Genomic DNA, 57,671 nt, shown 5'->3' with positions numbered 1-57,671 from the left:
ACAATGGTGGCTTTTCGTTTTTGATTTAATTCTTGCAGCTTGTTTAACAGATCAGATGCCGATTTTGAATCAAGGGCGCCTGTTGGCTCGTCGGCAAAGATAATGCTCGGCTCGTGAATAAATGCCCTTGCTGCTGAAGTGCGCTGTTTTTGGCCGCCGGAAATTTCGTTTGGATATTTATCCTTTATTTCATAAATGCCCAGTTCTGTTGCCAGTTCATTGAATTTTTGTTCCGCTTCTTTTTTTGCTGTTTTTGTAATGGATAAAGGCAGCAGGACGTTTTCCTTCACTGTCAGTGTATCGAGCAAATTGTATTCTTGAAAGATGAATCCTAAATGTCTTTTGCGGAATTCCGCCAGCTGTTTTTCTTTCATGCCGACAATGTCTGTTCCTTCTATTTTGATCGTTCCTTGGCTGACTTGATCAATTGAGGATAGAACATTGAGCAATGTCGTTTTCCCTGAGCCGGATGGCCCCATGATGCTGACGAATTCTCCCTTTTCTACACGAATGTCCAATCCCTTTAACACTTCTTGTTTATTAAATTTGTTTCCATAGCTTTTGTAAATTTTTGTTGCCTCTAAAATATACATATCGCGTCCCTCCTTGATATTTTTATCATAATCGTCCTTCTTGTATTTTTCCTTCGATTCAGCGAACAAAATGAAAAAGCATGTGACAAAATTGTCACATGCTTGTAATGCGGACAAATTCATTTTTCTTTGGAAAGGTTAAGGTAACAGTCGTTCCTTCTCCAAGCTTTGACTCTACTTTAATATCTATCAGCAATGTTTCGGCGGCTTTTTTCGCCAAGTATAATCCCATGCCTGTTGAGGCATTGTCCTGATGTGCGGTCGTGGATGTGAAGCCTTTGTCAAAAATGCGCGGCAGATCCTTCGGGTCAATGCCACGGCCAAAATCCTTCACTTTGATCATTGTTTGATCATTTTGCCGATAGCTTTGAATGATGATATCGGATGAATCGCTGTATTTTACCGCATTTGTTAACAGCTGTCTCATGATAAAGGCGAGCCATTTCGCATCGCTTAGCACTTCGGCAGCCTCTAGCTCGACCTCAAACCCAATTCCTTTTTGCATACACCATGATTGCAAAGCTTTTATCTCTTTGAAAATGAGTGGTTCCAGTGCAACATTTTCAATATATAAATCATTTTCCATGAAAGGAATCCGTTTTTGATGAAGCTGCTGGTCAAGCAGCAGATGAATGCGCAGCCATTCATATGTCAATTGTGCTTTGATAACTTCATCATCTAATCGTTCAATGATTAAATGCATCGCTGTCAGCGGTGTTTTAACTTCATGAATCCATGACAGCAATTCATCTTTTTCCTGCTCGAGCGCAATTCGATTTTGCGAAGCCTCTTGTTTCAAAAGCTTCGTTTGGTTTATTATCCGCTGTTCAATCATTTTTTCAAAAGGGCTTTCAGCATTCGCTATACTTGTTAAATCAAGGCTGTTTTCCCATCCTTCCAAGCTTTTATAAAACTTTGTTTCTTTATTGTAGCGGATGATGACAAAAATGAAAAAAATAATCATCAATAAAAAGACAATATAGAGAACGGACTTTAATGAAATGGTTGAATCAAGATAAGAAATAAAAAGGATAAACAGCTGCATGAATAAAAAGAGAAGGATCCAGCTCTTTCTTTCAATAATATATTTTTTAATCATATACGGCTGCCTCTTCCTTTGCCATGTAGCCTTGGCCGACTTTCGTTTCAATAAAGCGTCCCAACCCGAGCTCATCCAATTTTTTTCGCAAACGATTGACATTGACCGTTAATGTATTATCGCTGACAAAGCGCTCATCCTCCCACAGGCTTTTGATTAATTCTGTCCGGCTGACGATTTTGTTTTTCTTCTCAAGCAAATGCTTTAATATCAATAGTTCATTTTTAGTTAGTTCAATTGTTCCTTTATCATTTGTGACCGTATTGTTCTCATAATCGACCGTCGCCCCGCACCATGCCTTCAGCTTTATTCGTTCTGTATTATAGTTGTATACTCGGCGGAGAATTGCTTGTATTTTTGCGATAAGCACCTCGAAATGAAACGGCTTTTGTATAAAATCATCCGCTCCAAGCTGCATTGACATCACCATATCGGTCGGGTGATCCCGCGATGATAAAAAAATAATCGGAACGTTGGAATGGGAGCGGATCATTCGGCACCAATGAAATCCATCAAACTTTGGCAGCTGAATATCAATGATGACCAAATCAGGCTTGATGGCTGTAAATTCTTCAATCACTTTTCCAAAGTCAGTAATGCCGTATACATCATAAGACCATTGTAATAACCGTTCTTTTATTTCATGAAACAGGGTGGTGTCATCTTCAATGAGCAAAATTTTAAACAATGCTTTCACCACACTTTTTTCACTTATGTTTGTTAGACTTTCCCGCTGTCCTATATTGTGCATGATTGAGCGGATAGCGGTGTTTTTTTGCGATTTTTCTATAATTGATTGTATAAATCATTTTCCGGCTTTCTGAAGATTGCTGTTCCCGAGGGAAAAAAATGATCTTTGCCCTTATTATAATTGATTTTACAAGGTAATTGAAACGGTTTAATGTTGCGATGAGCCGTTTTTCAACTCGTTTAAGAGTTTTAAAGGTTTATTAAAGGCGGATGTGAGGTCAGAATACTTCTTGTTAAATTTTGTTTTTATATTAAAAATATTCCAGTTTATACCGATATAAAAAATGGAAATTTTATAAAATATGGAGGAGGTTATTATGAAAAAAATTGTCGGAGTTATTTTTACGCTGGCTGTTCTATCATTTTCGTTCGTATTTGCATTCTTTCCTGCAAAAACTTCAGCTGTATCCGCACCACCATTAACGGATTTACAGATAATTGGTATTACGTCGGATGGAAACGATAATGAATGGGAAATCATTTCACAAATCAATTGTCGGCAATCACTCCTTTAAAAGGGAGAAACATAAGAATTGCCATTTATGTTGAAGGTACTGAGCGTCCAGGCTTTCTTAGAATATATAATGGTGGAAGGGATATTACTTCTCAAACTCGTAAACCTTTAGCGGATGAACCTTTATCAGGATCTGACAAAATTGTGTATGGGTGGATCAAATATTATGAAATACCTATGAGGCTATTGACTACAGAATCGATCAGCATTTCAGCGTTAGATTATTTTTCAAATAAAACACTTTATGATCACATAAATTTTACAATTGTTAGGGAGTGATCTTATATGAATATTACTGAAACTCAATATTTTGCTGCTTATACGCAATTGACGCTTGTAGCTCCGTTCAAAAAACATTTGGAAACAGGCAGCCCTTATGGCAACGAGACAAGAGAAGAATACAACAGCAAAATGGATTTTTATGAATTTATGGACGCAATAAAGGAAGGGAAAATTGTAAATGAAGATTTAGCCAGAGAAACGTCTCATTTCCATAATAAAATTTTGGATGATAAGATGAGGTATGGTGGAGATCCATTTTTCAATGCAGAAGTAGCAAAAATTATTCAAAAAGCATTTAAACTCGGTTTAGTCGGAAAAAACGAAGAACTTATTGCCAAATACGAGCAAAGCATTTAAAAATGGAATAAAACAAGCCGCTTGAACGCCAAATCACCGGCAGTCAAACGGCTTGTTTTCGTTTTGTCTGTTAATTTTGAGTGAATTATTTCACTTCTAAATAAATAGTTCAAGTATTCTCTTTTGTTCCAGCAAAATGCTTTACACAAAATCAAATTAAATTAAAATAAACTGGTTTTATGTTATACTTTGTTCAGTAATAAGCGGGGAACAGATTATGATGAAGGGAAAGAGGCTACATGAAAATACGTGTATCTGCTGTTCAATATCATCTTCATTCCATCGGGAGCTTTGAAGATTTTGCAAACCAAGTAACGCATTATGTGAAAACCGCAGAAGAGTTTGACGCTGATTTTGTTCTTTTTCCTGAATTTTTTACGACTCAATTGCTGTCCATTCCGAATCAAAAGCAGACGATTCAAAATTTACCTCATTATACGGACCGATATTATTCACTATTTACATCGCTTGCTAAAGAAACGGGCATGCATATTATTGGAGGCACTCATATTATCGAAAAAGAGGGACGATTGTATAATACAGCCCATTTATTTTATCCCGATGGCCGGATAGCTGAACAAGCGAAGCTTCACTTGACGCCGACGGAAGTGAAAGAATGGCATCTGACTCCCGGAGAAACGGTTCAAATATTTGAGACCGAAAAAGGAAAAATTGCCATGTTGACTTGTTATGATATCGAATTTCCAGAAATCGTTCGAATTGTACGAGGAATGGGAGCTGACGTTGTGTTCTGTCCGTCTTGTACAGATGACCGCCACGGATTTCAACGAGTGCGGTATACAAGCCACGCCAGAACGATTGAAAATCAAATCTATGTGGTGACAACAGGGACAGTAGGTTCGCTTCCTACCGTTGATTTTATGAGGGCAAATTTTGGCCAGGCAGCGGTCATTACTCCGAACGACATCCCATTTCCGAAAAACGGGATCTTGATGGAGGGGGAAATAAACCACGATATGATTATTACGGCGGATCTTGATTTATCTCTCTTATACAAAGTGAGAGAAAACGGATCTGTCACCACTTGGAGAGACCGCCGCTTTGATTTGTATCCTGATTTAAGTGTTCATGGACGAAAGGGGAATGGAGATGAGCCGTTACAGAAAGAGATTTTATCTGAATAATCAAGGTCGCAATGTCGAAGTGGTGATAAGGAATTATAATGAAGCAGATTTTGATGAATTAATTGAAATTCAAAAGGAAAGCTTTCCGCCGCCTTTTCCATCAGAACTTTGGTGGAATAAAGAGCAATTAACGAATCACGTGACATTGTTTCAGGAAGGCGCTTTATGTGTTGAGGTAGAAGGAACGTTAGCAGGATCGATGACATCTTTAATCGTGAATTTTGATCCCGCCCATCCTGATCATACTTGGGAAGAGATAACGGACAACGGCTATATCCGTAACCATGATCCGAATGGCAACACTTTATATGTTGTGGATATTTGCATCCGTCCGTCCCACAGAAAGCTGGATTTAGGAAAATGGCTTATGCAATCAATGTACGAAGTAGTTGTCCATAAAGGATTGGATCGCTTGCTCGGCGGCGGCAGAATGCCGGGATATTATAAATATGCGGATGAGATGTCAGCTGAACAATATGTCGATGCTGTCGTCAGCGGAGATTTAAAAGACCCGGTTATTTCATTTCTCCTCCGTTGCGGACGGACGCCTCTTGGAATTGTGGCTAATTATTTGGAGGATGAGGAATCCCGTAACTATGCTGTTCTAATGGAATGGAAAAATCCGTTTAAATAAGTAATTGAAAAAAGCTGCTTGAACGCCAATTATTGGTGATACAGCGGCTTTTTTTTCATGCTCGCTCTCTGCTAATATTTTAAACTTGCTTTCACATGGAATATGAGCCAGTTTCCATATCAAACTTCGGCTTTTTGGATCTGTACCTCCGATATGATCGTTCGGTATTTACATATTGCAGTCACTTTTGCCTAAGGTAAAATCAAACATAAATAAGGCATGAATGGGGCGATAAATAGTGGATGAACGAACGAGGCATTATTTTGCGGAATTGCAGTCAAGTGATAAAAATGCGCAGTACGAAGCGTACAGCAGCATTATGAAGATCACTGAAGAAGAAGTCGATTGGGCGTATGAAGTATGGGATCAGCTGAAGGAAGAGCTGACAAGTAAAGACCCTCATAAGCGCTCGCGTGCTGCTCAGTTTTTAAGCCGATTAGCGATCAGCGATCCCGAACAGCGAATGTTGGAGGATTTTCCTCAAGTTTGGGAAGTAACCTATGATAAAAAGTTTGTAACTGCCAGACATAGTTTGCAGGCTATTTGGAGGATTGGTTTAGCTGGGGAAAAGCAAAAAGAGATGGTTATCCGTCATTTGGCAGCTCGGTTTGACAACTGTGTTGACGAAAAACATGCGACACTTATTCGGTTCGATATTATTCAAGGGCTGCGAAACTTGTATGATAAAGTGCAGGATGAAGCGATCAAGCAGCTTGCCTTCGATTTAATTGAAAAGGAAGAAGATCCGAAATATCAAAAAAAATATGCAGCAGTATGGAAATAGAAAAAAAGAGCCGTCAGTAGCAACACTCCCAGTAAATGAATGGCAATATGATTGAAAGAATGATTGTTTGCTGATTATGTAGTGGCTTTAGAGGATCGGAAGGTATTTGCAGACTGTCTCAGGCATTCATCTCCAACAGATTAATTGAAGAACAAACATATTCTTACAATAACAGAAGGAAAAATAATGCCCTTTTAAAGTGATTGCACATCAAATAAATGTCGTTTGAAGTGAAAAAAGAAGAAAATTTTCATTTTGAAGTATTATACGCTGTCAAGCTTCTATAAAAAATGCTTTTGATCATTCGTCTCAGCGTTTCAAAGCAGAGGTTTCAAAAGAAAAAACTGCACGTAAATATTAAATCGGCAACATTTTATAAAAAATAATTTTTCAGTTGATTGGCTATCATAGAACAAAGAATTACATTTCGGAGTGATAAACGATGGAAAATTCTCAAATAAATGAAGTTCAAGAGCTGTACCAGCAACTAATCAATGCGTGGAACAATCGAACTGCTAGCGGAATGACGGATCTGTTTACTAAGGATGGCGAAAGCATTGGTTTCGATGGCAGTCAGTCGATTGGACGCGATGAAATATTCGCACATCTCCAGTCCGTCTTTGAACACCACCAGACAGCTAAATTTGTCAGCAAAGTGAAAAATGTCCGGTTTCTAGCTCCTGATATCGCTATTTTACGAGCGATTGCCGGTATGGTTCCTCACGGCCAGTCCGATTTAAATCCTGATGTGAACACTCATCATACACTTGTTGCAGTGAAAACGGAAGGAATTTGGCGTATTCAACTTTTTCAAAATACTCCAGCCCAGTTTCATGGCAGACCTGAATTGGTTGAACAAATGACCGAAGAGTTAAGACAGCTGCTTAAATAATCCATGTCCTGTTCAGGGGAATGGTGAAATATACTTTCATGCAAAAAGAAGATTAGGAAAATCCTAAATCTTCTTTTTTGATGTGTGCGAATAAAACGCTTCACATTTTCATAACGAAAAAATCATTTTTATATAATCATCGTTGATATCAAATTTGTTATTAATGACTTTTTGTTGCTGTAAGCCTTTGTGATATTTGGACAAGTATTCTTTGATACCTATTAGTGGCATTTGTTTTAAATAAAAAGCGGGCAAATCGGAAAATGCTTTTACTACTATAAAACTACCCTCCAATTATGATTGCAAGCTGCGATGATAGTTTTGTGCTTTAATATGTAGTTGGCAATGAGTTCGGTCATGTCGATGGGGATATTTTTAACGATCGGTTTTTCTTTAAACATATCAAAATTGCCTGTTCCACCTGCGCGGTAGCTGTTCATGACGACATCATATTCTTTGTCAAGCTCCAATGGGCTGCCGTGATAATTTAGCTTCACAACTCGTTGGCCAACTGGATTAGAGATTTTTAATTCGTATTCAATTCCTTCCCACATATCATAATTGTAATGCTGCGGTTTAGGATATAAGAAAGCGGGATTGACAGAGATTGTTCCGTTTTGAACCGTAAAATACTTGGCGCTTTGCTCTAAAGCATCTTTAATATCTTGGCCGCTGATGCGGATGACAGTTAATGTGTTCGGATAAATATAATTGGAAACAATATCGCGCATTGTAACATGTTGTTTGAATCCAGGCAAGTCATTATTGAATAAGGCAGTGGCAGAAATATCAACTTTGGCTGTTTCCATTTGCACCTTATTGATAAATTCTATAAAAGGATTGTCTTGTAATCGGGTCTTCAATGGATCAGATACGGTCATGTCACCAATAACGGTTCCGATCGGCTGATCCAGCCATTTTTGCGTTTCTTGTTCAATATCGGATATCAATGCCAAAACATCTTGATTCGCTTCCATTTTTTCATCAATTTTGATTAAGTTGAAATGACTAACGATTGCGGGGCTGTTTCCATTTGCCTTCTGTCTAACTTTCATCGTCACTTCACCCAAAAATTGCCCCTTATGGCTTGGCTGAATGATTGTGATGCCGTTTAGTTTATCTGCGAGTGGGCGGTGCTGATGGCCTGTGATTAAAATATCAACACCCTCTAGTTCTTGGCACATTTGGTATGCTTGGTTTTCTCCTGTCAGCTGTTCTATAGGCTCTCCAGTTTGTAGATCTCTTTCAAATCCCCCATGATATGAGACGATCATCACATCTGGTTTTTCTTTTTGGCGAATATCGCTCACCCATAATTTAGCCGTTTGCAATGCATCTTTGAAAACAAGTCCCTCAATATTTCGCGGCTCTTCCCAATTAGGGATGAAATGAGTGGTTATACCAAGTACAGCAATTTTGACTCCGTCCAATACCTTGACGAGATAAGGTGTTCCAAAAGCGGGCTCTCCTGTTGTTTGCTTCAAGATATTAGCGGACAGCCAAGGAAAAGCTGATTGATCAATCGCCTTTTGTAAATAACTTCGTCCATAATTAAATTCATGATTTCCCAATACGCATGCATCATATTGGAGATCATTCATAACTTGAATCATCGGATTTTCACTGTCGGGCCTGTTTTTTGCATGGTAATAAGTCAACGGGCTTCCTTGAATCAAGTCTCCATTATCAAGTAAAAGTACATTGCCTTTTTTTCTTTTTTCTTTTATAATCGTGGCTATTTTAGCCAGTCCGAAATTTTGTTCTTCTTTGTCTCTGTAATTGGTCGGGTAAATGTAGCCGTGAAGATCGCTGGTTACAAGCAGATGAATCGCAGTTTCTTTCTCCATTATTTTCCTCCTCCTTTTTTTTCATCATAACAAATCGTTGTAAAAATAAAATAGATAATTAAATGAAAAGAAATAATTTACAAAGTTAATAAAATATTCGTGATATTTTGTAACAAAATTTACAAATAATTAAAAATTTGGTGCTAAAATGGAAATTAGATTTTCAAAAAGATATGGGGGAAATTAATATGTTTAAAAAATTAGTAGCTTTTGGAACAATACTAGCTTTAACAGCGGTGGTCATCAGCGGATGCGGGGAATCCAGCAATTCCCAACAAACTAATAGCAGCAAAGAATCAGATGGATATATTCCGGAAACCCTTTCTGTACAATTTGTACCTTCTCAAAATGCAGATACATTGGAGGCCAAAGCAAAGCCGCTTGAAAAGTTATTGGGAGATCGTTTGGGTATACCTGTAGAGGTAAGTGTTTCAACGAACTATAATACCATTGTTGAAGCAATGGAATCCAAAAAAGTAGATGTAGGATTTTTGCCGCCAAATGCTTATGTGCTGGCGAAAGAAAGAGGAGCTGCTGAAGTAATTCTTCAAGCGCAACGTTACGGAGTGGATGATGAGACCGGGCAGCCAACAGATGAACTAGTAGACAATTACAAATCAATTTTCGTAGTGAAAAAAGATTCTGGTATTACTAGTGTGAAAGATTTAAAAGGAAAGAAAATCGCTTTTCAAGATGTCACTTCATCTGCAGGTTATGTTTGGCCGGCCGCAACGCTGATGGATAATGGGATTGATCCATTAAAAGATGTACAAGGAATAACAGTAAAAGGGCACGACCAAGCAATTATTTCTGTTTTGAACGGTGATGTCGATTGTGCGGTTGTTTTCCAAGATGCCCGCAATACCGTAGCAGGAGATTACCCAACTGTTTTCGAAGATACGAAAGTCATTGAGTTTACAGAACCGATTCCGAACGATACGATTTCCGTCCGTTCCGACATGAATTCAGAATGGGTTGAAAAAATCAAGCAAGCTTTCATTGATATTGGAAAAGACGAAGAAGGGCATGCGATTATAAAAGACATTTACACGCATGAAGGCTACATAGAATCGAAAGACAGTAACTTCGATATCGTCAGGGAGTATGCTGAAAAAGTGAAAACTGAATAATGTATTTTCATAAAATATAGCCAGGCGAATCGTTCGTACTGGCTAATCCTCTATGAATAGATAAAGCAACGTCGGGATGTTTAGATAAATATTTAAAAAAGGTTGGTATGCAGAGTGATAGAATTTCATCGTGTTACAAAAATTTATCCTAATGGTGTAGTAGGATTGGAAAATATTGATTTGAAAATTGAAAAAGGGGAATTTGTTGTGATTGTCGGTTTATCTGGCGCTGGCAAATCAACGTTGCTACGTTCTATTAATAGATTGCATGAAATTAGTTCCGGAGAAATAACAATAGACGGGAAATCCATCACGAAAGCAAAGGGGAAGGAACTCCGCCGCATCCGTCGCGACATTGGGATGATCTTCCAAAATTTTAATTTAGTGAAAAGGTCGACTGTTTTGCGAAATGTTTTATCTGGAAGAGTTGGCTACCATTCTACTCTCCGAACCGTTTTGGGATGGTTTCCAAAAGAAGATGTGGATTTGGCCATGAATGCTCTGGAACGAATGAATATTCTTGAAAAAGCGTACACCAGATCGGATCAACTTTCAGGAGGACAGCAGCAAAGAGTGTCGATTGCTAGAGCTTTGGCGCAAAAAGCTAAAATCATTTTAGCGGATGAGCCTGTAGCATCTTTAGATCCTTTGACAACAAAACAAGTAATGGATGATTTAAAAAAGATCAATCAAGAGTTAGGAATAACGCTTGTTGTCAACCTGCACTCGGTCGATTTAGCTAGACAATATGCCACAAGGATCATCGGCCTGAAAGCAGGACAAATTGTGTTTGACGGATCTGCTAGGGAAGCGACAGATAAACGGTTTTCTGAAATATATGGAAAGCCTTTTGAGGTGGGAACAAATGAAGCGGATAGAGAGTTTAAATATGAATCGATTAACTAAACAAGAAATTCCTAAAGCACCTACTAAAATAAAGCATTACTTGACAACAGCGTTGATTGTGCTGCTGATCGGCTGGAGCGCCTATCAAACGGAAAGTTCTTTCATCGATTTTGTTGAAGGGTTTCCAAATATGTTTGATTTGCTTGTACAAATGTATCCTCCCAGCTGGTCATATTTTGATGATATTGTTCCGGCAATGCTTGACACATTCCGCATGGCGGTTATTGGGACAACGATGGGAGCTTTGCTTGCGGTTCCATTTGCTTTGTTATGCGCAAGCAACATCGCTGCCAGCAATTGGATTTATTACCCGTTCAGATTTATTTTAAATTTAATTCGTACCATTCCTGAACTTCTTTTAGCCGCTATATTTGTTGCGATTTTCGGATTGGGGCCATTACCAGGAATATTTGCATTAGCTGTTTTCTCAATGGGCATTATTGCGAAATTAACTTATGAAGCGATGGAAAGTATTGATAAAGGCCCATTGGAGGCGATGACGGCAGTTGGCGCCAATAAAATTCAATGGATCGTCTACTCTGTCGTTCCGCAAGTGTCCCCTTACTTTGTCTCTTTCGTTCTTTACACCTTTGAAATTAATATAAGGGTTGCAGCTATATTAGGACTAGTGGGAGCAGGAGGAATCGGAGAATATTATGATAAAACATTAGGTTTTCTTGAATACGACAAAGTGAGTACAATCATTATTTTTACATTAATGGTTGTTTTGTTGATCGACTATATTAGTACTAAATTGCGGGAGAAACTATTATGAAGAGTGTTGCAAGACCAGTTAAACCAAAAAAGAACCGGTTCATGCTTTGGAGTATATATGTGTTGTTGGCTGTTATTTATATATGGGCATTATCCGGTATTCCAATAGAAGGATTTAAAGAAACGGCCGGCCAAATTACAAAAGCGATTTTATCCGGCATTCTTTCTCCTGATTGGGGATATGTTTACTTGCCCGAAGGCGAAGATCTGCTCCGAGGGCTATTAGATACATTAGCGATTGCCATATTAGGCACATTTATTTCAGCTTTTCTATGTATACCGTTTGCTTTTTGGGCTGCTAACAATATGACGAAAGGGAAGATTGCGGCAGGAACAGGAAAATTTATTTTAAGCTTTATCCGGACATTTCCGGAACTAGTGATGGCGTTGTTATTTATTAAAGTAGTAGGCCCTGGCTCTTTTGCCGGTGTGTTGGCGCTCGGACTCCATTCCATCGGGATGCTTGGCAAATTGTTTTCAGAAGAAGTGGAAAATATTGATTTCGGACCAATTGAAGCTTTGAAAGCAACAGGAGCAAGCGGCTTGCAAACGCTGTGGTTTGCCGTTGTTCCACAAATCATTCCTGGGTTTATCTCTTACACCTTATATCGTTTTGAAATTAACCTCCGTTCCGCAAGCATTTTAGGAATCATCGGTGCAGGCGGAATCGGTACACCGCTTATATTTGCCATGCAGTCTCGCGACTGGAGTCGTGTCGGTATTATTTTATTAGGAATCATTGCCATGGTTACGATCGTCGATATCATTTCCGGCTATTTGCGCAAGAAGGTGGTTTAGCAGATGCTCATAAGGCAGCAATGTATATCGAAAGCTCCAGCAATAGCGGCTGAACTCAATAAAAGGCTTTTGCCTCGTTGAGTTAATAAATTATGGAGGTAGAGTAATTATGAGAAAGATGCTGTTGCAGGGCCTTGTGGCAGTATTGGCGTTTTTTGTTTTTGCTTTGGAAAACGTAACTGTAAGTGCAGAAGGTCCGAATGATCCGGCCCCAATCTTAGTTCCTAGCGATCCGAACGGCAAGAAAGTTTTGTTTGATAACAGCCATGGGCAAACAGCAGGCCAGTCCGATTGGGTGATTGATGGTGCATTTTCCGATTTTGCCAATGCATTGCTTGAAGCGGGATATACAGTGAAGGAGCATCGGAGTTTAGATCCACTTACTCTGGAGGATTTAGAAGGCTATGATGTTTTTATTATTCCAGAGGCACAAATTCCTTTTAAGAAGTCTGAACAAGATGCTATTGCCGAGTTTGCAGAACAAGGGGGAAGCGTATTTTTTATTGCCGACCACTATAATGCCGACCGAAATTTTAACCGTTGGGATTCAAATGAAATTATGAATGGTTGGCGCAGAGGGGCTTTTGATAATCCAACAAAAGGAATGGATCAAGGTGAACAAGCTGCAATGGCTGGTGTTGAAAGCACTGATTGGCTAAGTGAAGAATTTGGTGTAAGATTTCGTTTTAACTCGATAGATAACACAACAGCAAATGTGATTATACCATCTGATGAATCCTTTGGTATAACGAGTGGCATTGATGAAATTTCGATTCATGCTGGTTCTACACTGGCTATTATGAATCCTGAAATTGCTAAAGGGATTGTTTATTTGCCTGATGGGCTTACTGTAGAAGAAAACAAATGGAGCAATGCAGTTGACGAAGGGGTTTATTTTGGCGGCGGAATTCATGAAGGGCCCTTTGTAGCGATAGGAAAAAAGGAAAGAGGAAAGGCCGCTTTCATCGGCGACTCTTCTGTGGTGGAAGACAGCACCCCTAAATATAGAAATGAAGAACACGGAGGAGTCAAGAGAACGTACGACGGATTTACTGAAAAAGATAATGGCCAATTGCTAATGAAAATTGTCGAATGGCTGTCTCATAAAGAAAGTTATCTGACCTTCTCTGAACTTGATATACCGCTTGATCAGCCTTCACCAATATTAGAAATGGAGACCCCAGAGCATTCTGAGGAGCTGAAGCCGGAGCCTTGGCGTTCACCGAATGAAGGTTATCTTTGGTATGATCAATCGACATTTGCTGACGGTTCATTTGGCTCGGAAATGGATCCTCCAAAAGATATTAAATATAACATTGAAACCCCTGAATATTTGCCAACTGGCGGAGAACCTTTTCAAGTAACACTCAAATTAACAGATATGAAACCGGGACAAGTCATTGAAAATGGGGAAATTCAAGTATATTTAGAAGGTGGTACATCAATTTCGCAAGTTCGGCTTCCGAATGGAACATGGCCTACCACTTACGGTTATCAAAGTGTTGGGAGCATTCAAGCTAATCAGCATGGTGTGGCGGAAAAAGTACTGACAATGAGACTTAACCCAACGGTACAAGACGGAACAACAGGATATATTCGCCTTCGAATAGGGGCTGGAAACAACGTCTTCACCAAAACAGTCAATATCGGTCAGTCAATTGTTGAGACGCCGCCTGGCGGTGAAGAAAAATATCAATTGTTAACACCGAAATTCATTCCGCTCGGAGGTATACCATTTCCGGTAGAAGTGGTGATGAGTGGTTTAACACCTGGCCAAGCAGTATCAAATGGACAAATTCAAATATATTTGTCAGGCGGGCAAAGCATTTCGCAAATCCAATTTGAGGATGGAACATGGCCAATCACTTACGGTTATTTTAATATCGGCAAACTGACAGCAGATGAAAATGGAAAAGCAAAGAAAACGATCATGATGCGCATTAATCCAAATGTTTCGGCGTATGAAGCCTATATCCGTTTGCGCTTAGGTTCGGGCAATAACGTTCTCACGCAGAAGGTAACTATGAGATAGCCATTACAAATTGAAAATGTGTTAGTGTGTATCAGGTTTTTAGAACAGTATTTTGCAACGGCAACGGGGGTAATAATTATGTTTACATTACCCATTCGATAAGGTATCACTAAAATGTTATTCAGCTGAAAGAAGAAGATTGTCTCCACACATAAGACTAAATATTTACTCTTATGTGTGGAAAAGCGGTGTTCCTTATATGCCCCTTTTTACATTATTTAGTTAATATAGGGACGGTTCGATAAGTCCTAATAAGATGAAGCCAGTATAGAAAAACAGCTCATTTTTCTATACTGGCTTTTGTATATGTTTACAATTTTTACTAGAAAACAGCTGGCGGATGACGGCTATCCCTTCATGAGCCTCGGCAAATTCTTGAAGCTTTCTCTCCGCTATTTCTCATTAAAATCCTGAATTGTTTTCCTCAGCTTTTGAGTTCAAACTGTACATCGACTTCAAACGTTTCCGAATCTCCTTGATCGTCTGTTCGATTACATTGGTCGCATACATCACGCTCCGAATACTGACTGGATTCGTCCATAATTGTCAGAAGGACATCCAAGTCGTTGCTGCGATTACGCCTCTCTCAGATACTTAGTAATGACGGAATGGCAGATCATAAAATATTGCCTGCGCCCCGGGAGCAATGGTGATACGCTTTCTCAGGCAGCACTGGCGGGATCACTATAAATAAAAACAAGGGGATTCCCTTTTTCCGCTTCAGAGTCGAAGTAATAGCAAAAAAACATCCGCCTGTTCTACGTCCTTTCAAGATGCCATAATGAAGTAAAAAATTTCTCACGGCATTTGAAAGGGGAAACTATTGAAAATTTTATTTGCGAAAAATTCATGAAGATTCTATTATTTATTTAGAAAATTGTTATATGTTTTGGAGTGTGGTCACGAATTTATGAAAATGGTTTCCTTTAATGCATACCGGACCATCGGAATTCCAGGTGTACACTATATAAAGCCTGACAATATGTTTAAAGAATTAGAAACCATTCAACAAGCGGATATTGTTCTTTTTCCTGAAACGTGGCAAGCCCTTGCTCTTGTATACGGATTAAAGAAAAAATTTTTCCAAGCATTGAATCATTGCAGCTGGGCTTTAGCAAAGTAGAAATGACGAGAGCGCTGTGGACGGTGGCGCCTGAGCATGTTCCATATACAGAAATATTGGCAAGCACCCCAAGCAATATCGAAAAAGTATTAGAAACGTTCCCGTTCCCATTTGTTGCAAAGGAAGTCCGGAATTCAATGGGAAGAGGAACCTTTTTAATAAAAAATGAGTATGATTTTTATCAATATGCCAATCAAAATGATGTGCTGTACGTACAAGAATATTTAGAAAACGACGGAAAAGATTTACGCATTTGCGTCATTGGAAAAGATATTTTCACCGCCTATTGGCGGGTTGGGGCGGAAGGGGAGTTTCTCCACAATGTTGCCCAAGGCGGAAGCCTCTGTTTTGAATTTATACCGCAAGAAGCTTGTGATCTTGTTTTGAATGTCTCGAAACAATTGAACATTAATCATGCTGGTTTTGATGTGCTGGTAAGCGGAGGGCATTTTTATATTCTCGAGTTTAATGTGCTTTTTGGTAATATGGGCATCACAAAAAGTGGATTATCAGTTGAAAAAGCAATTTATGAATATTTATTAAGTGAATTTGTGCCGCCTTTTCCAACATCACCGACTACAAAAAAGGTTATTTAAAACAATAAATGCTAAATGTTCATTTTAGTAGATTCATAGCGATCCTTAATAAGGAAAAGACGGAAGAAATGCAATAGTTTTTGTTTATCACAGAGTGGGAAGCGGCTAATTAGAAATTTTTGTTTTTTAAAATGGAAAATACAGTATGAAATTGCTTGTGGATAGATCGTGCGCCAGCTTTGGAAAAGATGTATTAACGGGCTTCCTTCGTCGATTGTGTACATGCTTCAGGAAGAGCATGTAATGGTTCATTTGCATGAAGAATTATTTTAAAAAAACTTTTTTCTCGCTATTGCTCAGCTGATCACAAAGGGTAGAATGTTTTCATCTTTAAACGAAAGGACAGCCGAAAGTTGCACCTTCCTTCAATAACGATTTGCCGCACAAAAGGTAAAATTTGAGCCTGCTGTCTGATTTATGTTTCACATGGAACAAATGTGCTGAACGTTTGTCTATTGCAATAAATATGAAAACATTTATTATAAGTTATATATTTGAAAAAATGGAATTTTAAAATTTTTATTATTTCCCAGGTTAAATTGTTTGCGTTCCCTTTATTATCATGTAATAATTTCTGTTAACAACATAGATATTTAGTATTTCAAAACAGATCTCTATAATACTGCAAGTGGTGGTGTATAAAATGGAAGGAATCAATCAGTTGCCAGTGAAAGTAGGGGATTGGGTAAAAGGAAAAACAAAAAGCGGCGAATTTATTTACGGTTATGTTGAAACGATAGATTCATCACAAAAGATTATAAGAGTAAAAGTTATGGCTTGCGACAATGAAATCGTCGTTGGTAAAACAGTTGAAACATTAAATCATTGGGTAAAAAAATTGCCCGTATCTCCAATAGAAAATGAAGAGCAGATTAAAGCATTAATTGATTTAGCCTTGTTAACAAAAGATGAAAATTGGTTTATGGAGCTGTCCAACAAATTAAAACAATTAACGAAAGAAAAGGAGAAAGAAAACATAATATAAATGAATAGGACAGCTCCGATGATAATTTTTTCACAATAATTTTTATGATCGTTTTAATACGATTCACGTTCCCCCGTTATAACTTTATGTTATCCTCCCAGAATATAGAGCATTTTATTATTTCAATATATTATATTTCTTTCCCATTGCCAAAAACCTTTATTCTTTTATAGCTGCCCACATTCCTACATTGTATATATTTTTTATCAGCTCAATTCAGTTGTTATGTAATGAAGGAAGACGTTTGAAAAACATCATCATACTGATCAATATTTGTTCACAATAGGGAGTTCTGCCTACATATGCAGAAGAACCGGCGGCATTTTTCAAAGTGATCGTTGGAACGTCGTTTCGTCTTTTTTTATGAAACATACTAAAAAATCACTGATTTTAAACATTAAGAATTACCGTTTAAATGCCATGAAGCCGTTTCATTTAGAAAGAACAGGGCTTTGCCAAATCACCATTCGATCAAGTTAATAACTAGTAATACAATTTCCAAACATATGCATAATGGAAAAAAGAGAATGATTTGGCCTTCCGTGCAGCAGCAAGAAAGACTGATTCCAATCTTTTGGAATCGGTTTTTTTATGACCAATTTTGTCGATGCGTCCAGTACGATCGGCAACTGTAAATTTCTGTATTTGCGGGATATCAAAAGAAGGGCGCCCCAATTTCTCATGATTGAAAAAATAAAAGGGGATTTCCAGCATTTTTGGTTTAAAAAGTTTCAAAAATAAAAGAAGCTTCATTCAGTGGATCGCTAGTTCTCATAGCTTTTTTGTAATGCTACAATATAGGAGAATATTAGAAAAATTCGATAAACATTGTAAGCTGGCATGTGATGCGATTGGACGAAAAGCTTTAATCAACAATTGAAGGAGGTGTTTTATGATGAAGAAAAGAGAGTATGTCAAACAATGTTGGAAGCGCTTTATTTTTGAAAATAAGCTCGACGAAAAATTATCTCCCATTGTAAAGGATTCATGGATTCGTTCCAAAGAAATGAATGTTGATCCTTTTCAACGATACGGTCAAATGAAAAAAATCAAAATAGACCATTACAAGCCTTTAATTGAATGTTCGGTTCCGTTTATGGAAGGATTGTATTCAATCGTAAAGGGCTCGGGTTTTTTAGTGATTCTTTGCAACGAAAAGGGACAGTTGTTAAAATCAATTGGCGACGCTGATACGTTAAAGATGGCAGCTGATATTCAATTTGTGGAAGGTGCTGATTGGAGTGAACAAGCAATGGGAACGAATGCAATCGGAACTTCGATTGTGATCAATCAACCTGTACAAATATATGCTGAGGAGCATTATTCGGAAATTTGCCAGGCATGGACATGCTCGGCTGCGCCCATTCACGATTCAAAAGGAAGGATAATCGGCGTATTAAATGTTTCAGGCCCATATGAAAAGGTGCATCCACATACTTTAGGAATGGTAGTATCAGCAGTGAAAGCGATTGAGTACCAGCTGGAGCTGATTGAAAAGACAGAAAAAAACATTATGATGCAAAGATTTCTTGAAGCGACTACCAATAATATGAAAGAGAGCATCCTCATTTTCGATACGGAAGGGCTCATTATTAAAGTGAATGATCAATTAAAAAAGCTGCTTCAATTGAATCATTCTTGCCTGGAAGGGAAAAAGATCAGCGAAGTTTTTAGCAACAAATCGATTATTTCCAATCGCCCTCGACATCTTCAAAATCATGAACTGCACTTAAAAATAAAACAGTCAAACAAAGTTTTTCATGTTCTAGTTGATAAACTCCCCATTTATAAAGACAGCCAATGGATCGGTTCAATGATGATTATAAAAGAGATTCAAAAGATAAGACAATTTATTAATCATTTATCAGGCAATCAGGCGAAAATCACTTTTTCTGATATGATCGGGAAGCATCCTCAGTTTCTCCAAAAAGTAAACGAAGCGAAGCTAGCAGCAAAAACGGACTCAAATGTATTAATTTTAGGAGAAAGCGGTACGGGAAAAGAAATGTTTGCACAAGCGATCCATAATGAAAGCGATAGAAAGCATAAGCCTTTTATAGCCATCAATTGCGGCGGAATTCCTCGAGATTTATTAGGAAGCGAACTGTTTGGTTATGCGGACGGTGCTTTTACCGGAGCGAAAAAAGGGGGTAGTGCAGGAAAATTTGAGCTTGCCGATGGCGGTACGCTTTTTTTAGATGAGATTGGAGAAATGTCTTTGGAAATGCAAGTATTGCTTTTACGAGTCATACAAGAAAAGGAAGTGGTGCGAATCGGCGGGCATAAAGTTTTGCCTGTTGATGTTCGCATCATCGCAGCGACGAACAAAAATCTTCGGGAAGAGGTCGAAAAAGGCAGCTTTCGGGAGGATTTGTTTTTCCGGCTTAATGTCATGCCGATCACTTTGCCGTCATTGCGAGAAAGAAAAGAAGACATACCGCTCCTTGTTCATCATTTTATTGAAAAAAATTGTGAAAAGTTAAATAAGCCTTTTCCTGAAATCAAACCGGATTTTTTTCAAGCGTTAATACATTATCATTGGCCGGGAAACATTAGAGAATTGCAAAATATAGTAGAAAGAACTTTAAACAAATTGACGAAGCCTGTTTTAACTATTAAAGATTTGCCTGAGGAAATTATAAAAACGGACTCCAAGCCAAAATCGGAAACGGTGTTTATTCATCGAGATGAAATGAAAAAGCAGTCGATCTTGCAAGCTTTACGTCTATATAACGGCAACATCACAAAAGCTGCGCAATATTTAGGGATATCACGAAGCACTTTTTATCGGCAAATGCAAAGATTTCAAATCCCTTATTAATATCATTTTGTTTCATTTCGTATCAAATTGTATCATTGTGTCTCTAAAAAGCGTCCCAAAACGGGACGTTTTTTTTTGTAGCATAAAAAATCTTATTCATTTTCAATGAAACTAAATATATCAATCATAAAAAATGTAGTTTGGCACAATTTTTGCATTTAACTATTTGAAACCGTTTTCTATTTTGGTAGAAGGGAGAGAATACATTGGCAATTTCTAAAAATGATCTTTTATGGATGTATGAAAACATGTACAAAATCCGTTATTACGAAGACAAAATGGCAGAAGCTTATACTGAAGGGAAAAATCCGGTTTTCAATATTGGGGCGGGTCCTGTTCCTGGCGAGATGCATTTGGCAACAGGGCAAGAACCGGCAGCCGTCGGCATATGTGTTCATTTGAAAAAAGAAGATACGGTTACGTCGCCGCACAGGCCTCATCATCATGCCATCGCGAAAGGCGTTGACCTAAATAAAATGACGGCTGAAATTTTCGGAAAAGAAACCGGGCTTGGCAAAGGCAAGGGAGGACATATGCATTTGTTTGATCCGGATGTCAAGTTTTCCTGTGGAGGAATTGTTGGAGCAGGAATCCCACACGCTCTTGGAGCAGCTTTAGCTGCTAAGAAAAAAGGGAAAGACTGGGTTGCGGTTTCATTTATTGGAGAGGGAGCTGCCAATCAAGGAGCTTTCCATGAGTCATTAAATATGGCAGCACTTTGGAATTTACCTCTTATTGTGGTGATTGAAAATAATCAGTACGGAATTTCTGTTCCGAAAACAGCATCGACATCTGTAGCATCTAACGATGTTCGTGCAGCTGCATATGGCATTAAAGGATATTACGTCAAAGACAACGATCCGATCAGCATGTACGAAGTATCAAAAGAAGCAGTGGAACGCGCCAGACGAGGCGAAGGTCCATCGATTATTGAAATTGAAACATATCGTTACTTGGGACATTTCCAAGGGGATCCGGAGTTGTATAGAGATAAAAATGAAGTGTCGCTTCTTCGGGATAAAGATCCGATCGTCCGCCTTCGAAATCTATTAATCTCTGAACAAAACATAGCGGAAAACGATCTTGACATCATTGAAAATAAAGCAAAACAGGAAGTAGACGCTGCTTATCAATTTGCACGCAGCAGCAATTATCCGAATCCGGAAGATGCTTTAAAAGATTTATACGTTTCGTAAATAAACAGGAAAGGGGTTATAAGCTGTGCAAGGAACAAAAACGCGCTTATTAACGGGAAATAAAGCCATGGCGGAAGCGATTAAATTGGAGATGGAGCGGGATCCAAACGTGTTTGTCATGGGGGAGGATGTCGGAGTTTACGGGGGAATCTTCGGATCGACAGAAGGATTATTTCAACAATTTGGATCAGATCGAGTGATTGATACCCCGATATCTGAAACTGCATTTATTGGAGCGGCCATTGGCGCAGCAGCCGAAGGAATGCGGCCGATCGTTGAATTGATGTTTGTCGATTTCTTTGGCGTTTGCATGGATCAAATTTATAACCATATGGCAAAAATCCCTTATATGTCGGGCGGTCGAGTGAAGCTGCCGATCGTGCTGATGACCGCTGTTGGCGGAGGGTACAGTGATGCTGCTCAGCACTCTCAAACTTTGTATGCAACGTTTGCGCATTTGCCGGGAATGAAAGTGGTGGCTCCATCCACTCCATATGATTTAAAAGGGATGATGATTTCAGCCATTCGGGATGATAATCCAGTAGTCTTTATGTTCCATAAAACATTGCAAGGTTTAGGATGGATGGATCAATTAGACGCATCAGTCGGTCATGTTCCGGAAGAAGCCTACACGGTGCCGTTAGGAAAAGCAAACGTTGTTAGGGAAGGGAAAGATATAACAATTGTAGGGATTCAAATGACGACTCATCATGCGCTGGAGGCTGCCAAAAAGCTGGAGCAAGAAGGAATTGAAGCAGAAGTCATCGATTTGCGTTCACTTGTCCCGTTAGATCGTGAAACAATCCTGCAATCCATTAAAAAGACTCATCGATTACTTGTAGTAGATGAAGATTATTTATCATACGGCATGACGGCGGAGATTGCTGCCATAGCTGCAGAGGAAGGCTTGTATGACTTAGAAGCTCCGGTCAAACGATTGGCTGTACCAGATGTGCCGATTCCTTTCAGCCGCCCGCTTGAACAGTTTGTTTTACCGAATGCAGAAAAAATTTATCAAGAAGCTATAAAACTCGTTAATGAATAAATCTACCATTTCTTTCACAGGAGGCCAACATGATTATTGAAATTAAATTGCCGCAATTGTCGGAAGAATATAATGAGAGCTTAATTGCATTTTGGCATGTGTCTGAAGGGGATGAGGTGGAGCAAAATGACATACTTGTTGAAGTTCAAACGGAAAAGGCGGTATCGGAGCTGCATGCACCTGCAAGCGGAATCGTGAAGGAAATCCGTAAAAAAAGAGGAGATACAGCATCTGTCGGCGAAGTGCTTGCAACAATTGAAACAGCTGAACGCGACGGGCAGCCAGACATAAAACAAGAAGAAACGAATGAAAGATCGGAAGAACAAATAGCAACGGAGCAAAAGGTCGAGAAAAGGGCGACGCCGCGAGTGAAGAAATTAGCGAAAGAACTAGGGGTGGATTGGCGGCTTGTGGAGCCGACTGGTTTAAACGGGAAAGTAACGGAAGAAGATATTCGCAACGAGTACAAGAAGCGGGAAAAAGAGAAGCAAACAAATTCTTCATTCATAGTGGCCGCTCCATCCGTGCGCAAATTTGCAAGAGAACATCAAGTGAATCTTGAAGAGGTAATTCCATCGGGTCTAAACGGCAAAATATTAAAAGAAGATATTGAGGCCGTGATCAATAGGCGCAAAAATCAGCAGCCTGAGATGGAAAGTCAGCAAAAAAATCAGAAGGAAGAAACAAAGACCAATTCGGTACAAGATGAATATATTCCGCTTTCAAACATTCGCAAATTCATTGCACGTTCAATGGTTCATTCGAAAAAGACGATTCCGCATGTAACACATTTTGATGAAGCGAATGTTACTAAGCTTGTTCAGCATCGACAAAGCATAAAATCGTTTGCGGAAGAGGAAGCAATCAAACTCACCTATTTAGCTTATGTTGTGAAAGCGTTGACGATCGTTTTGAAAAAGTATCCACAATTAAACGCTTCCTTTCATGAAGAACGTGAAGAAATCATTTTGAAGAAACAATACCATATCGGTTTTGCTGCTGATACAGACCGCGGTCTTGTCGTGCCGGTCATACGGCATGCAGACCAAAAAACATTATTTCAAATTGCTAAAGAAATTCACGAGCTTACCCTAAAGGCAAGAGATGGTTCCATTCAAGCGGATGAAATGACAGGCTCTACATGTACGATATCGAATATCGGATCAGCTGGCGGCGCATGGTTTACACCGATTATCAACCATCCGCAATCGTGTATTCTTGGCATCGGCCGAATCGAGAAAAAAACTGTTGTGGTCGATGATTCGATTGAAATTGCATCCATGATGGCGTTATCGCTCAGTTATGACCACCGGATAATGGACGGAGTATTGGCACAAAAAGCATTGAACGAGCTTAAAAAATATTTGAGCGAACCAAATTTCATTTTTGTTAATTAATGTGTGTTAGAAGAAATATAGACAATATTAGGACTTCCAGAAAGTCAAATCCCCATTGAAAACAAAAAACATCAAATATCGACGTTTCTAAAATATTAAAGGGGGCCGTCTATAAGCCGAAAAAGTCTTATAGACAAGCCCCTTTGTCCTTCACAACAATTTTAAATTCTGTCTTTGAGACGTTCTTACTTTTTTTACTTATTTCAGATCAATTGAAAACAGACCGACGCCTAGCATTTTTATGGGCTGCTTTAACAGGTTTCCCTAAGAACAGTAGCTGGGGTCCGATTATTTTATTTTTTGGTTTTCTCCGCAAAATGAAGCGGATGTCTTCTCGACTTTTTATGGTAAAATAATTAACAACAGTCTCAGTTAAAGGAAGAGGATGCATGTGAAAAATTGGCTGCCCATTTTGTTTATTAGCTGTGGTTTGTTTTGTGTCGCATATGGCGGATGGAAGTTATGGTCAATGCACAGCGCACAAAATGAGGCATTGAAGGAAGCCCATCAGCTTGTTGGTGCAGAAGGTCTAAAGAAAAAGGAGAGAAGCGAAGTTGTACCAAGCGACTTTCAACCGAAAATGGACGAGGTGATTGGCATTTTGCACATCCCGAAACTTAAAGCACAATTGCCGATCGTTGAGGGGACGGATGAAGACGAATTGGAGAAAGGCGTCGGTCATTACAGAGGCACTGCTTTTTCTGGGCAAAACGACCAAATCGTTTTATCAGGACATCGGGATACAGTTTTTCGCAATGTTGGCGATTTAAAAATTGGAGATGAACTCATTGTTGAAATGGAGTATGGTCGTTTCACATATTTGATTCAAGAAACAGAGATTGTTGATGCCGATGATCGAACAGTGATCCGATCTACTGCTCCTAACGAAGTTTTAACGTTAACAACATGCTATCCGTTCGGTTATATTGGAAATGCGCCACAGCGATATATTATTTATGCGGTACCGGCATAATTCAGTGGAAAAACGAGCCCTTGCTATAAAGCATCAAGGGCTCTTTTCTGTTTTAATAAAGTCATTCAGCCGTCTATCGGTAACTGTTCATTTAGCATTTGAATGAAGTTAAATGAGCGGTAATTGAATGATAAATTTGGGGCTTTAATTGCAGATTAAGGCGATGTCGATTTCAAATTATTTCATAGTAAGATCCAATGGGCATTCATAAATAAAAAATTCTATTTTTTTGATTGGAGAGTTGTTCGAGTTTTGTTTTTCAATATTTCATTACTGTACACGTGCATGTATGCTGGATGTCTCTTGCAATTGGCAGTATATTTTACACTTTACATCTGCATTTTGCTGAAAAAAAGACTGCTAAACTGTCTGGATGAATAATATTGGATTACCTGTTATGACCAGAAGCCCGGTTTTTTTCTATTGGCACCCAATGGTTCAGTTATTGCTGTGATTGGATATTTGCCATCGGATACAATGTGTTGCGTAGTTTGAAGAATTGACTTTGTCAATCATTTAAAATGCCGCCTCGGAAATATAACAATTTGTTTTTTATTCTAAAAACCTTTTTTCCCTTTTAACGCTAATAAAGTTTTACAAACAATTAATTTTTAAAAAAGTAGAAAAAGTATTGCTTTATAATCATCTAGTTGTCGGCGGGGGAGCTGTACGTTCAAACGGGATTTTATAAAATTGCTTTTGAAATGCACCCAGGTTTTATTGTTTACAATCCTGAAACTTTATTAAAGTTAAGAGAAAATGTAGGGCCAAGTATTGGAGCGAATTTTGATCCAAGCCATCTCATTTGGCAAGGCATTGATCCTGTTGAAGCAATAAAAAAATTAGGACGTGAAAATGCCATATTTCATGTACACGCTAAAGATACTTATTTGGATCAAGCAAATATACAAGTGAATGGCGTTTTAGATACAAAGCATTACAGTAAAATTTTGGACCGATCATGGACATTTCGGTCGGTTGGCTATGGCCAAGGTGAAAAAGTGTGGAAGGATATTGTAAGTGCCTTGCGTGCTGCCGGATATGATTATGTTCTTTCAATTGAACATGAGGATATGCTGGCATCCATTGATGAAGGATTAGGAAAGGCAGTAAGCTTATTAAAGCAAATTCTTTTTAAAGAAGAAGTTGCTGAAATGTGGTGGGCATAACAGTCACATTGTAAAGGCAATCCCTAGGGAATTTTAAGAGTCCCTAGTTTTTTTTATTTGGGTTACGATGGGCATCACTTTTAATGCGAATTTTTTTGCGGAAAGTCCTCTGCAAATAAAAGCTTAGGATATTCATCTGTCTTTCTTAAACAATTACGAATAAAATTTATTCATTAAGCCATTTGTTTGTGTGACGAGTGTAAAAAAAATAAATAATAAAATTTTCGTTATTAAAGAAAAAATGAAGATTGAATGATGAGAAAAACAAGAATTTCCAGCGTTTTCTGCGACGATCATAGATTTCATTAACTATATGTTTTTTTGACGAAATGAATAAAAAATATTGAAATTTTAAAAATTCAGATATATTATAATATTTGAAATATTAGTTCCGGAGGAAAAGGGAGGAGAAAAGATACCCGGGAAAATGAAAGCGTTTTAAAAAAAGGGGAGGCGAATTTTGAAAGCGTTTTACTTAACAAGTACGGGGGGATTTTGATGAAAAAGAAGTTATTTTTGATTATGCTAGTTGTTTTCTTAGCCGTTTTATCGGCTTGTGGCAACAGCGCGATTCAGTCAACATCGAAAAAAGAAGAAGGCGGGAGCAAAAGCGGAGGAACAATAAAAATTGGTGTGATGCTTCCAGATTCGGGGGTTTATGCTTCACTTGGAAAGCATTTGCACAAAGGTATGGAGCTGTATTTTGACAGCATTGATTGGAAAATTGGCTCCAAAAAAATCGAAATTATTAAAGAAGACAGTGAAGCTGATCCGCAAGTAGCATTAAGGAAAGCGAGAAAATTGATTGATCAAGATAAAGTGGACATTTTAACAGGAACGGTAAGCACGGCGGTAGCCTATGCCATTCGCGATGAAGTGGATAAGAAAAAAATTCCGTTCCTTGTTTCGCATGCGGGAGGAAATGATTTAACGAGAAGCAAACGAAGTGACTATATTTGGCGTTCTTCTTTTTCCTCGTGGCAGATTGGCAATTCATTAGGAGAATGGGCGTTTCATAACGTAGGAAAGACAATGTACATTGCAGCAGCAGATTATGCGTTTGGACGGGAAGTATCTGAAGCGTTTAAAGAAGCTTATACTGCCGCAGGAGGAAAAATTGTCGGTGAAGTTTACCCGCCTCTCGGAAACAATGATTATTCCTCTTATTTGACCACGATTAAAAATGCAAAGGCTGAAGCAGTATATGCATTTTTCGCAGGAAGTGATGCGGTGAGATTTGTTCAGCAATACGATCAATTCGGGTTAAAAGAAGATAAGAAATTAATTGGTTCCGGCTGGCTTGTTTCAGAGGACGTGCGGAAATCACAAGGAAACGCAGGAGTTGGAACAATTTCCTCTATTTTCTGGGATTATAGTATAAAAACAGAAGAAAATAGACAGTTTAAAGAGGCTTTTGAAAAGAAATATAATGAACGCCCGACCATTGAAGCATTGGAAGGCTATGATGCTGCCAAAATTATCGCAGAAGCGCTGACAACGCTTGACGGCGACGCCTCAGATCCAGATAAAGTGGTAGAAGCGATTTCTAATGTTGAATTCATAAGCCCGAGAGGCCCGATTAAGTTTGACAAGGAGACCCACCACGTTATTCAAAACATGTATATCATTGAAACCAAGCTTGTGAATGGACAGACGGAAAACGAAGTGATCGAAATTATTGAAGAGGTGAGAGATCCAGGAAAATAGATAAAAAAAGAGGTGATAATCATGGATATTATCGGGGCGCAGCTAGTAAACAGCATTTCATACGGGCTTTTGCTCTTCGTCATTACATGCGGATTGTCGCTCGTCTTTGGCATTTTAGGAGTATTGAACTTGGCGCATGGATCGTTGTATATGATAGGAGCTTATGTCTCATATTCGATTACCGTCCATTCTGGACAAAATTTTTGGCTTGCCTTAATCATTGCACCTTTAGCAGTAGCTGTTTGCTCTCTCATTATTGAAATGATCTTATTGCGGCCGACTTATCAGCTAGGGCACCTGTCACAAGTATTGTTAACATTTGGGCTTGCGTATGTCATTCATGATATGACAGCGGCGATATGGGGCTTGTCTAAAAAGTCCATAAAAACAGAGCGAATGGAGAAAACAATGAGTTTTTCCATTCGCTCTGTTTCCTTATTTTTGAAATTGGTTTGGGAATTTGCGGCCCATTTCAGTATGTTGTGGGCCATTGCCACAATCCCGAATTCTGTTCGGACTTTATGAAGCCCCCGTAACAGAAATCGAGTGAAACGCAAATTGCCCTTGATGTTACCGAACACACTTTCGACATCCACTTTACGCTTCGCATAAAGAGCTGCCTTTTGTTCGTCACCAAGAGCTGCTTTGGCTTTCGCTTTCATTTCTTCATAAATCGTGTTCCAATATACTCGACGATTTCCTTTGGCTTTCGTACACCCATTCTTCAACGGGCAATCCGTACAATCTTCACACTCGTACACTTTCAAATCTTGTATGTATCCAGATGCATTTTTTCTTTTTTGATAATACTTGAATACGACTTTCCGATTGTTCGGACAGATAAAGCAATCGTCTTCTTCGATGTATTTCCAGTTTTGTACTTTTGATAAATCCTTTTTAAACTTTTTACTTTGTTCCTTCAAATAGGTTTGGTATGGGGCTAATAATTCAAAACGAGGTTCTTTTTCTTCGCCAATCGCATATAAATAGTTTTCTTCACTCGCATATCCTGCATCGGCAATGACATACTTGAGTTTCTTTTCCTTCGGCATCGATTCCAATAACTTTTCCATAAATGGTTGGAAACAGCGAGTATCTCCTGGATTTTGATAAATTTCAAATCCCACGATAAATTGATGTTGTGTGGCGAGTTGAACATTATAACCCGCCTTGAGTTGGCCGTTTTTCATATGGTCCTCTTTCATTCGCATAAAAGTGGCCTCATGGTCGGTTTTCGAGTAGCTATTTCGTTCACCTAGAATCTGTTTTTGTACTTTGTATTTTCGTAATCGTGGAAGATAATCCGTTTGAATCGTTTTCAGTTGTTTGGTGAGTTGGGATTTTTTAGAGCGAAGTTCTTTTTTTCTTTCTTTGTCTTCTTCCTGTTTATAATCTTTTTCCAAAGCTTCTATTCTCTCAGAAAGTTGTGCCGATGATTTTTCTAATTCTTCTTCTAATTGTTCTTCTTTTAATTCCTCCAAGGCGATTTGGTGCGCTTCTTGTAGAAACGATTGAATTTTGGCTCGTAGTTTCTGATCATATTTTTCTACGGATTTTCGCCATACAAACGTATATTTGTTGGCATTCGCTTCTATTTTCGTACCATCCACAAAAATATGGTCGAGGTCGATAAGTCCTTGTTCTACTAGTTGAAGGACAAATTGTTCAAATACAGAATCCATCATGTTTGACATACGAACACTACGAAAATCATTTATTGTGCGATGGTCAGGGGTTTGCAATCCCGCCAACCACATCATCGGAAGATTTTCTTTCACCATTTGCGCTATTTTCCGACTTGAATAAACATTTTGAGTGTACGCATATAAAATCACTTTCAATAACATTTTAGGGTGATAGGGTGCACGACCCCCACCAACATAATGAGTATACAACACTTCATCCGGAATCGATTCCACCATTTCATCCACTAAACGGGCGACATGATTTTCAGGAATATACATTTCGATATCTAAAATGCTCATGACTTGACGATTGCAATAAGGTTGGAAAACTAGTTTTTTGCGTTTCTTATTCTTTTGAACCTCTATTTTTTGAATACCCTCTAGAGTCATTTCTAATTGCGTGTTATAATTTTCTTGAATAGTCATTTGATTATTCATAAGAAATCGTCCTTTCTGTAGAATGTTTTTTGGTCAATTTCATTCTATAAAAAAGGACGATTTTTTTGTACCCTAAAAACAGAAAAAAGGGCTGAGCCCAAGGTCGATTCAATCGACTTTTCGGACAGCCCCTTTGCCTCAAAGTTTATCAGGTACGGTAACCTTATTTAATCAAGCCTTTCCTGTCTATCGTTTAGCTGTAATTGCAATAGGTTTAATTTTAGCGGGGCTGTTGTGGTTCATTCAAGAAAAAACGCGCTGGGGGGCGATCATTCGCGCTGGACTGAGCGATAAAGAGATGATATGTGCTTTAGGTGTAAATATTCAACTAGTTTTTACCGTCGTGTTTTTCATAGGGGGATATTTAGCAGGTTTTGGCGGAGTCATTGCTGCGCCGATCCTCGGGCTTTATCCAAGCATGGAATTCCAAACGCTTATTTTGGCATTAGTTGTTCTCGTTATAGGGGGCTTAGGGTCGATCGCTGGAACGTTTGTGGCCAGCTTAACGATTGGGATTGTTGAGACTTTTTGCCGATTTTTAGTTCCTGAGTTAAGCTTGTTCGTCGTTTTCGGATTAATGGCGGTCGTCTTAATCGTCAAACCGAACGGATTGCTCGGAAGGCAGGTGGTTAAGCATTGAACAAAAAAGGTTTCGTTCTTATTGCCGCAGTTATGTTGCTCATCTTTTCCCCCTTTATCTTTTCTTTGTTTTATTTAAATTTGGTAACTGAAATTTTAATTTTAGCTATTTTCGCTCTTAGTTTAAATATTTTGGTCGGATATACCGGGCTGGTTTCGCTTGGCCATGCGGCGTTTTTTGGAGTCGGGGCTTATATGTCCGCAATTCTTGCAAGGGAGATATCTCCAAACTTTTTCCTTACTCTTTTCGCCTCACTTGCGGCTGCAATCATTGCATCCGCCATCATCGGAATTTTTTGCGTAAAGGTGAGCGGCTTTTATTTTCTTATGTTAACATTGGCTTTTTCGCAAATGATTTATTCATTTGTCCACCAGTCAACGACTATCACGGGCGGTTCAAACGGATTATCAGGCATTCCAAGCCCTTTAATTGGATCACTTGATTTTTCAAACCCGGTTTACTTTTATTATTTGATATTGCTTTTGTTTATATTGATCTACGGCGGTTTAAGCCTCATCGTACACTCTCCTTTTGGGCAAGTATTAATAGGGATTCGCGAAAACGAAACAAGATTGAAATCGATGGGCTATCATACAACACTATATAAGCTTGCCGCATTTGTTTTAGCCGGCGGGCTCGGCGGAGTAGCAGGATCGTTATATACAAGCTTTAACAGCTTCATTTCGCCTAGCGATGTATATTGGACGATGTCTGGCTCTGTTTTAATTATGGTTCTTATCGGCGGTTCCGGAACAATGATCGGGCCCGTTTTGGGAGCAGCATTTATCGTCATTTTAGAAACGATTGTCAGCTCTTATACGACCATGTGGATGATGATTATTGGGATTATCTTTATCTTGTTTGTCGTATTTTTCCCAAAAGGAATTGTCGGGCTTGGAAAATTGCTCTTTCAGTCATTTTCAAAATCCAACAAGCTGTCAGCTATTTCCGGAAAAAAATCCAATGCGTTGTATAACAATGATGTGAAGAATTGAGGGATGGGGCATGGAGAATCCTGTAATCTTGAAGATTGATCGCGTCGGCATGCATTTTGGCGGTCTTGAAATTCTTAAGGATGTTTCATTGGAAGTGAAAAAAGGTGAGCGGATAGGCATTATCGGTCCGAATGGAGCCGGGAAAACGACCTTTTTCAACATTTTAACCGGCGACCTGAAGCCGAGCAGCGGGTCCATTTATTATAAAGGAGAAAATATAACGAATGTTGCCAACTTTAAACGGACAAACGCCGGAATCGTTCGCACCTTTCAACGAAACAATTTGTTGAACGAACTGACGGTGCTTGACAATTTATTATTAGTTTTACAGCGGAAACATCATTTGCAAAACGTGTGGTTTAAAAAGAGAAACGAAAAAAAATACCCGAAGCTTTTCGAGGAAGCAAACCAATTGATCAAAACTTGGGGATTGGAAAAGCGCGCAAATGAAATAGTGAAAAAGCTGTCATACGGCGAACAGCGGCAAATCGAAATTTTGCTTGGCATTGCGATCAATCCGCAAGTTTTATTATTAGATGAGCCGACTGCCGGCATGTCGCAGGCGGAAACGGATTATATTGTCGATTTGCTGCACAATTTGCCGAAGGACTTGACCGTTTTAATTATTGAGCATGATTTGGAGGTCGTATTTGGACTGGCGGATAGAATGGTCGTTTTATATGACGGAGGAATTCTCATTGACGGCGATCCAAATGAAGTGAGAAACGACAGGAGGGTGAACGAAATATATATTGGAAAGGAGGAAGCGGCAGCACATGCTTAAAGTTTCAGATTTAAATACATTTTACGGCGACAGCCACGTCCTCCATAATGTTTCGTTAACGGTTGAACAAGGCAAGGTAACCGTCCTGCTGGGAAGAAACGGAATGGGGAAAACAACAACGATTCATTCTATCATGGGAATCATTCAATCAAAAAAAGGAAAAATTGTGTTTGAAGAACAGGAAATTCAATCAAAGACGAGCTTCCAGGTTTCGAAATTAGGCGTTGCTCTTGTTCCGCAAGGGAGAAGAATATTTCCGAATTTGACTGTAAAGGAGAATTTAATGACCACTTATAGGCCTGCCGAAAATGGCTGGACATTAGAACAAATTTATGACACGTTTCCAAGGCTGAAAGAAAGAGAAGCATCGATGGGAGGGGCTTTGAGCGGGGGAGAGCAGCAAATGCTCTCAATTGGACGCGCTTTGCTAACGAATCCTAAATTACTGCTGCTTGACGAGCCGTCAGAAGGATTGTCCCCATTGATGGTTCAGGAAGTGAAACGGATTATTCGTGAATTAAAGAAGCAAGGTCTTACAATGCTTTTAGTTGAACAAAATTTATCGATGGCGCTTGAGCTTGCAGACCGCATATATATTTTAAACAAAGGCTCGATCGTGTTTGAAGGCTCTCCCGACGAATTAAGCTCTGCTGTAAAGCATAAATATTTGCTGTTAAGTTCGTAAATTGCTCAGAAACATCTGATGATGATGCTGTCAAAAAGAAAAAGGGGCTCTTAGAAAGTCAAATCGCCATTGAAAACAAAAAATCATAAACACCGATATATCAACGTTTCTAAAACATTAATGGGGGCTAATAAGCCGTAAAATCGACTTATTAGCCCCCCTTTTTTACATATTTTCCAGAATAATAGAACGGAAGAAACAGGTCATTACGGTGATTTTCCTAAATAAACTGATGAGCGGGCAGCACCTTATTTTGCAAAAATAAATTGTCGGCGATTTGCAATCAAATTTTCCAAAAGAAAAACAGGGCTGCTGCAATTTACGGGTATCATTTCTAGAAATATTGATTCTTGATGCATAACCCGAATAGAGCTTTCGCAAAGCAGAAAAAGGTTCAATTTGGAACTCTTACATGCTGCAATTGCTTCGGAATGAACGATGAAACCAATCAATATAGGTAAAGCAAGCTGCAGCCCTTTATCGAAATTCCGCCACATTCTGTCCGCAAGCCTCGCTTAATCGATAGTTCATTGCACGAAATTCACGTTCGACAGGCTCTTAACATTACACACTTATGTAAGTATTTCTTTAGTAAACGATTATTTCCAAACCTCTTCGGCAATTTCTACGACATGGCGAAGTTTTGCCCATTGCTCGTCCTCTGTGAGCAGGTTTCCTTCCTCAGTTGATGCAAAACCGCACTGAGGGCTTAAGCAAAGCTGATTGAGATCAACAAATCGGGATGCTTCATCAATGCGCCGTTTAATTTCATCCTTATTTTCTAATTCTCCAAATTTTGACGTGATCAAGCCGAGAACGATGGATAAATTTGACCGGTTTACGAAGCGAAGGGGTTCAAAGCCGCCGGCTCTTTCGCTGTCGTATTCCAAAAAGAAGCCGTCCACATTTACGCCTTCAAACAATATTTCCGCCACTGGCTCATAGCCGCCGGATGAAATCCAAGTGGAACGGAAATTGCCTCGGCATATGTGCATCGTAATTCTCATATCATCAGGACGATTGGCAACAGCTTCATTAATTGTTTTCGCATACAATTGTCCTAACGTATCCGGATTTAAGCCGCGGGCCCGCATTTGCTCCTTTTGCTCTTCTGAACAAAGATATGCCCATGATGTATCATCCAGCTGCAAATAACGGCATCCAGCATCGTAAAATGCTTGAATTGCTTTTTTATATGTTTGGGCTAAATCGTGGAAAAACTCGTCTTGATCTTCATAAGCGCTTTTTTCAATCGTCCCTCTGAAATGAAGCATGCTCGGGCTCGGGATAGTCATTTTGGCTGTATGGCCGGAAGCGATGCTGTTTAGAAACTTGAAATCTTCAAGCATCGGATGGCCATTGAAATCTAGTTTGTCAACAACTTTAATAGAATGAGATTTTGTTTGTTTTTGATGGAATTGGATTCCGGTCTCTGTGTCGTATCCTTCAACACCTACTAAATTTTCAAGGAAGTCAAAGTGCCACCAAGCTCTTCGGAATTCGCCGTCTGTCACCGCTTTGAGGCCAATTTCCTTTTGTTTTTCGACGATGCGTGTGATTTCTTCGTTTTCCACCTCTCTTAATTGCTCAGCTGTTATTTCCCCATTTGCTTTTTTCAATCGGGCTTGTTTAATTCGGTCTGTTCTTAACAGACTACCTACATGATCTGCTCGGTAAGGCGGCAAGTGGCGTTGCAATGATTGATGGGACATATGCTGTTTTCCTCCTTCTCCGGTTGAAATATTATGAATAATAACAAAAAATAAAAGAAAAGTAAACTTTATAAGCAGGGGGATTTTTCATTAGAGAGGTATGAATGACATTTTTTGCTACATTTTCTTAAAATAAAAGCCCTCAGCCGCCATGTGCGGCAAAGGGCAAATCACTTGCCTGCGAAAGATTAGCTAATGACAAATTCGAAGCTGCCGAATAATTTTACATCTTTGCCGATGAGGAATCCTCCTGTTTCAAGAGCAGCGTTCCATGTTAAACCATAATCTTCCCGATTGATTTTTCCTTCTACATCAAATCCTGCGACAATGCTTCCGTCCAACGGGTTTTTCGATTGACCGTTGAATTCTACTTTGAATGTTTCGGTTCTAGTAACATTTCTAATTGTCAATTTTCCTGTTACTTCATAGTCATCGTCGGAAACCTTTTTAATAGATTCGCTGACAAACGTGATGACCGGATAGTTTTCGACATCAAAAAAATCCCCGGAACGAAGATGGTTGTCTCTGTCTTCATTTTTTGTGTCAATAGAAGAAGCTTGAATTGTTACTTTTACTTTTGCAGATTCGAGCTGATCAACATCGCCGTCAACTTCTACATCAAATTGAGTGAATTCTCCCTTTGCCTTGGAAACCATTAAGTGTTTTACTTGGAAAGAAATAGAGCTGTGCACCTTATCTAATTGAAAATTTGCCATTTTTTATTTTCCTCCTTTTGTTTTGATATTATCATAACCGAAAAATATCTCGAATTCAAATATTTTTATATAAATATTTTTTGACAAGGTAAAAGAAAAAAGAACCAATTTTGATAAGATATTCTTTAAGAAGACAGTGGACAAGGCCCATATACTTAGAGGGGATTTTTTTGAAACGAAAAGAGCAAATATTTCGTCATTATTAAGAAAAAGGCTCTGCTTCCTTATTGACGAAAAGCACCCTTTAGAAAATTCGCGTTTTTTATTTTTGTTTAACCTCTGCAAGCAATTGGCCTATTGCAAAGGAATCAGGGCGGGAGAGATGGTTCGAATGGCGTTGGCATAGCCGATCAATAGAATGTTTTATAGAGAGAAGTGAAAGAATGAACAGTAAAAAGAAATCTTGATTTTGGATAATTCCAAAAAATATTTTTTTGTTTATGATTACAGCGGCTCTGATTGAGGCGTTTTCCATCACATCATGACAGTGTATAAGCAAAATATCCACCATTAGGACAATTAGTTGAAGTAGATGGAAAGAATATGCACGTTTATACAAAAGGTGATGGAGAAAACACGATTGTGTTATTAAGCGGTTTAGGCACAGCAGCTCCCGTGTTAGATTTCGAACCCTTAGTAAATGAATTGGCAAAGAATCATAAAGTGGTCGTAGTAGAGAGCTTTGGATATGGATGGAGCAACGTAACGAATAAGGAACGAACAGTGGAAAATATAGTGGAGGAAATTAGAACCACTCTAAAAAAATCAAATATAGAAGGTCCATACATATTGATGCCGCACTCTATTTCTGGCATATACAGCATGTATTATGCTAATGCATATCCAGATGAAGTGAAAGCAGTTATAGGGATTGATTTCACCTTGCCGCAGGTTTTAGAGTATTTCGGCGAGTCAGCTCCAACAATGTCCGAATATATGAAGTATGTTTTCACCAACTGGAATTGCACGATTGGCATTATATATCATTCCTGATGATTTCCTTCCTAGTAGCTGAAAAAGGTACTTATTCCGAAGAGAATTTAACAATGACCAAAGCCATTTCTAGGCATATCAGGCGGGAAAGTTAAATTGACTGTTTGCTCAATATATTTTTTATTTCATTTGCTTCTTGTTGTATCCTTTGTCTTGATTTTTACTTCGAAAGAAGATCGAGTGAACGAAGATGGGAAATCCAATGTAACGTTTTATCAAACGAAATTAAGCCGCAGTTTTTCAAGTAAAATAGTTACTTTAGAAGGAAATCATTATCTTCATTGGACTCGTTATAAAGAAATGAGTGCACACGTAAATGATTTCACGAAAACATTTGCAGGTGGTGTTCATTGAGGAAGCAGCTAGATAAAGGACCTCCTTGGGGGTTCTTTATCTAGCGGGATTATCAAATATTATTTGATAGAGCCTTAGCATTAATACGAGATTTTAATTCTTTATTGTTCAATAAGTTTTATGACATCACTTAAACTTTTTTCTGCCATGGATTGAAGTCGTAAATCATAATTTTCGAAAGGTAAAGACTTCGTTACTGGATTTGGCACAATTACGCATTTCAGTCCAGCAGCTAGAGCTGCTTGGAGCCCATTTAAAGAATCTTCAAATGCTAATGCTTCATTTGAGCTGATATTTAAGGCATCAACTGCTTTTAAATACAAATCAGGTGCCGGTTTTACCTTCTCAACATCATCCTGTGTGATAATAGTATTAAAATAGTTTAACACCCCAAGTTCATCTAAATAATGAGTTACCCACTCCCTTGTGGAGCTTGAAGCAATAGCAATTTTATATCCTAAATCGTTTGCTTCTTGCAAATAATCCTTTACACCTTCACGTGCCTGAGGTGTTTTCATCTTTTCTTTATAAATGCTTTCTGCTTTGGTATCAATTTCCTCAATATTACAGCTTTCTCCCAATTGTTGTTTGAAAAACTCGTAAAGTACTGTATTATCTGACCCAACGCTTTTTACATAATGTTCAAGGGGCAAATCAACATTATAATAACCTAAAGTTTCTTTATAAGCCTCAAACCAGGGAGTCTCTGTGTCTATAATTAAACCGTCGAAATCAAAAATAATTGCTTTTATCAAAGCTTTTTCTCCTTTCCACTCATGAGGATAAAATAAATACACCTTCATAAACTATATGCAATAAAGTTAACTCAGTATGTTCCAGTAATTCTGAACACCAATCGATTGCTCATGATTTCAATAATAGTCTAATAGTTTCTTTTTATGCGGATAAAGGAATATATATTGTATCGGTTCACGCTCATAATTAGGAGCACATTTCCTGACCTTTCAGTTTATTTCGTCAAATAAATTAATTCGGTCCTCTCCCTGCCGCAAAACCTTCATCGCCCGTTTTTTCTTTCCAATGTGAACAAAGATGACTCACTTCGTTTTGAAGATGAAGGAAGACCAGTTTTCTATTTTCTGGTATTCGTCTAAGCAGAATAGAAGGACTCGGTCACATGGCAGCCGTTTTGGCAAAGACAGCTGCCTGGATCACGTTGCATCGAGTTCTTTTTTACCTGAAAATAGAAATGTTGTATTTTTCTTACTGTAAAACAACATCATGAACAATTTTTGCATTGTGCTCCAGCTGAATACCGAAACACAGTTTTGCATAATCTTTTTTTACAACTGTCTATTTGGCAGGGAAAAGACTATTACACAGTCTACTTACTTATTCAACGAGACCAAGCTTTTTCAAACCGTGATAGACACCGGAATTTGTTACGTCTGTTGTTTGGTGCTTCGCATATGGCAAAAGGTTTGGATCTGCGTTCCCCATTGCAAAACCTTCGCCGACTATTGAGAGCATCTCTTTATCATTCATGGCATCGCCAAAGGCAATGGCGCTTTCTTTTGGCACGCCAAGATAATTTAATATTGCTTTGACAGCTTTGCCCTTATTGACCTTTTCCCTAATGACATCGTAGCATTGGGCCAGGCCTTCGATATTCACTTGGGATAAGTATATAAGATCGTCTTTTTCATAAAGAGAAACATCGCGATCAGCTAAATTTAATATCGTCATTCCTAAAACTTGATCGATGATATCATACGAAAACAACTCATTTTTTTGTAAATGAAATTTTTGAATGAAATCTTTTATGGCAGGGGAATCAAACGAGCTAAGGACATTTTTTTCTCTTGTATACATGACGAGCTCATGTCCATGGTGTTTGGCGGTATGCACAAAGTTTTGAACAATATCTGGATTCATCGGCTCTTTTAAAATCTCGCGGCCCCTATAAACCGTAAATGCGCCGTTATAGCCAATAAACGATTGAACGTTCAGCTCTTTGCCGATATGCGAAATTTCATGCAAAGGTCTCCCTGTTGCCAGAAAGACTTCTACACCTTGTTTCTGAACTTCAGCTACAGCTCTTTTCGTAGATTCTTGAATTTGATCATCCGGTGTCAAAATTGTTCCGTCTATGTCCAAAAATAAAAGTTTATATGTCATCTCCATAAACTCCCGTTAAAATTTATTTTGTTGTAAGATTTTATCATAAAATAAAAATTGTGAAAACTCTAACAAGATGAATTGTCTTGTAAAAATAGTTTTTGTGCCGGGCTGAAGAATATTTGAAACATTTCAATTCGCAAATTCGTATATTGAAAAAACGGATACAGAGGTGGATTTATATGTCAGTAGTCAACATTTTAAAATGGGTAAGCGGGGGACTTGAAGCATTTTTCGGAATTCCAGTTATAGGTGGAACGATTATATTATCTTTCCTATGGACACCTTTGGCGTTTATGTTTGTGCTGCACCTTGTGACGTTGATTTTTGCCATTATAACAAATAAAAACAAGCATGGCAGCATTTTAGGAATTATTACTTCCTGCATTGCATGGATTCCGATTGTTGGAATGGTGATGCATATCATAACGGCAATTTTCCTCTTGATTGATGCATACCGCGAGTATAAATATGAAATTTAATGTTTTTTTGCTTACAGGGTCTTAGACCCTGTTTTTTTTAGAAAAAAAGTTACTGACCTAAAAAAATTGGATGTGTTATCGGCATCTGTGCCTTCTGCTTTCTAATCCAAGATGAGAAATGTCAGTCTTCAAAAACTGAACAACTTTGGTACAAGCCGCGATGCTACGACAATTCAAATAGTACTTCCAAGCAGAAACTTCAGGCTGGGAAATATACGAAAGGCTTACCGTCCAAACACTTTTGGATGCTGATGGCAAATAATATATGAAGAACGAGTGCGTAGTGCGTAAGAGGGGAGAAGCTCCATTGAGAAAAAGATAAAGGACAAGCTTTTCGGCTTGTCCGAAATGAATTCGTATGAGATTTGATTGAAAAGGAGTTTAAGTCAACCCGCATGCCGGATACTTGCCTTATTCACAGCACTTTGCTTAAAAAAGCTTTTGTTCGTTCGTGTTTAGGATTGTTAAAAAGCTCGCTAGGTGTGTTTTCCTCTACAATATATCCGCCGTCCATGAAAATCACTCGATCGCTCACTTCTTTGGCAAATCCGATTTCATGCGTCACGACGACCATCGTCATTCCTTCCGCCGCTAATTCTTTCATAACTGTTAACACTTCACCGACCATTTCTGGATCGAGGGCGGATGTAGGTTCATCGAAAAGCATGATTTTAGGATTCATTGCAAGAGCGCGGGCAATGGCAACGCGCTGTTTTTGGCCCCCTGATAATTCGCTTGGATAGCTTGAAGCTTTTTCGCTTAATCCCACTTTTTTCAGCAGCTGCAAAGCTTTTTCGTTTGCTTCCTGTTCCGAGACTCCTTTTACTTTTATCGGAGCAAGTGTAATATTTTCCAACACTGTTTTATGCGGAAATAGGTTAAACTGCTGAAACACCATTCCAACCTCTTGGCGAACTTTATTAATGTCCAAGTTTGGATTTGTAATATCTTGACCGTTCACGATAACCTGTCCTGCCGTAATGTCCTCAAGCTTGTTTAAACAGCGAAGAAACGTGCTTTTGCCTGAACCGGATGGACCAATGACGCATACAACTTCTTTTTCTTTAATGTCTACACTGATGTCTTTTAACACTTCAAGATTCCCAAAGCTTTTCTTTAAATGTTTTACTTGAATCATCCGGTTGTTGTTCTCCTTTCAACAAAGCTTAATAATTTGCTTAAGGACAATGTCAGAACAAGATAGATGAGCGCAACGGTGAGGTATGGCTCCCAAACGATATAATATTGCCCCTGCATAGCCCGTCCCCAATACATCAGCTCAGGGGTGGCAATGATGGCGGCGATTGACGACTCTTTTATTAAAATGACGAATTCATTGCCAAGAGGCGGAATCATCCGTTTCGTCGCCTGCGGCAAAATGACATAGCGCATCGCCTGTTTATGGCTCATACCGAGAGATCTTGCAGCTTCCATCTGTCCTTTATCAATCGATTGAATACCTGCACGGAATATCTCTGCAATGTAGGCGGCAGAGTTTAAAGAAAGTGCAACAATTGCCGCTATAATTCCATTCGTATCACCGATTAGCAGAGGTACGAGCCCGAAATGAACGAGCAGCATCTGGACAAAAAGAGGCGTGCCTCTGAAAAATGTAACGTACCATGAAAAGGGCAGGCGAATAAATTTATTTTGAGCAATTTTCCCGATGCCGATAAAAAGACCCAAAATGGTGCCGATGGCGATTGCACCAAGAGAGAGCCCAATTGTTACAAGCGTTCCTTGGAAGAAAAAGGGTGCATATTCAGCTATGAGATCAAAACGAAAATTCATACATATATCTCCCCGCGTGCATTCCGGACAAGCAAAATACCTGTGGAATGCTGAAAATTATTGCTGATTTTTTAATATATCGATATCTGGTTCAACACCAAACCATTTTTTATAAATCTCACTGTACGTTCCGTTTTCAAACAGTGTATTGATCGCTTTGTCAAGTTCTGGTTTTAATTTGCTTCCTTTCGCGAACATTAGACCGTAAAACTCCGAATCGAAATTTTCCGGATCTTTAATTGCTTTCAATTTTTTGTCCGGATTATTTTTAATATATTCGTTGACAACCGCGTTATCGGCCACAACTGCGTCTGCGCCTCCGTTCAGAAGTTCCATGATCGCGAGGACGTTGTCTTCAAATTTTTTAACCGTTCCATCGCCGGCAAGTATTTTTTCAGCGGCTGTCTGACCGGTTGTTCCGTTTTGGACAGCAACTTTTTTGCCTTTCAGATCAAGCGCATTTTGAATATCGCTGTCTTCAGGAACTAAAATCATAAGAGTTGATTCAAAATACGGAACAGAAAAATCGTATGTTTGCTTTCTGTCTTCAGTAATGGACACAGAGGAAGCTGCCAAGTCAGCTTGTTTTCTTTGAACTTCAGCAAACATTGGATCCCATCCGGTATGTTTAATGTCTACTTTATAACCGGCCTCTTTAGCCACAGCGTTTATGAAATCAATATCAAAGCCGACAACTTTACCTTTGTCGATATATTCAAACGGAGCGTATGCTGCGTTTGTAACAACCTTTAACGTTTCTTTCTTCTCACTGCTTGCTCCTTTATCGTCTTCAGAACCTCCTGCACCGCATGCTGAAAGTATAAGCATTAGGCTTGTGAAAACAGCAAGTGCAATTATTTTGCTAAAATATTTTTTCATAAGTACCTCCTTATAAATGAATCAAAGAATGAAATTCGTTTCGACATTCACTGGTCTATTATAAATGAAAGATGTATATTCTTTCAATAACATGCATATTGATTCGAAATGATTGTTTTATTTGAAATTATATCATAAAAAGTGTCATGTTAAAATGAACAATTGCAAGCGGATAAAGAGCAAATTTTTCATGAAGAAGACGAAAATTTGGATTGTAAATAAAAAGAGAGTATAATGATTGGCAGAAATTATCATAAAAAAGCAGGTGCAGAACTTTTGGCATCAACATGAAAATACAAATTCTTCTGTCTTATCGTTCAAATTTGTTGGGGAATTACGGAATTTGTTGGAATAATTTCCAATACATGATGCACTTTGCAGCTTGGGCAAGGTGCTTTAGCTTTCTAGAAGGAGTGAGAAAATGAATAAAGAACAATTGATTTTGGCGCTAGAAAAGGTTCGCGCCCAAAATCCTCTCGTCCACAACATTACGAATGTCGTCGTCACCAACTTTACTGCAAACGGTTTGCTGGCGATCGGCGCTTCTCCGGTTATGGCGTATGCAAAGGAAGAGGTTGCGGATATGGCGAAAATATCCGGCGCGCTCGTTTTAAATATTGGCACATTATCTCCTGAAGTAATCGAAGCAATGATTATTGCAGGAAAATCAGCGAATGAACACGGGGTTCCAGTCATTTTAGATCCTGTCGGTGCGGGAGCCACCCCTTACCGGACGGAAGCTGTTCGGGAAATATTAAAGGAGGTTCGCATCTCAGTTATTCGCGGGAATGCACCTGAAATTGCCAATGTGATAGGTGAAAAGCTTGCAATGAAAGGGGTGGATGCGGCGGATTCAGCTGCTGATCCTGTTTCGCTGGCCAAAAAAGCGGCCGAAGAGCTGAATACAGTTGCAGTCATTACCGGAAAAGAAGACGTGGCAACGGATGGGAAGACAACGTATTTGATTCAAAACGGCCATCCAATTTTAACAAAAGTTACCGGAACAGGCTGTTTATTGACTTCCATTATCGGTGCTTTTTCAGCCGTTGAAAAGGACTTTCTTGCTGCTTCAGTAGCCAGCCTCGTCACTTATGGGGTCGCTGCAGAAATCGCATTTGATTTAACGGAAGGAAAAGGTCCTGGAAGCTTTCAAATCGAATTATTGAACCAGCTGGCAAAGGTGACGGGAGACGAGTTGCTGAAAAAAGGGTCTTTTATAAAAAAATAAAAGCAAAGGTGATAAACATGGCGCGAGTGTCGGCAAATAAAATGCGGGAGCTGCTAAAGGTGTATTTTATTATGGGCAGTGTAAACTGCAAAAGGAAGCCTGCTGATGTGCTTGAAGAGGCGATTGCAGGCGGGATTACGCTTTTTCAATACCGTGAAAAAGGTGCGTGGGCTTTAACAGGCGAAGAAAAATGGCGGCTTGGAAAAGAGCTGCAGGCTATTTGCCAAAAACATCACATTCCATTTATTGTCAACGATGATGTTGATCTGGCTTTGAAACTTGATGCGGATGGCGTTCATATCGGTCAGGAGGATGAATCAGCCGAAATTGTCCGCCAAAAAATTGGCGATAAAATTTTAGGAGTGTCGGCTCATACGTTTGAGGAAGCGGAAAGAGCCATTGCGCAAGGCGCAGACTATATCGGCGTCGGCCCCATTTTTTCGACGAAGACGAAAGAAGACGCCAAAAAAGCGCAAGGTCCGCAAATCATTTCCAGCATGCGCAACCAAGGCATTGCGATTCCGATCGTCGGCATCGGCGGCATCAACAGTGAAAATGCCGGACAAGTCGTTGCAAACGGAGCCGACGGCGTCGCCGTCATATCCGCCATAAGTTATGCGGACGATGTCAAGAAGAGTGCGGCAAAATTGAAACAGACTGTAGAATCATTTTTTTAGGAACAATCATTCGCAAATGGCGTGCAAAATCAAAAGAGGCGCCTTAATCCGGGCGCCTTTTGTTTATGTTTGGAGAAAACTGTGTTCAATGATGGTTGCGCTATTTTTCATACAGCGAAAGTCATCGTTGAATTGTGCGGTCTTTATCCTTTCTAAGGAACATCTGAAACGGTGTCAGCAAATGTACCTTTTGCTTAATAGGATCAAATTTGTTTTGCGGCGATGGCTTGCCGATACGCTTTTGTCGCTTCCACCATGATTTTGAGTGCATTGACAGTTTCGGTGACCGCTCTTGTTTTTAAACCACAATCAGGATTCACCCAGAACTGATGTACATCGAGTACTTTTAATGCACGGTCGATATTTTCGGTTATTTCTTGGACGGAAGGTATACGCGGGCTGTGGATGTCATAAACGCCCAAACCGATTTCCCGTTTATATTGGTACTTTTCAAAAGCATGAACAAGTTCTCCGTGGCTGCGGGACGATTCAATCGAGATAACGTCTGCATCAAGCTTATCGATCGCTTCCATCATATCTTCAAACTGGGAATAGCACATATGAGTATGAATTTGTGTTTCCGGTTTGACGGAGCTGGTGGCAAGTTTGAAAGCTTCGACGGCGTTTTCGATGTATTGATTTTGCTTCGATCTTTTTAACGGCAGCCCTTCACGGATAGCAGGTTCATCAACTTGAATCATTCCTATGCCGTTTTTCTCCAGAGCTAATACTTCTTCGCGGATGGCAAGGGCAATCTGGCGAAGAACGTCCGCATAGCTAATGTCATCACGGACAAAAGACCAGTTTAAGATGGTGACAGGTCCAGTCAGCATTCCTTTTACAGGTTTGTCCGTCAATGATTGGGCATAGACGCTTTCTTTGACGGTCATCGGCTGATCAAAGGCAACGTCGCCATAAATGATCGGCGGTCTGACGCAGCGCGAACCGTAAGATTGCACCCAGCCGTTTTTGGTAACAGCAATTCCTTTTAGTTTTTCTCCGAAATATTCCACCATGTCCGTTCGTTCAAATTCCCCGTGGACCAATACATCAAGTTCAAGCTGTTCCTGAATATCAATCCATTTTTTGATTTCATCTTTGATAATAGACTCATATTGCTCGTTTGTGTATTCGCCTTTCCGCCATTTTAAACGGGTTTGGCGGATTTCTTTCGTTTGCGGAAAGCTGCCGATCGTTGTTGTCGGTAGAATTGGCAAGTTCCATCTATTTTTATGCAGCTTGCGCCGAACAGAAAAGTCCACACGGTTCGTCGGGTAGGATTCAATCTTGGCGGCTGCCTCTTGCACGTTTCGGTTTGTCCGAAAATCAGAATTCATAAATTGCGTGTAATAACGGTCATCGTATCGTAAATCGCTTATACTTAATTCACCTTTTGCATATTGTGTCAGCTGATGGACTTCACTTAATTTTTCGTCTGCAAAGGAGAGAGCATTTTTTAAAATTTCCGGCAATTCGTGTTCATTTTTTACGGTAACCGGCACATGGAGCAAGCTGCAGGAAGGTTGAATGATCAATCGATCAACATCAACATGCTGAGCGAGAAAATCAATTTTGCTTGCTTTTTCTTCTAATGATGCCCTCCATATGTTGCGGCCGCTGATTAAACCGGCAGCCAATATTTTGTCTTTTGGAAACCCGAATTTTTGGATGTTTGCACTGTTGGCTCCCCCATCATGTACAAAATCAAGACCGATAGCAGCAACAGGCAATGAAACGATATGTTGATAGTGAGAAAGACTTTCAAAATAAGTTTGCAACAGTATGTTCAAAGATGGATTCGCTTCGTGAAAAGCTTCATACACTTCTTTAAACAACGGAATCAATGACTCATCAATTTCCTGAACGAGAACAGGCTCATCGATTTGCACCCACTTTGCGCCTGCTTGATGCAACTCTGTCAACAATTGAATATAAACTGGGATGAAAGCAGATAAATGCTTATAAAAATCTCGTTTTTCATATTTTTTCGCCAGCATTAAAAAAGTAATCGGCCCTAAAACAACAGGTTTTGTCTCAATATTTAGTTCGTCTTTTGCTTCATTGTAAAGCTTGAGCAGACGGTTTTCCAAAAAAGCAGGCGGCTTATTTTCCAGTTCCGGAACGATATAATGATAATTTGTATCAAACCATTTTGTCATTTCTAAAGCCTCGGCTTCTTCGGATCCCCTTGCCATTGCGAAATATGTTTTGATGGAACGGGGATCCATATGCTGGAACCTCGAAGGAATATATCCAAACATGAAAGCAGTATCGAGAACGTGGTCATAAAACGAAAAATCTCCTACGGGAATCAGCTCAATTCCGCTTTCATGCTGTTTCTTTAAGTTGGAAAGACGGATCTTTTTCAACGTTTCCAGTAAGCTGCTTTCAGAAATGTCTCCATTCCAAAATAATTCCAAAGCTTTTTTCCATTCCCGGCGTTCGCCAATTCGCGGATAGCCAAGATTTGAACTAATGGCTGCCATTACGAAAACCTCCCATTTGATTTTTGCTCAACACAATAAAAAAGCCCTCTTTACGCTAATAAAAGAGGGACTGGATATCCTAGCTCGTGTTGAGGCACCCAAATGGTTTCAACATGAACATGGCTTCTCACTCCTCCCTATGACGCGTAGGTCGTAGTGCATACAACAGGCAGGTCTCCTGACTTAGGTTCAACGCTTTTGATCTCCTTCCCATTTCTCTGGCAGAAACAGTGGCTGATGATCAAAAGCTCCCCATCACAGTGGCGCGACCGTGTTGGAATTTCACCAAACTTCCCTTTTAAGCGCATATTGCGGCTGCAATATGACGCACCTGTTGCTGGTACACATATGAAACTATAATTATCAGAATAGAGGATTTTTTTTTATTTTTCAACACCACATTTGCAATTAAAAAGAAAAATTTTTTAGGAAAGTAGATGGCTTGCGATTTCTTCCGCTTTACATGACAAAAACCCGCCAGAACATAAAGGTTTTCTGCGGGTCTTTACAGCGGTTGGGATTTTTCCGGAAAACAGTTATTTCGAGAGAAGGTTTCTTTTCACGCCTTTCTTTTTAGGATACATTTTAAATAATTGAGATTTACTGGAATAAAAATCTTGGTTTGCCGCTTTGATAAAAGAACCGGCTAAAAGGACAAAAATAAACAACAAAGGGAAACCGCCAATAATGCTAACAGTCTGCAATGTGGACAATCCGCCGAGGTACATTAAAATAAGCGGCAAAACGGAAAGAGCAAAAGCCCAAAATAAACGGTTCCATCGCAAAGGTTCATCGGCAACTTCTTTTTGGACAACAGATGCTAAAATATAAGAGCTTGAATCAAACGTTGTTGCTAAAAAGATCACGGCAAGCACAGTAAATACGGCAATCACAATGTTGCTTAACGGCAATTGTTTCAATATTCCGATAATGGCTGCTGATCCGCCATGTTCATCTAATGTAGCTGTTACATGGTATTGGCCTGTCAGTTCTAAAAATAATCCAAAGTTTCCTAAAATCCCAAAAAAGAGAATGCAGCCGAGCGTTCCATATACTACTGTTCCGAGCGTCATTTCGCGGACAGTGCGTCCTTTTGAAATTTTAGCGACGAACAAGCCGACAAATGGAGCGTACACGAGCCACCAAGCCCAATAAAATACCGTCCATGATTCCGGAAAGCCTGTTCGTTCAAACGGTCCTAAACTGTTAAAAGGTTCAGTCCATAAAGACATCCGCATGTAATGATCAAGCATGATGCCGATGCTGTTGACGGCCGTTTCCGCCAGAAAGACGGTCGGGCCGGCAAGGAAGACAAACACCAACAATAATACGGCAAGCCATAGGTTGATGTCGCTCAAAATTTTAATGCCTTTCCGCAAACCGGAGTAAGCGCTTGCTGCGAAGATCAATGTACAAATAAGCAAAACCACTGTTTGGAGTGTCATCGAAGGTTCGATGCCGGAAAGTTCATGAATTCCTTCTGTAATGAGCGGCGTCCCTAAAGCGAGTGTCGTTCCAGCTCCGCCCAGCAAACCAAACATAAACAAGACATCAATGATTTTGCCTATTGGTCCATCTGCTTTTTTGCCAATGAGAGGCCGGCACGCTTCGCTTACTTTTAACACCGGTTTTTTCTTTACATAATAGAAATAGCTGATTGGCAGGGCAGGGAGGCAATAGATGGCCCATGCCGTCGGTCCCCAATGAAAAATTCCATATGCGGCCGCCCATTCAACGGCTTCTTTTGATCTAGGTTCGATGCCAAATGGAGGTCCCGTATAGTAGTAAGCCCATTCAATCGTTCCCCAATAAAGAACACTTGATCCAATTCCAGCGCAAAAAAGCATAGCTGCCCAAGATAATGTCGGAAACTCAGCCTTTTCTAAAGGATCCCCCAGTTTGATTTTTCCGTATCGGCTAAAAGAAACATAAAGAATAAAAATCAATACTGCTGCACCCATGATTAAATACAATATTCCAAATTTTTGTGTTAAAAAGCTGCTGGCAGCTAATACAATGGCTTCGCCTTGTTCAGGGAATACTGCTAATGGAGCGGCTACAATTAACAGCAAAAGCAGCGCCCCGATAAAGGTCGGCCAATCCATAATGTTTCGATTCTTCATCAAATCCCCCTTTAAAAAAGATTACATTTTATTATATCTTTAAACAAAATTGATAGAAAGTTTAATTTTTCAGATTAATTTGTCGTAATAAGCTTTTTTATTCAATTTATTTTATTTTTTATAAGAAATCCTTATAAATGCTCTCGATTACGGCCAAATCCTTACGTTTCACATTTTGCTTGGCCGAAAAACAAAATCGATGAAATGGGCGTCTAAAAAAGTTAAACTTTGAGAAAAGAATATAAAAGAAAGGATGATGATGATGAATAAAGTGATCGAAACCATTTTAAACCATCGATCCGTTCGAAAATTTGAAGATCGGCCGCTTACGGATGAACAAATACGCTTAATTGTGGAATGTGCCCAATCGGCCTCGACTTCAAGTTACATACAAGCTTACTCAATCATTGGGGTGAAAAATCCGGAAACGAAAAAAAAACTTGCGGAACTGGCGGGGAACCAAGACTATGTGGAAAAAAGCGGCCATTTATTTGTTTTTTGCGCAGATCTGCACCGGCACGAACTAATAGGCGAAATGGAAGATAAAGACGTGACGGTATCCTTGGAAAGCACAGAAAAATTTATGGTTGCGCTTATTGATGCGGCATTGGCCGCGCAAAATGCTGCATTAGCCGCTGAGTCCATGGGGCTTGGCATTTGTTATATTGGCGGAATTCGCAACAATTTAGAGGATGTTTCGGCGCTGCTAAAAGTTCCTGATCGGGTCATCCCGCTTTTTGCCATAACGGTCGGCTATCCGGCCGTTGATACCGGAAAAAAACCCCGATTGCCTTTACATCATGTTTATCATGAGGAAGAATATGAGCAAAACGAAGAAATATATAAACAGGGGCTTCTTGAATATAATCAAATAGTATCCAAATATTATGAAAAACGTACAAATGGTGTCCGCAAAGATACTTGGACAGGGCAAATGGCTCGCGCTCTTTCAAATCCGGTGAGAATGTATATGAAACAATTTGTGGAAAGAAAAGGCTATAACTTAAAATAATATGAACAGTTTCTTGCCAAGTTGTCTCTGTTGCGGTATGGACAAATTGTTTGATGAAATAAATGGAAATCAATTTTGGGAACATGGAAACAATGAGATTATCCGCTTTTGTTAAAAATGGATAGATTTAGAAATTAGCTGATTTTCCGATCGTATAGTATGTAGAAAACAAAAAGACCGATGTGTGCGAATAGAAAAACCGGGCGTTGATGTTTTTCGCCCGGTTTTTCTTATGCGTCTATTAGCAATAGAGGCAATCATTCCTTTCGATTCACATGATTTCCTGTTTTGTGTCGGATTGATGGCGATTTTTTTACAAAATTTTAATCTTTTATTGACTGTTTATTGAATTCAAGTTTTTTTACATAAATTTGTGATAAAGTTCACTTACAACAGATGATTTTTGTTTCAAAGTGAATGGTTGACGTTTTTTGGCACATTTTTGAAAATCCTAGGGGGGATCACAATGCCGGCCAAACCAAGTTGGCTGAAGTTGGTTATGAAAGTTTTGCCATTATCCGTTTTGCTCCTGCTATCAGGATGCAGCGAACGGTTTGTCTTATTAAATCCAAAGGGGCCTGTTGCAGAGGTTCAAAAGGATTTAATCCTTTGGTCAATTTGGTTTATGCTGTTTATTATTGTTGTCATCTTTGTGCTGTTTGCCATTATTTTATGGAAATACAGGGAGAGACCAGAAAATCTTGATTATGAGCCTCCTGACCAGCACGGAAATACACTTCTGGAAATCATTTGGACAGCTATTCCTGTGTTGATTGTCATTGCATTGGCGATACCAACGGTTAAGGCGACTTTTGAGCTTGAAAAACCGCCGAAGGAATCTAGAGGAGTTGAACCAATTGTCATTCATGCGACAGCAGCCGATTGGAAATGGATTTTCAGCTATCCGGAGGAAAATATTGAAACAGTCAATTATGTCAACATTCCAAAAGATGTTCCAGTTGAATTTAAATTGACAGCTGTCGGCGGGATGAGCGCTTTATGGATTCCAGAGTTGGGCGGACAAAAATATAATATGGCTGGAATGGGAATGACTCTTTATTTGCAGGCTGATCATGTCGGTACGTTTAAAGGGCGGAATTCAAATTTTACAGGAGAAGGATTTGCCCATCAAACATTTGATGTGAACGCAATGGAAAAAGAAGATTTTTATAAATGGGTGAAAGAAACACAAGCATCAGCTCCATTGCTGACGAAAAAACAATTTAACGAAATCATCCAAGTCGGAGTTTTAAAAGATAAATTGACTTTTTCTGGAACACATTTGGCGTGGGTTGATTTTGCGAAGCCAGGTGAGCATTTAGACAATATCCCTGCAAAAGAAAAGCACGGTACCATAAAATTGGAGGAAGTTGAATCTGATCATCATGATAATCGTGAACATGAAAGCCATCAGCACGAAGGACATTAATCGGAAGGAAGGAGGAACGTGCTGTGAAATGGGATGAATTTTTCGTTACCGGCGAACCCCTTATATATATGGCGGATGCAGCCATTGTATTAACAATTATTGGTATCGTTTTTGTATTAACCTATTTTAAAAAATGGAAATGGCTGTGGAAAGAGTGGCTAACGACTGTTGACCATAAAAAAATAGGGATTATGTATATTATTTCCGCCGTATTAATGCTATTCCGAGGGGGCGTAGACGCACTTTTAATGCGCGCCCAATTGACAGTGCCAAATAATACGTTTTTAGATTCACAGCATTATAATGAAATTTTCACTACACATGGAACCATTATGATTTTATTTATGGCAATGCCGTTCATATTCGGGATCATGAACATTGCAGTTCCTCTCCAAATTGGAGCTAGAGATGTGGCGTTCCCGTATTTGAATGCACTCAGCTTCTGGACGTTTTTCTTTGGCGCCTTGCTGTTCAACATTTCATTTGTGATCGGCGGCTCACCGGATGCAGGGTGGACGGCATACATGCCTCTTGCTGGAAATGAACTCAGCCCGGGGCCGGGCCAAAATTATTATTTATTAGGATTGCAAATTTCAGGGATCGGTTCATTAATCTCCGGTATTAATTTCATTGTAACGATTCTAAAAATGAGAGCTCCTGGAATGACTTTAATGCGCATGCCGATGTTTACATGGGCAACGCTTATTACGTCTATATTGGTTGTTTTCGCTTTTCCGGTATTGACGGTTGCTTTAGCATTAATGACGTTGGACAGAATATTTGGCACTCACTTTTTTACGCTTTCAGGCGATGGAGTGCCAATGCATTGGGCGAACCTGTTCTGGATTTGGGGGCACCCGGAAGTGTATATTGCCATTTTGCCAGCGTTTGGGGTTTTTTCAGAAGTTGTCTCAACTTTTGCAAGAAAACGTCTTTTCGGTTATACAGCCATGGTTTGGTCCATGGTGGCGATTTCTGTATTAAGTATGCTCGTTTGGGTGCACCACTTTTTCACAATGGGTTCAGGAGCCCCGGTTAATGCATTTTTCTCTGTATCGACTATGGCGATAGCCATACCGACAGGGGTAAAAATCTTTAACTGGCTCTTCACTTTATATAAAGGTCGAATCAAATTCACATCTGCGATGCTATGGTCTTTGGCGTTTATTCCAACTTTCGTCATCGGCGGGGTTACAGGTGTGATGCTTTCGATGGCTGCGGCCGATTACCAATATCATAATACGTATTTCCTTGTAGCCCATTTCCATAATACGTTAATTTGCGGTACGGTCTTTGCTGTCTTTGCAGCGCTTCATTATTGGTATCCGAAAATGTTTGGCGTCATTTTAAATGAAAAGCTCGGCAAAATTACGTTCTGGTTTTTCGTCCTTGGCTTTAATGTATGTTTCTTGCCGCAATATGTTTTAGGATTTATGGGCATGCCAAGAAGAATTTACACATATCCGGCAGATGCCGGCTGGACGGAATTAAACGTCATTTCGACTATTGGCGCAGTTATGATGGGAATCGGCTTTATCTTCCTGTGTATTAATGTTGTGTACACGTACTTTAAAGGCGAGCGTGACCTCACGGGAGATCCTTGGGATGGCCGGACGCTGGAATGGTCTATTCCGTCGCCTGCACCGCATTACAACTTTGCCGTAACACCGCAGGTAAAAGGTCTTGACGCTTGGTGGATGATGAAGAAGGAACGGAAAGAAGGAAAAGAAGAAGAGGAGCCGGAATATAAACCAATTCATATGCCATCAAATTCGGGGCGGCCTTTCATCATGTCGATCTTCTTCTTTATAGCCGGCTTCGGTTTAGTTTTCGAATGGATGCCGGTTGCGATCATCGGATTGATCGGCGTTATCATTTGCATGATTTTGCGCTCTTTTGAATATGATGATGGATACTATGTGCCGGTCGAAGAAATTAAACAGACGGAAGCAGGGAGGGAGTAACATGTCGGAAATTGCTCCAAAACAATCGAATCTTCCACTTGAGTATTCAACGAAACAAAATCAATTAAATATTTTAGGTTTTTGGATTTTTCTCGGGGCAGAGCTTGCCCTGTTTGCCACCCTCTTTGCTACGTATCTTGTGCTCGTCTCCAGAACAGCGGGCGGACCAGGTCCCGAGGAATTGTATGAATTGAAAACAGTTTTGATTGAAACTTTTCTTCTGCTTACAAGCAGCTTCACTTGCGGTCTTGCCGTTTATGAAATGCGAAGAGGCAAGCAAGCCGGTATGATCGGCTGGCTGATTGTTACGATATTGTTGGGAATCGGTTTTTTGTACTTTGAAATAGAAGAGTTCATTTTGTATGCTGTTCATGAAGGTGCAACAATGCAAACAAGCGCGTTCCTTTCATCCTTCTTCGCTCTTGTTGGAACGCACGGGCTTCATGTTACGATCGGGATATTTTGGATTTTGATTATCATTTTGCAGGTGCTGAAAAGAGGTCTTAACGCGGATACGGCAAGAAAAGTGTTTATTTCAAGTCTATATTGGCATTTCCTTGATGTCGTTTGGATTTTCCTCTTCACACTCGTCTATTTGACAGGGATGGTGAGTTAACTTGGCACAAAACGAAAAAGGATTTCCTTGGAAGCATGTCTTCGGGTTTTTGTTGTCTATAATATTGACGTTATTGGCGGTGTGGATTGCATTTTCAACCGATCTGCCGACAAATACGATTATTACATTAATTGTCGTTTTAGCATTTTGCCAAGCGTTTATTCAGCTTTTGCTGTTCATGCATATGAAAGAAGGAGAAAGCGGTTCTTGGCAGGCAACAATGATTTATTACGGGATCTATATCGCAATTGTCATTGTTGCAGGGTCTATATGGGTTATGTCCTTAGGCCATCAACATCACTATTAACATAAGCGTCCCGAAAAAAGGTTACGAAACCTCTTTTCGGGATTTTTTTGTTCAAAACAAGCAATTGAGTGTTTTCCGTTTGTAAGCTGTGCATAAGTGGATAAGTTTATCAACAAATGTGAATTATTTAATCATATATGTAGTAGGGAACAAATGTGCCAATACGAAATGTGGATAGCTAATGTGGATATGTGGATAAAATATGTGTAAAAGCTGTTTATATTAGGGGGATTTCCTGTGAATATCCGTTGATATATACAAAGAAGCTTTGCGGAAATTCTCTTCTTTGCAAAAACAAATGTTTATACTTTGTTGTTTTTGCCCAATGAGTACGAACGAAACAGTACAAAGATAATGTGGATAAACTGTTTATATTTAATCTGATCTATAACGTGTCCAGCTATAGGAGGTAGATTTTTTTTGGAGAAGACGTATAATAAATGAGAACGTTCGATCTTCTTGCCCGCACGTGCTTTCAAGGAGGTAAAGGGATGTGAATGTTAATAAAGAAAATAATATTGTGGAATTATTGCTGAAAGAGAAGATTGTAAATGATGAGGATCGCCAAATTCTTGATATGATTGTGCCGGAAAGGCTGAATCGTTTATATGAGGTATTGAAGGAACGGACTCGTTACGTATCCATATTGTTGGAAGCGGTGGATGACGGCCATAATCAAGCGGCTGTTCTTCGTTCTGCTGAAGCTTTTGGCGTGCAGAATGTAACGGTTGTCACCGGAAGAGCGCCTTTTGCCCCTAATGAATTGGTGACGAAAAGTGCAGACAAATGGCTGACAATTGATTATCAATCAGATATTTGTGCAGCCATCAGTCAATTAAAAAAGAAAGGATATCAAATATATGTTAGCCATTTGAGTGAACAGGCTGTTCCTCTTGAAAAGCTTGATGTAAGCAGACCGACTGTCCTTGTTTTTGGAAATGAACATAGCGGTGTTTCAAAAGAGGCGGTTGACATGGCTGACAGAACGTTTGTAATTCCTATGAAAGGGTTTGTGCAAAGCTTAAACATTTCCGTTGCTGCTGCCTTGTCAATTAAACATATAACGGATCTTGCAAAGGGGAGAGCTGGCGCCGAGTATTATTTAACATTGGAAGAAAAACAGGAGATCTTTCGGGATTGGATGCTTAAGTCGTTAAATAACCGATTGAGAAAAATTGTTGCTCAATACAAGTAGCTATTACTGGACCCCTTTTTTCTTCTTAGGGGTCCTAATTCTTAATCGCTGCCAGTGACTATTAAATCTCCATCAATGTATGCTAAGACTGCTCCAGGAATAACCCGATCTCCCTCTTTGACGAACAGCTTGTCAATGATTCCACCAATACCGACGCTGATTTGGACAAGAGTACCCTCATCCGTTTGAATGGTAAACAACGGTTCCCATTCATAAATCCGGTTTTTTGCTTCGGTCATAATTTTTTTTATGACACCATAAAACGGACTTGTCACAATTTCTTTATTTCCCCATGTTTTTGTCATCACGTCTTTTCTAATCATTCCATCACTCTCCTTGAACTTAAGATTTTTTGCATAGGGCATAATCCGGGACAAAAGCGAAATGGGTGTTATGAAGAGGAGATTTGGCCAAAACTTCTCATCATGAGGTGCAGGCTGGAAACAATGGTGTGTTGTAAGATGCGCTAATTAAAAATTTTTTTATATTCTAAATACTATTCTATTCCAAAACGAAATATCCTGCAAAAGAAAAATAAAATTGTAAAAAAAATGTTATAAATTAATGTAAGTGATTATTATTTAGTATAAATCCAAAAAAAAAACGGGGATGGTTATGCATGCTTGATTATGTTCGTTATTATGTTCACCGCTTTTTTTATAAAATATTTCATTTTCAAAAAGAGCCCAACAAAACAATTGCCGTCGCACACCGGGGAGCATCTGGATATGCTCCGGAAAACACATTTGCAGCTTTTGATCTCGCTATTGACATGAAGGCGGATTATTTAGAATTGGATGTACGGATGACGAAAGACGGGTTGCTCGCCGTTATTCATGATGAAACGATTGATCGTACAACAAACGGGTCAGGTTTAGTTAAAAATTTCACATATGAAGAACTAAAACAATTTGATGCTGGAGCCTGGTTTCATCGAAAATTTTCCGGAGAAAAAATACCCCTTTTATGCGATGTCCTTAAGAAATACAGGGGGAAGATCAATTTTTTAATAGAAGTTAAAGAACCGAAAAAGCAGTTCGGCATTGTAGAGAGGTTGGCAAAAGAACTGATCGAAAAAGGGGATCAGCAACTGAATGTGGTCGTTCAATCCTTTGATACCGCTTTTTTACAGGAATTCCACAGTGTCTTGCCTTCGATTTCTCTTGGAGTGCTCATCGGATATAGACATGGCGCTATTACGGAGGAGCATTTACAGCAATATGCAGCATTTGCGACATATATCAATCCGAATAAAGCGCTTGTAACCCCTAAATTAGTTTATATGATTCATCAGAGCGGCATGAAAATTATGCCTTATACAGCTAGAGATATACACGATATTCAACATTTGATGGCCATGAATGTCGATGGAATTATTACGGATTATCCCGATTATTTGACAAATTTGCCAAAATCACCCTCTTATAGTAAAAGAAGCAGGATTAGGTAATTTCGGCTTTTAAAATGGACACTAATTTTGGCAAATATTGAATGACGGTATAGAAAGGAGTACAATACGGTTAGTGCTTTCATAATATAATGGAGATTCGTCCTTGAGATTTGTTTCAACGATTAAGCCCGTTAGAAAGATCTGATAGATTGCAAGGAAGCTTGAAGGGGATGCCTGCTCTGAAAGGTTTCAAATTTTTGCTGAACAGGCTTCATCCATCTGTCATCACCGCTAGACACAAATGGGCCTCTTGGACATTTCAACATTCCGTATGGAACAGACAGCGATTAAATATTATGGGGGTTTCATGATGATGAAAATGTATAATGATGATAGTTTGACGCTCCATACCGATTTATACCAAATCAACATGGTCGAATCGTATTGGAGGGATGACATCCACCAAAAAAAGGCAGTTTTTGAGTTGTTTTTTAGAAGACTTCCTTTTGGGAGCGGTTACGCTGTTTTTGCCGGCCTGGAACGAATTATTGATTATATACAAAATTTCCGCTTCACAGAAGAGGACCTTGCTTATTTAAGGGAAGAGCTGAATTACAAAGAAGATTTTATCCGTTACTTGGAGAACCTTCGTTTTACCGGCACGATTCGGTCCATGAAAGAAGGAGAGCTTGTATTTGGAAATGAACCGATTTTGCGTGTGGAAGCCCCTCTAGGGGAAGCGCAGCTTATTGAAACAGCTCTTTTAAATATTGTGAACTATCAAACGCTTATCGCAACAAAGGCTTCAAGAATTAAACAAATTATTGGAAATGAATCAGCGCTTGAATTTGGAACAAGAAGAGCCCATGAGATGGATGCAGCTATTTGGGGAACCCGTGCAGCTTATATTGCCGGCTTTGATGGGACAAGCAATGTCCGAGCAGGGAAGATTTTCGGAATTCCTGTTTCCGGAACCCACGCACATGCATTTGTTCAAACGTATCGTGATGAATATGTTGCATTTTGTAAATATGCAAGTACTCATAAAGACTGCGTTTTTTTGGTGGATACATATGATACGCTTCGCTCCGGTGTTCCGAATGCCATTCGGGTTGCAAAAGAATTTGGCGATAAAATTAATTTTATCGGTATTCGCCTTGACAGCGGGGATTTGGCTTATCTGTCCAAAAAAGCGAGAAAAATGCTTGATGATGCTGGTTTCCATAACGCAAAAATTATAGCTTCGAGCGATCTTGATGAACATACGATTGTCAATTTAAAAGCTGAAGGAGCGAAAATCGATGTGTGGGGAATTGGAACGAAGCTGATTACCGCCTACGACCAGCCTGCATTGGGAGCTGTGTACAAATTGGTTGCCATTGAAGGGGACGACGGCAAATTA

At 39.3% G+C, this 57,671-nt stretch carries 52 protein-coding genes, 2 pseudogenes and 1 riboswitch (2 of these 55 running past the window's edge); of the genes and pseudogenes, 39 read left to right on the top strand and 15 right to left on the bottom strand.

Annotated elements, in window-relative coordinates; genetic code table 11:
* The 3 genes from NSU02_RS19275 to NSU02_RS19265 form a co-directional block, all read right to left on the bottom strand.
* A protein-coding gene (locus tag NSU02_RS19275) for an ABC transporter ATP-binding protein (RefSeq protein ID WP_339193663.1) crosses the window boundary here: on the bottom strand, nucleotides 1-593 show its 5' portion. 169 nt of this gene lie to the left of the window's left edge; 593 of the gene's 762 nt are visible here — the first part of the coding sequence; the start codon lies at nucleotides 591-593; the stop codon falls past the left edge of the window.
* Nucleotides 594-687: 94 nt separating this feature from the next.
* Nucleotides 688-1,692: a sensor histidine kinase gene (locus NSU02_RS19270; protein ID WP_063389122.1), complete on the bottom strand. Its 1,005-nt coding sequence runs from the start codon at nucleotides 1,690-1,692 to the stop codon at nucleotides 688-690.
* Nucleotides 1,685-2,380 (bottom strand): response regulator transcription factor, encoded by a 696-nt coding sequence (locus NSU02_RS19265; RefSeq protein WP_339195863.1) that lies wholly within the window; start codon nucleotides 2,378-2,380, stop codon nucleotides 1,685-1,687. Before NSU02_RS19265 ends, NSU02_RS19270 begins: the two co-directional genes overlap by 8 nt.
* A gap of 379 nt (nucleotides 2,381-2,759) precedes the next feature.
* Between NSU02_RS19265 and NSU02_RS19260 the strand changes: the two genes are divergently transcribed.
* From NSU02_RS19260 to NSU02_RS19235, 6 genes are all read left to right on the top strand, one after another.
* Nucleotides 2,760-2,957, top strand: coding sequence for a hypothetical protein (locus NSU02_RS19260; protein ID WP_144598299.1), 198 nt, complete (start codon nucleotides 2,760-2,762; stop codon nucleotides 2,955-2,957).
* Between the two features lie 284 nt (nucleotides 2,958-3,241).
* Nucleotides 3,242-3,595: a hypothetical protein gene (locus NSU02_RS19255; RefSeq protein WP_066251453.1), complete on the top strand. Its 354-nt coding sequence runs from the start codon at nucleotides 3,242-3,244 to the stop codon at nucleotides 3,593-3,595.
* A 239-nt stretch (nucleotides 3,596-3,834) separates the two neighbouring features.
* The gene (locus NSU02_RS19250; RefSeq protein ID WP_063389120.1) at nucleotides 3,835-4,740 is read left to right on the top strand and encodes a carbon-nitrogen hydrolase family protein; all 906 of its coding nucleotides are present in this window, start codon (nucleotides 3,835-3,837) and stop codon (nucleotides 4,738-4,740) included.
* Nucleotides 4,706-5,374 (top strand): GNAT family N-acetyltransferase, encoded by a 669-nt coding sequence (locus NSU02_RS19245; protein WP_232515623.1) that lies wholly within the window; start codon nucleotides 4,706-4,708, stop codon nucleotides 5,372-5,374. Before NSU02_RS19250 ends, NSU02_RS19245 begins: the two co-directional genes overlap by 35 nt.
* A gap of 238 nt (nucleotides 5,375-5,612) precedes the next feature.
* On the top strand, nucleotides 5,613-6,158 hold the full coding sequence (locus NSU02_RS19240) for a hypothetical protein (protein WP_094244772.1): 546 nt from the start codon (nucleotides 5,613-5,615) through the stop codon (nucleotides 6,156-6,158).
* Between the two features lie 442 nt (nucleotides 6,159-6,600).
* The gene (locus NSU02_RS19235; protein WP_063389118.1) at nucleotides 6,601-7,050 is read left to right on the top strand and encodes an SgcJ/EcaC family oxidoreductase; all 450 of its coding nucleotides are present in this window, start codon (nucleotides 6,601-6,603) and stop codon (nucleotides 7,048-7,050) included.
* A gap of 275 nt (nucleotides 7,051-7,325) precedes the next feature.
* On the opposite strand, the gene NSU02_RS19230 is transcribed toward NSU02_RS19235, so the two are convergent.
* Nucleotides 7,326-8,897, bottom strand: coding sequence for a bifunctional UDP-sugar hydrolase/5'-nucleotidase (locus tag NSU02_RS19230; RefSeq protein ID WP_339193662.1), 1,572 nt, complete (start codon nucleotides 8,895-8,897; stop codon nucleotides 7,326-7,328).
* 188 nt (nucleotides 8,898-9,085) lie between these two features.
* Between NSU02_RS19230 and NSU02_RS19225 the strand changes: the two genes are divergently transcribed.
* The 16 genes and pseudogenes from NSU02_RS19225 to NSU02_RS19150 all read left to right on the top strand — a co-directional run.
* The gene (locus tag NSU02_RS19225) at nucleotides 9,086-10,027 is read left to right on the top strand and encodes a phosphate/phosphite/phosphonate ABC transporter substrate-binding protein (protein ID WP_082830382.1); all 942 of its coding nucleotides are present in this window, start codon (nucleotides 9,086-9,088) and stop codon (nucleotides 10,025-10,027) included.
* A gap of 114 nt (nucleotides 10,028-10,141) precedes the next feature.
* A complete protein-coding gene (gene phnC / locus NSU02_RS19220; RefSeq protein ID WP_063389115.1) occupies nucleotides 10,142-10,933 on the top strand; it encodes a phosphonate ABC transporter ATP-binding protein in 792 nt (263 codons plus the stop codon).
* Nucleotides 10,917-11,708, top strand: a complete 792-nt coding sequence (gene phnE / locus NSU02_RS19215) for a phosphonate ABC transporter, permease protein PhnE (RefSeq protein WP_339195859.1) — start codon at nucleotides 10,917-10,919, stop codon at nucleotides 11,706-11,708. The genes phnC and phnE (NSU02_RS19215) overlap by 17 nt, the downstream gene beginning before the upstream one ends.
* On the top strand, nucleotides 11,705-12,505 hold the full coding sequence (gene phnE, locus NSU02_RS19210; RefSeq protein WP_108897361.1) for a phosphonate ABC transporter, permease protein PhnE: 801 nt from the start codon (nucleotides 11,705-11,707) through the stop codon (nucleotides 12,503-12,505). Before phnE (NSU02_RS19215) ends, phnE (NSU02_RS19210) begins: the two co-directional genes overlap by 4 nt.
* Nucleotides 12,506-12,614: 109 nt before the next feature.
* Nucleotides 12,615-14,537, top strand: coding sequence for a DNA-binding protein (locus tag NSU02_RS19205; protein ID WP_339193657.1), 1,923 nt, complete (start codon nucleotides 12,615-12,617; stop codon nucleotides 14,535-14,537).
* 910 nt (nucleotides 14,538-15,447) lie between these two features.
* Nucleotides 15,448-15,660: a hypothetical protein gene (locus NSU02_RS19200; RefSeq protein ID WP_339193655.1), complete on the top strand. Its 213-nt coding sequence runs from the start codon at nucleotides 15,448-15,450 to the stop codon at nucleotides 15,658-15,660.
* 2 nt (nucleotides 15,661-15,662) lie between these two features.
* Nucleotides 15,663-16,256 (top strand): hypothetical protein, encoded by a 594-nt coding sequence (locus NSU02_RS19195; RefSeq protein ID WP_339193652.1) that lies wholly within the window; start codon nucleotides 15,663-15,665, stop codon nucleotides 16,254-16,256.
* A gap of 643 nt (nucleotides 16,257-16,899) precedes the next feature.
* A complete protein-coding gene (locus NSU02_RS19190; protein WP_063389111.1) occupies nucleotides 16,900-17,241 on the top strand; it encodes an IDEAL domain-containing protein in 342 nt (113 codons plus the stop codon).
* Nucleotides 17,242-18,133: 892 nt separating this feature from the next.
* Nucleotides 18,134-20,062, top strand: coding sequence for a sigma-54-dependent Fis family transcriptional regulator (locus tag NSU02_RS19185; RefSeq protein ID WP_339193650.1), 1,929 nt, complete (start codon nucleotides 18,134-18,136; stop codon nucleotides 20,060-20,062).
* Nucleotides 20,063-20,268: 206 nt separating this feature from the next.
* Nucleotides 20,269-21,258: a thiamine pyrophosphate-dependent dehydrogenase E1 component subunit alpha gene (locus NSU02_RS19180; protein ID WP_066251437.1), complete on the top strand. Its 990-nt coding sequence runs from the start codon at nucleotides 20,269-20,271 to the stop codon at nucleotides 21,256-21,258.
* Between the two features lie 25 nt (nucleotides 21,259-21,283).
* The gene (locus NSU02_RS19175; RefSeq protein ID WP_066251433.1) at nucleotides 21,284-22,303 is read left to right on the top strand and encodes an alpha-ketoacid dehydrogenase subunit beta; all 1,020 of its coding nucleotides are present in this window, start codon (nucleotides 21,284-21,286) and stop codon (nucleotides 22,301-22,303) included.
* 29 nt (nucleotides 22,304-22,332) lie between these two features.
* Complete coding sequence (locus tag NSU02_RS19170; RefSeq protein ID WP_339193647.1) at nucleotides 22,333-23,700, top strand: 2-oxo acid dehydrogenase subunit E2; 1,368 nt, start codon at nucleotides 22,333-22,335, stop codon at nucleotides 23,698-23,700.
* Between the two features lie 385 nt (nucleotides 23,701-24,085).
* Nucleotides 24,086-24,673 carry a class D sortase gene (locus NSU02_RS19165; protein ID WP_063389105.1) on the top strand — a complete coding sequence of 196 codons (588 nt, stop codon included), beginning with the start codon at nucleotides 24,086-24,088 and terminating at the stop codon, nucleotides 24,671-24,673.
* A gap of 689 nt (nucleotides 24,674-25,362) precedes the next feature.
* Nucleotides 25,363-25,842: pseudogene (locus NSU02_RS19160) on the top strand (sugar phosphate isomerase/epimerase); the annotation flags it as partial.
* A 498-nt stretch (nucleotides 25,843-26,340) separates the two neighbouring features.
* Nucleotides 26,341-27,549 carry an ABC transporter substrate-binding protein gene (locus NSU02_RS19155; protein ID WP_339193645.1) on the top strand — a complete coding sequence of 403 codons (1,209 nt, stop codon included), beginning with the start codon at nucleotides 26,341-26,343 and terminating at the stop codon, nucleotides 27,547-27,549.
* Nucleotides 27,550-27,570: 21 nt separating this feature from the next.
* A pseudogene (locus NSU02_RS19150) lies at nucleotides 27,571-27,975 on the top strand (branched-chain amino acid ABC transporter permease); the annotation flags it as partial.
* Here the strand turns inward: NSU02_RS19150 and NSU02_RS19145 are convergent.
* Entirely contained in the window at nucleotides 27,888-29,471 is a 1,584-nt protein-coding gene (locus NSU02_RS19145) for an IS1182 family transposase (RefSeq protein WP_339195856.1), read from the bottom strand. The pseudogene NSU02_RS19150 and the gene NSU02_RS19145 overlap by 88 nt on opposite strands.
* A 334-nt stretch (nucleotides 29,472-29,805) precedes the next feature.
* On the opposite strand from NSU02_RS19145, the gene NSU02_RS19140 reads away from it, so the two are divergent.
* The 4 genes from NSU02_RS19140 to NSU02_RS19125 are packed head-to-tail and all read left to right on the top strand — an operon-like array spanning nucleotide 29,806 to nucleotide 32,776.
* On the top strand, nucleotides 29,806-30,312 hold the full coding sequence (locus NSU02_RS19140) for a branched-chain amino acid ABC transporter permease (protein WP_339193644.1): 507 nt from the start codon (nucleotides 29,806-29,808) through the stop codon (nucleotides 30,310-30,312).
* Nucleotides 30,309-31,307 (top strand): branched-chain amino acid ABC transporter permease, encoded by a 999-nt coding sequence (locus NSU02_RS19135; protein ID WP_327856166.1) that lies wholly within the window; start codon nucleotides 30,309-30,311, stop codon nucleotides 31,305-31,307. Before NSU02_RS19140 ends, NSU02_RS19135 begins: the two co-directional genes overlap by 4 nt.
* 10 nt (nucleotides 31,308-31,317) lie before the next feature.
* Nucleotides 31,318-32,091 (top strand): ABC transporter ATP-binding protein, encoded by a 774-nt coding sequence (locus NSU02_RS19130; protein WP_117016884.1) that lies wholly within the window; start codon nucleotides 31,318-31,320, stop codon nucleotides 32,089-32,091.
* Nucleotides 32,084-32,776 (top strand): ABC transporter ATP-binding protein, encoded by a 693-nt coding sequence (locus NSU02_RS19125; RefSeq protein WP_066251407.1) that lies wholly within the window; start codon nucleotides 32,084-32,086, stop codon nucleotides 32,774-32,776. Before NSU02_RS19130 ends, NSU02_RS19125 begins: the two co-directional genes overlap by 8 nt.
* Nucleotides 32,777-33,375: 599 nt before the next feature.
* Here the strand turns inward: NSU02_RS19125 and NSU02_RS19120 are convergent.
* Both NSU02_RS19120 and NSU02_RS19115 read right to left on the bottom strand, forming a co-directional pair.
* The gene (locus tag NSU02_RS19120) at nucleotides 33,376-34,488 is read right to left on the bottom strand and encodes a cobalamin-independent methionine synthase II family protein (RefSeq protein ID WP_063389091.1); all 1,113 of its coding nucleotides are present in this window, start codon (nucleotides 34,486-34,488) and stop codon (nucleotides 33,376-33,378) included.
* 188 nt (nucleotides 34,489-34,676) lie between these two features.
* Nucleotides 34,677-35,204, bottom strand: a complete 528-nt coding sequence (locus NSU02_RS19115) for a YceI family protein (protein ID WP_066251402.1) — start codon at nucleotides 35,202-35,204, stop codon at nucleotides 34,677-34,679.
* A gap of 543 nt (nucleotides 35,205-35,747) precedes the next feature.
* On the opposite strand from NSU02_RS19115, the gene NSU02_RS19110 reads away from it, so the two are divergent.
* Both NSU02_RS19110 and NSU02_RS19105 read left to right on the top strand, forming a co-directional pair.
* Nucleotides 35,748-36,197, top strand: a complete 450-nt coding sequence (locus NSU02_RS19110; protein WP_117016880.1) for an alpha/beta hydrolase — start codon at nucleotides 35,748-35,750, stop codon at nucleotides 36,195-36,197.
* 96 nt (nucleotides 36,198-36,293) lie between these two features.
* A complete protein-coding gene (locus tag NSU02_RS19105) occupies nucleotides 36,294-36,551 on the top strand; it encodes a hypothetical protein (RefSeq protein ID WP_261308803.1) in 258 nt (85 codons plus the stop codon).
* Nucleotides 36,552-36,652: 101 nt separating this feature from the next.
* Here NSU02_RS19105 and NSU02_RS19100 read toward each other — a convergent pair whose 3' ends face one another.
* On the bottom strand, nucleotides 36,653-37,303 hold the full coding sequence (locus tag NSU02_RS19100; protein WP_339195854.1) for an HAD family hydrolase: 651 nt from the start codon (nucleotides 37,301-37,303) through the stop codon (nucleotides 36,653-36,655).
* 601 nt (nucleotides 37,304-37,904) lie between these two features.
* Nucleotides 37,905-38,690, bottom strand: a complete 786-nt coding sequence (locus NSU02_RS19095; RefSeq protein WP_339193639.1) for an HAD family hydrolase — start codon at nucleotides 38,688-38,690, stop codon at nucleotides 37,905-37,907.
* 182 nt (nucleotides 38,691-38,872) lie between these two features.
* Between NSU02_RS19095 and NSU02_RS19090 the strand changes: the two genes are divergently transcribed.
* On the top strand, nucleotides 38,873-39,172 hold the full coding sequence (locus tag NSU02_RS19090; RefSeq protein WP_094244754.1) for a hypothetical protein: 300 nt from the start codon (nucleotides 38,873-38,875) through the stop codon (nucleotides 39,170-39,172).
* 415 nt (nucleotides 39,173-39,587) lie between these two features.
* Here NSU02_RS19090 and NSU02_RS19085 read toward each other — a convergent pair whose 3' ends face one another.
* Genes NSU02_RS19085 through NSU02_RS19075 form a run of 3 tightly spaced genes read right to left on the bottom strand, consistent with a single transcriptional unit; the run spans nucleotide 39,588 to nucleotide 41,842 of the window.
* Nucleotides 39,588-40,310: an amino acid ABC transporter ATP-binding protein gene (locus NSU02_RS19085; RefSeq protein WP_063389086.1), complete on the bottom strand. Its 723-nt coding sequence runs from the start codon at nucleotides 40,308-40,310 to the stop codon at nucleotides 39,588-39,590.
* The gene (locus NSU02_RS19080; protein ID WP_063389085.1) at nucleotides 40,307-40,963 is read right to left on the bottom strand and encodes an amino acid ABC transporter permease; all 657 of its coding nucleotides are present in this window, start codon (nucleotides 40,961-40,963) and stop codon (nucleotides 40,307-40,309) included. The genes NSU02_RS19085 and NSU02_RS19080 overlap by 4 nt, the downstream gene beginning before the upstream one ends.
* A gap of 57 nt (nucleotides 40,964-41,020) precedes the next feature.
* Nucleotides 41,021-41,842 carry a basic amino acid ABC transporter substrate-binding protein gene (locus NSU02_RS19075; RefSeq protein WP_066251391.1) on the bottom strand — a complete coding sequence of 274 codons (822 nt, stop codon included), beginning with the start codon at nucleotides 41,840-41,842 and terminating at the stop codon, nucleotides 41,021-41,023.
* Nucleotides 41,843-42,263: 421 nt separating this feature from the next.
* On the opposite strand from NSU02_RS19075, the gene thiM reads away from it, so the two are divergent.
* Both thiM and thiE read left to right on the top strand, forming a co-directional pair.
* Nucleotides 42,264-43,070, top strand: coding sequence for a hydroxyethylthiazole kinase (gene thiM, locus NSU02_RS19070; RefSeq protein ID WP_339193636.1), 807 nt, complete (start codon nucleotides 42,264-42,266; stop codon nucleotides 43,068-43,070).
* A gap of 17 nt (nucleotides 43,071-43,087) precedes the next feature.
* Entirely contained in the window at nucleotides 43,088-43,747 is a 660-nt protein-coding gene (gene thiE / locus NSU02_RS19065) for a thiamine phosphate synthase (protein WP_339193635.1), read from the top strand.
* 203 nt (nucleotides 43,748-43,950) lie between these two features.
* Here the strand turns inward: thiE and metE are convergent, their stop codons facing one another.
* Together metE and NSU02_RS19055 are read right to left on the bottom strand one after the other, a co-directional pair.
* Nucleotides 43,951-46,233: a 5-methyltetrahydropteroyltriglutamate--homocysteine S-methyltransferase gene (gene metE / locus NSU02_RS19060; protein ID WP_339193633.1), complete on the bottom strand. Its 2,283-nt coding sequence runs from the start codon at nucleotides 46,231-46,233 to the stop codon at nucleotides 43,951-43,953.
* Nucleotides 46,234-46,383: 150 nt separating this feature from the next.
* A riboswitch (cobalamin riboswitch) is annotated at nucleotides 46,384-46,583 on the bottom strand.
* 186 nt (nucleotides 46,584-46,769) lie between these two features.
* Nucleotides 46,770-48,356: a BCCT family transporter gene (locus tag NSU02_RS19055; RefSeq protein WP_339193631.1), complete on the bottom strand. Its 1,587-nt coding sequence runs from the start codon at nucleotides 48,354-48,356 to the stop codon at nucleotides 46,770-46,772.
* Nucleotides 48,357-48,618: 262 nt separating this feature from the next.
* Between NSU02_RS19055 and nfsA the strand changes: the two genes are divergently transcribed.
* The 6 genes from nfsA (at nucleotide 48,619) to NSU02_RS19025 (ending at nucleotide 54,879) form a co-directional block, all read left to right on the top strand.
* On the top strand, nucleotides 48,619-49,368 hold the full coding sequence (gene nfsA, locus NSU02_RS19050; RefSeq protein WP_339193629.1) for an oxygen-insensitive NADPH nitroreductase: 750 nt from the start codon (nucleotides 48,619-48,621) through the stop codon (nucleotides 49,366-49,368).
* Nucleotides 49,369-49,834: 466 nt separating this feature from the next.
* On the top strand, nucleotides 49,835-50,797 hold the full coding sequence (gene qoxA / locus NSU02_RS19045) for a cytochrome aa3 quinol oxidase subunit II (protein ID WP_339193627.1): 963 nt from the start codon (nucleotides 49,835-49,837) through the stop codon (nucleotides 50,795-50,797).
* A 68-nt stretch (nucleotides 50,798-50,865) separates the two neighbouring features.
* Nucleotides 50,866-52,761, top strand: coding sequence for a cytochrome aa3 quinol oxidase subunit I (qoxB, locus tag NSU02_RS19040; RefSeq protein ID WP_232515722.1), 1,896 nt, complete (start codon nucleotides 50,866-50,868; stop codon nucleotides 52,759-52,761).
* Nucleotide 52,762: 1 nt separating this feature from the next.
* Entirely contained in the window at nucleotides 52,763-53,377 is a 615-nt protein-coding gene (gene qoxC, locus NSU02_RS19035; protein WP_063389078.1) for a cytochrome aa3 quinol oxidase subunit III, read from the top strand.
* A 1-nt stretch (nucleotide 53,378) separates the two neighbouring features.
* On the top strand, nucleotides 53,379-53,684 hold the full coding sequence (gene qoxD, locus NSU02_RS19030; RefSeq protein ID WP_130156413.1) for a cytochrome aa3 quinol oxidase subunit IV: 306 nt from the start codon (nucleotides 53,379-53,381) through the stop codon (nucleotides 53,682-53,684).
* 493 nt (nucleotides 53,685-54,177) lie between these two features.
* Nucleotides 54,178-54,879, top strand: a complete 702-nt coding sequence (locus tag NSU02_RS19025; protein ID WP_063389076.1) for an RNA methyltransferase — start codon at nucleotides 54,178-54,180, stop codon at nucleotides 54,877-54,879.
* Nucleotides 54,880-54,920: 41 nt separating this feature from the next.
* On the opposite strand, the gene NSU02_RS19020 is transcribed toward NSU02_RS19025, so the two are convergent.
* Complete coding sequence (locus NSU02_RS19020) at nucleotides 54,921-55,202, bottom strand: biotin/lipoyl-binding protein (protein ID WP_339193624.1); 282 nt, start codon at nucleotides 55,200-55,202, stop codon at nucleotides 54,921-54,923.
* Nucleotides 55,203-55,498: 296 nt separating this feature from the next.
* Between NSU02_RS19020 and NSU02_RS19015 the strand changes: the two genes are divergently transcribed.
* Together NSU02_RS19015 and NSU02_RS19010 are read left to right on the top strand one after the other, a co-directional pair.
* Nucleotides 55,499-56,329, top strand: coding sequence for a glycerophosphodiester phosphodiesterase family protein (locus NSU02_RS19015; RefSeq protein ID WP_240326740.1), 831 nt, complete (start codon nucleotides 55,499-55,501; stop codon nucleotides 56,327-56,329).
* A gap of 310 nt (nucleotides 56,330-56,639) precedes the next feature.
* Nucleotides 56,640-57,671 carry the 5' portion of a nicotinate phosphoribosyltransferase gene (locus NSU02_RS19010; RefSeq protein WP_144597608.1) on the top strand. It continues 435 nt past the right edge of the window, so 1,032 of the gene's 1,467 nt are visible here — the first part of the coding sequence; it begins with the start codon at nucleotides 56,640-56,642; its stop codon lies off the right edge, out of view.

The sequence above is a fragment of the Aeribacillus sp. FSL W8-0870 genome, from assembly GCF_037963755.1.
GTDB classification, from domain to species: domain Bacteria; phylum Bacillota; class Bacilli; order Bacillales; family Aeribacillaceae; genus Aeribacillus; species Aeribacillus composti.
Note: the sequence above shows the minus strand (reverse complement) of the source record. Positions and strands in the feature narration are given on the sequence as shown.

Coding starts and splice junctions, on each gene's coding strand:
- NSU02_RS19270 (WP_063389122.1), bottom strand. CDS start 1,692: ATGATTAAAAAATATATTATTGAAAGAAAGAGCTGGATCCTTCTCTTT.
- NSU02_RS19260 (WP_144598299.1), top strand. CDS start 2,760: ATGAAAAAAATTGTCGGAGTTATTTTTACGCTGGCTGTTCTATCATTT.
- NSU02_RS19255 (WP_066251453.1), top strand. CDS start 3,242: ATGAATATTACTGAAACTCAATATTTTGCTGCTTATACGCAATTGACG.
- NSU02_RS19250 (WP_063389120.1), top strand. CDS start 3,835: ATGAAAATACGTGTATCTGCTGTTCAATATCATCTTCATTCCATCGGG.
- NSU02_RS19245 (WP_232515623.1), top strand. CDS start 4,706: ATGAGCCGTTACAGAAAGAGATTTTATCTGAATAATCAAGGTCGCAAT.
- NSU02_RS19235 (WP_063389118.1), top strand. CDS start 6,601: ATGGAAAATTCTCAAATAAATGAAGTTCAAGAGCTGTACCAGCAACTA.
- NSU02_RS19230 (WP_339193662.1), bottom strand. CDS start 8,897: ATGGAGAAAGAAACTGCGATTCATCTGCTTGTAACCAGCGATCTTCAC.
- NSU02_RS19225 (WP_082830382.1), top strand. CDS start 9,086: ATGTTTAAAAAATTAGTAGCTTTTGGAACAATACTAGCTTTAACAGCG.
- phnE (WP_339195859.1), top strand. CDS start 10,917: ATGAATCGATTAACTAAACAAGAAATTCCTAAAGCACCTACTAAAATA.
- phnE (WP_108897361.1), top strand. CDS start 11,705: ATGAAGAGTGTTGCAAGACCAGTTAAACCAAAAAAGAACCGGTTCATG.
- NSU02_RS19205 (WP_339193657.1), top strand. CDS start 12,615: ATGAGAAAGATGCTGTTGCAGGGCCTTGTGGCAGTATTGGCGTTTTTT.
- NSU02_RS19200 (WP_339193655.1), top strand. CDS start 15,448: ATGAAAATGGTTTCCTTTAATGCATACCGGACCATCGGAATTCCAGGT.
- NSU02_RS19195 (WP_339193652.1), top strand. CDS start 15,663: ATGACGAGAGCGCTGTGGACGGTGGCGCCTGAGCATGTTCCATATACA.
- NSU02_RS19190 (WP_063389111.1), top strand. CDS start 16,900: ATGGAAGGAATCAATCAGTTGCCAGTGAAAGTAGGGGATTGGGTAAAA.
- NSU02_RS19185 (WP_339193650.1), top strand. CDS start 18,134: ATGATGAAGAAAAGAGAGTATGTCAAACAATGTTGGAAGCGCTTTATT.
- NSU02_RS19170 (WP_339193647.1), top strand. CDS start 22,333: ATGATTATTGAAATTAAATTGCCGCAATTGTCGGAAGAATATAATGAG.
- NSU02_RS19165 (WP_063389105.1), top strand. CDS start 24,086: ATGCATGTGAAAAATTGGCTGCCCATTTTGTTTATTAGCTGTGGTTTG.
- NSU02_RS19155 (WP_339193645.1), top strand. CDS start 26,341: ATGAAAAAGAAGTTATTTTTGATTATGCTAGTTGTTTTCTTAGCCGTT.
- NSU02_RS19145 (WP_339195856.1), bottom strand. CDS start 29,471: ATGGTGGAATCGATTCCGGATGAAGTGTTGTATACTCATTATGTTGGT.
- NSU02_RS19130 (WP_117016884.1), top strand. CDS start 31,318: ATGGAGAATCCTGTAATCTTGAAGATTGATCGCGTCGGCATGCATTTT.
- NSU02_RS19125 (WP_066251407.1), top strand. CDS start 32,084: ATGCTTAAAGTTTCAGATTTAAATACATTTTACGGCGACAGCCACGTC.
- NSU02_RS19120 (WP_063389091.1), bottom strand. CDS start 34,488: ATGTCCCATCAATCATTGCAACGCCACTTGCCGCCTTACCGAGCAGAT.
- NSU02_RS19115 (WP_066251402.1), bottom strand. CDS start 35,204: ATGGCAAATTTTCAATTAGATAAGGTGCACAGCTCTATTTCTTTCCAA.
- NSU02_RS19110 (WP_117016880.1), top strand. CDS start 35,748: ATGCACGTTTATACAAAAGGTGATGGAGAAAACACGATTGTGTTATTA.
- NSU02_RS19095 (WP_339193639.1), bottom strand. CDS start 38,690: ATGACATATAAACTTTTATTTTTGGACATAGACGGAACAATTTTGACA.
- NSU02_RS19090 (WP_094244754.1), top strand. CDS start 38,873: ATGTCAGTAGTCAACATTTTAAAATGGGTAAGCGGGGGACTTGAAGCA.
- NSU02_RS19085 (WP_063389086.1), bottom strand. CDS start 40,310: ATGATTCAAGTAAAACATTTAAAGAAAAGCTTTGGGAATCTTGAAGTG.
- NSU02_RS19080 (WP_063389085.1), bottom strand. CDS start 40,963: ATGAATTTTCGTTTTGATCTCATAGCTGAATATGCACCCTTTTTCTTC.
- NSU02_RS19075 (WP_066251391.1), bottom strand. CDS start 41,842: ATGAAAAAATATTTTAGCAAAATAATTGCACTTGCTGTTTTCACAAGC.
- thiM (WP_339193636.1), top strand. CDS start 42,264: ATGAATAAAGAACAATTGATTTTGGCGCTAGAAAAGGTTCGCGCCCAA.
- thiE (WP_339193635.1), top strand. CDS start 43,088: ATGGCGCGAGTGTCGGCAAATAAAATGCGGGAGCTGCTAAAGGTGTAT.
- metE (WP_339193633.1), bottom strand. CDS start 46,233: ATGGCAGCCATTAGTTCAAATCTTGGCTATCCGCGAATTGGCGAACGC.
- NSU02_RS19055 (WP_339193631.1), bottom strand. CDS start 48,356: ATGAAGAATCGAAACATTATGGATTGGCCGACCTTTATCGGGGCGCTG.
- nfsA (WP_339193629.1), top strand. CDS start 48,619: ATGAATAAAGTGATCGAAACCATTTTAAACCATCGATCCGTTCGAAAA.
- qoxA (WP_339193627.1), top strand. CDS start 49,835: ATGCCGGCCAAACCAAGTTGGCTGAAGTTGGTTATGAAAGTTTTGCCA.
- qoxB (WP_232515722.1), top strand. CDS start 50,866: ATGGCGGATGCAGCCATTGTATTAACAATTATTGGTATCGTTTTTGTA.
- qoxC (WP_063389078.1), top strand. CDS start 52,763: ATGTCGGAAATTGCTCCAAAACAATCGAATCTTCCACTTGAGTATTCA.
- NSU02_RS19020 (WP_339193624.1), bottom strand. CDS start 55,202: ATGATTAGAAAAGACGTGATGACAAAAACATGGGGAAATAAAGAAATT.
- NSU02_RS19015 (WP_240326740.1), top strand. CDS start 55,499: ATGCTTGATTATGTTCGTTATTATGTTCACCGCTTTTTTTATAAAATA.